We start from the raw sequence: 57,671 nt of genomic DNA, 5'->3' as shown, positions 1-57,671 counted from the left end.
AAGCATCGATGGCGACACGATGTTCCCAGCTATCGTAGGGTTCCAGCAGGTTGACGGCGACGGCGGGCCGCATGCGGTTGCGAGACATGGCCATGGTGACCGCCGCACGTGCGAATAAATTCAGGCCTCTTACGGCGAGTGTGCCCAGCAGCGGGATGCGGCAAGCGGCGATCCGAAGCGGTACATAGGGCGGCGGAAAGGCCGCGGTGTTCAGCAGCATGATGCCGCGAAAGCGCGGTCGGCAGCGAACGACGGCACCCAGTCCGATCGCCCCGCCCCAATCGTGAGCCAACAGCACGACATTGTCCAGTTCCAGGTGCTCGATCAAGGCGACCAGATTCGATTGGTGATCGGCCAACGTGTAGCCGAACGCGTGTCGCGGTGGTTTGTCGCTGGCGCCACAACCGATGTGGTCAACCGCGATGACACGATGCCGGTCGCCGAACCGCTGTGCAACGCTGCGATAGTAATAGCTCCAGGTCGGATTGCCGTGCACGCACAAGATCGTCGGCGCCGAAGGATCATTCGAATCAGGACGGACATCCCGATAGGCCAGCGAGAATCCTGCCGTGTCGAATCGTTCGATCGGAGCGTCAAAGGTGTCGGAGAGTTCGTTCATCGCGGTAGTGTCGCGATTTTTGACCTGCGGGGGAAGTCGGTCGGCTGCGTCGATTGCCGCGAGAGTGGAAATCAAACGTTTTCGAAGTCTTCGAAGTCTTCCAGGTCGACGTCTTCTTCTTCCTCGTCGCTCTTGCCGGTGCTCAATCCAAATTCATCGCTGATTTCGTCGTCGATCTCGATTTCATAGTCATCGTTGAGCTCTTCTTCGAAGTCATCGTCAAAGTCGTCGTCGAAATCGTCTTCGTCGATGTCATCGAAATCATCTAGATCGTCGTCTTCGTCGAGCCCATCGTTGAACCCGTCGTCGACTTCTTCGGTCCCAGTGTCATCGCTGAAACTGTCGTCCGAGTCGCTGTCGTCATCATCATCGTCGTCGTCATCGTCATCCGCGGCGCTACGGGCGTTTTGCGGACCGCTCAGCAATGAAACAGCTGCTACCCCAGCGGCGCTGGAAACGATGGGTTGGGGGCGAACGACCGACTCGGCGGCGAAGGCGACACTCATAGAAGAAAACCGGAATTGCGAAAGAAGGTGAGGATACTGTCGTCCGTCAGGCAAGCTTGCGATCGATGAAGCGGGAGCGACCGATGCGAGGGCCAAACGAGGGAGGCGGCGATGGGAAAAACGGACCGGGTGGCGAGGTTTGCGGTGTGGACGGGTCGTTGATGACGTGTCGTTATGCCGATAATCCCGGTTGTCCGCCAAATTAAGGTGATAAATGAGACTGCGAGGGCCGAACTAGGAACGTCAGGCAGCGGGGTTCAGCCACGCAGCATCCCGCGGATCTATCTAGTCCGATGGATGCACATTTTGATACCTCCGCACCAGCGGGCAAGACACCTCAACCGAATTTTTTTCGGCCGGAGGGCATTTCTGACCGCTAAACGTCGAATTCCCTCTTCGCCTGGCCCCTTACGCGTAGTGATACGCCGAAAGACGATGCAAAAACGTAACCTCGATGGCATGCCGGTGTACACCGCCTGCACGTTGCTCGTTGCCGCTATCTTAACCAGCTTGGTTGGATGTGCCGGACGCCAATACTCGCATTTGCTAGCGGGCGACGACAAAGACATGGTCGGTAGCCATGCTGCCGGCGCCGCGACCTGGAACCCATTGGTCGAGGAATCCGTCGCGAAATTGCTGTCGCGGTGCCCTCCCAACATCCAGCCGGTGGCATTTGAATCGCAAGGTGAAATGCCGCTGAACGAGGCATTCGTTGGCTCGGCCGGCGTCGAATCAACACTCGCCGGCGGGCCGGCCAACGTCTGTTTTGTTGGAATTGAAAACAAGAGTGCCGAGGAAATCGGAGACTTTAAAGACCAATTGTTCGAACAAATTGATACTCAAATCAATACGAACGCGCAATTTCGTTGCATCAGCCGGCGACTGGTGCAAGCCGCATTGCGTGAAACTCGAATGCGACCCGACGAACTGTTTCTGCCGGACAATCGCCAATCCTTTGCCGCCGTGTTAGGGAAAGCTGGGACCCCCGTGGACTATTTGTTGTTTGCCACGATCACCAGTGGCACGACCGACCGCAACAAATCCAGCCAGCGTGACTACGTGTTGACGATGGAAATGGTCAATGTCCACTCCGGCGACTTCCTGAAAGAGTCCGCCAAGATTCGCAAGGGCTATTCCAAATCCCGCGCCGGCAAATGGTGGAACTACGGACCTTTTGATCAGGCCGACGGGTGATAGCCTGGACACTTGGCCGCTTTCGCTGCAACCGGCCACTGTCCGCCGCGACGGTGATGCTGTTGTTGGTAGGGCTGGCAGCATTGACGGGGTGTCGATCGTCTGGCCGTACAATGAGTGCGGCGCGGCAAGCCTATGCCGTGGGGGATTTGGAATCCGCCGACGAAGTGCTGCAGCAATTGGCCGCGGGTCGCAAACGCCATCGTAGCGAAAGTAAGCTCGATTTGGCCATGGTGGATCTGGCACGCGGTGAACCCCAGGCCGCCGAAGCCAAGCTGCGTGAGATGCGTGACCATTTCGACGCGCTGCCTGACCTGGCGGCACTCGACGCTGCCGCGCTGGCGACCGATGACAATCAGCGCGCCTTCAAAATCGCCGGCTATCAACAAGTGATCCTGCGGTCTCTGTTAGCCGTGTGTTCGCTGGCCGGCGATGCGACGGATGCAGAAGCCTATTGCTTGCAGGCGCAGAGCAAACAGCAGGAGCTGGACAGCCACGGTGACAACCCTGCGGCAGCGCCGCAGATTGCACTGGCGCCGTACCTGCGCGGAACTCTCCGCGAAGCGACACACCAGGACTACGATGACGCCGAGCGGGCGTTTCGTTTGGTCAGCGCGATCCAACCGGGATTTGCACCCGCCGCCGACGACATCGCCCGAGTCAGCAATGCCGCACACAGCCAACCCGGACATGGTGCACTGTACGTGATCGCATTGGTGGGCCACGGGCCACAGCTGGTTGAAACGGTCGCTCCAACGACGACTGCGTCGCTGCAAATCGCATCGGTGCTGCTGCGTAGCGTTCAAAACCATCAACAGGGTGACGACGATGAACCGGTGTTGCCCAATGTCGTCAGTGTGAAAGTCCCTGCGGTCACGATTCCACCGAGCGAAATCGCCGCAATCGGCGTTCACAGCCAAGGTCAGTTGCTGGGCGCCTCGCAAACGTTGACCGACATCGGTCTGTTGGCGACACAACAGATGGAAGCGGAGATGCCGAGCACGATCGCCCGCGCGGTCGTCCGCAGAGTCCTCAAGGAGACTTCGGTTGCAGCGACATCCAATGCGTTGGGGCTGACCGGTAACGCGGCGGCCGCGTTTGAATTCGCCGCAATCGATGCCTGGAGTGCAACGGAAAAAGCAGACACACGCTGTTGGGGCCTGCTGCCGCGAGAGATCCAGGTGTTGCGAGCCGAATTGCCGGCTGGCCGCCAGCCTATCGCCTTGCAACCGCTTGCACCTAGCGGTCAACCGTTCGCACCCAAGCAATCGCACACGGTGGAAATCGAAGACGGCCGCAACCACTACCTGATTGTGATCGCACCGGAACAAATTGTGTCGGTGCTGCCGTGACGCCTGCCAGGGCTTCAAATCGATGGAACTCGCTCTGGCCCAAATGCGACAGTGCCAACTGCGACAGTTGCAACTGCGACACTGCCAACTGCAAGCAGCCAGGTTTGGACGGATCCTAAGCGACCACTTTGACTTCGCTGACGACCGACTCCACGCCGGGCACAAGCCGTGCGATCACGGAGCACATCAGTGCTTCATCTCGTGAACGTACCTGTCCACGAATGATTGTCTTGCCGTCCTCGACGGAGCAGGAAAAGTTTTGCACGTCCACGACGCGCTGAATGGAGGCTTGGGCGCGTCGGCAAACGTCTTCAACAGCAGGATGGGGGATCAACGTCTAACTCTTTGATTAGGCTATGCGCGTCAGGAAAAGTCGGCGCTGTCAGAAAGCGGCCGCATAGATAAGCGCTCGAATAACCTTACTGTAGACGATGTCGACGGTTGTATCGTTCCCCCGAAAAAGTGGCAGCGTTTACAATAATTTCCATCGCAATGTCGTAAACACGCCAGTGCATAGCGGGCGGATGTCCGCCAGTGATGCAGGAATTCAACACGATGTAGACGTTTCGCGCAGTGGTGTCGGTTGACCGGCCTGTGCCTTTTCAGATGCTAGAAATTCATCGCAGATGATTGCACTGGCAGGATCGATTCGATCGATCTTGATGTTGCAACTGATACTCCAGGGACGGAATCACATCATGATCAGACTCGCTCGCCCTTGCGACACTGCAAAATCATCTCTGTGCCGCCGACTGTACGGTGCGCTTGGCATCGCGCTAACGTTGCCGGCGTGGTATTCGCTGCCGTCTTCGGCGAGCGACCAAACAGTGTTGCCTGAGACCAGTTGGCATGCGGATCACTCGACCGTTGAAGAAGTGGAGCCGCTACCGATCTCACTGCTGGCGGACTTTGACGCCACCATCGGCGCTGACCAACAAACCGTTCAAGCAGTCTCTTGGAACACCGATGCCCCAGGATCCGCGCCGCACCACTGCGTGGCAGAGGCGTGCAACCAATTCACCACGGAGCGATCCGCACAGCAGTGGATTCGATTCCGCGGCGGACTGACCTATTTAAACCGACGCTCCGAATCACATCTGGGCGGCACCTACGGTCTGGACGGTATCGTGGGGCTAACCGACCGAGTCGGGGCGCACTGGGCCACTCGAGTGAACCAGTTTTCCGGGGCGACTCAATTGCAGGGAACGCTGGGTTTGTACCGAACATCCGACAGCAGCGGCGACATGCTGGATCGAATTGGGACGACCATTTTGTTGGACGGATTTCATGATTCCCGCGGTGATGATTTCTTTCTCTCGCAGGTGCGTGGTCAAATGGGCTATGCCATCAGCGAAGACTCCGCGCTGGGCATGACGTTCACGGCTCCCCTGTCCGACGAAGACAATACGCAAGTGATTCCCGGCGGTGGAACCGGTTCACACACCAGTGTCAAATCCGTCGGCGTCTTTGTTGCGCAGTACTTTGGCGACAACTTGCTTCAATTGAATGTCGGGCATCGCGAGTTGCCGGACAGCTTCTTTGTCGATGCGGCCGTGCGAAAACCAATCCTCAGCGACCGTGTGTTCTTGTACGGCAGTGGCAACTATGTCGAAAACACATCCGCGTTCGCGGTCTGGGCGGGCTTGGAAATCCGCTTCGGCAAACGTGCCTGCGGATGTGACAGCCGACCGGGAGTTCGTAGCGTGTGGGATGATCCGACGATCTCGAATGCATTCAACTATGGCGAGAACAGTTTTTGGCACAACACGAGTGATCCCGAGGGCGCGCCCGGTGCGCTAGCTCCTCCGCCGGAAGAAGAAGAGGAAGAGGAGTGGTTCGAGGAAGAGATTGGGGAGTAGTCCCTAAAGCTCTGACCACTTTTAAAAGTTGGGGTAAGCTTCCAGCTTGCCATGACCCCACCGGTTGAATCGCAAGCTGTAAGCTTACGCCACGAATTGTCCACCCGCAAACCAAGGTGCGGGGGAACACTATTGCCCAGCTAGCGTCGCCATCGCCGGGTCGGCCTGCCACATGTACAAGAAGGTTGGCATCGAACTTCGATCCAGTCCCGGGACATGCAGCGGGATCAGCGAAGTCAGTGCGGGGCGATTCGGAGAGATATCTAGCGTGGTGTAGGCCGGATCATTTTTGCGACGATACAGCACGACCGGATCGTCCGCTTTTAATCCAGATTGCTGCCGAGCCATTTCGATCGCAGCGTCCAGATATCCGACACTGTCGACCAGCCCCATCGCTGCGGCTTCGCTGCCGGTCATCACGCGCCCATCGGACCAAAGTGATTGGCTGGATTCCAAATCCGGTCGTTTGGCTTTGACCTGGTCAATGAATCGTTGGTGAAACGAATCCGCGATCCGCTGCAGCATTTCCAGTTCCTCTTGCTCGATTGGACGTTCGGGAGTTCCCGCATCGATCTTGTCGCCGCTTTTGATCGGTGACGCCAGGACATTGAACTGGCCCATCGTGTCTTGCAAGTTGTACGCGTTCAAGATCACACCGATCCCGCCAACAATGCTGGTCGGATGGGCGACGATCGAGTCGCAGTGGTTGGCCAGGTAGTAGGCTCCGCCGGTGCCGACGACCATCAAATTGGCGATGACGGGTAGGTCGCGTTGTTGTTTGAGTCGCGCCAATTCGTGGCACATGATGTCCGATGCGGTGACACCGCCGCCGGGGGAATTGATCCGCACGACCACGGCTTTGACCGTTGCGTCTTTGCGAATCGCTTCGATTTTCTCGCGGAACAGTGCGACCGGATTTTCTCCCATCGATCCGATCCCGCCGATATTGCGATCGACCAGAAAGTCATCCACGTCCAACACCGCAATCCTGTGCCGGCCTGCGGGATTGCCAGCAACCGTGGTGGCAACCAGCGGTGTCGAGCGGCTGTCGTTCTGCAGACTGACCGATGCTTTGACGTCGCCCATCTGCATCTTGCCGTCGACTTTCATATCGCCGGTCATTGCGACCGCCCCGCTGTGTCGGAACAATCGACTGCCACAACCCAGGCCGGCGAGCGGGATGATCAGCATCACGGCCAGCATTGGAAGGGATCGCCGGCGTCCAGGCCGGCTTTGCAGCGGTGAATAATCAAGCATGCTGGCAGGTCAAGCGACAGTTCGTGCGTTATCTTTGAACGAGAGGTGCGAAAGACCGGGCCTTTCGGTGGTTCATACAGAACTCGTTTTTGCGGATTTAGCGGCACCGGTCGCAAGCTCAATCTCTAGGATTTCAGTCAAACGATGCGATTTTCTTCGCTGGTGCTCAAAAATTTGACCCGTCGACCGCTGCGGACCGCGTTGACCCTGTTGGCGTTGACAATGGCCGTCGCGTCGGTGGTCTCGTTGCGCGGGATTGCCAAAGGGTTCACGCAGTCGTTTGCCGGAGTCTATCAGTCACACGGCGTTGACGTGGTGGTCTCGCGGCAAGGCACGGCGGATCGGTTGAGCAGTAGCGTGGACCAAACCGCGACCCAACAGATCGCATCCATCGACGGCGTGCTCAAAGCCGACGGCGTGTTGCTGGAAACGTTGTCGTTAGAGGACCAGCAGGTGTTCGGGATTCCGACGATGGGCATCGCCGCTGACAGCTGGCTGCGCGACGACTTTCAATGGCGCGAGCAACTCGGTGGCATTGAATTGCCGGCCAAACGGCTTTCACTTGGCATCCATCTGGCTGACCGAGTTGGGCTGGCGGTCGGTGACACGACCTCGATCTTCGAAGAACCCTTTACCGTTGTCGGCATTTTCGAAAGCAGCAGCGTTTGGGAAAACGGATCAATGATCATGCCACTGGATCAATTGCAACTGCTTTCCGGTCGCGACCACCAAGTCACCTACATCAACGTCCTGCTGGGCGATGGGATCGACGCCCGTCGCGCCGAATCGATCTTGTCACAGATCCACGCGATCGACTCCCGGTTGCATGCGCTGACAACCGACGAATTTGTTGGCACCGACACCCGCATGCAATTGGCATCCGCAATGGCTTGGATGACTTCGGTGATTGCATTGGCGATCGGCGCCATCGGGACGTTGAACACGATGATGACCAGTGTCCTTGAACGCACCCGCGAGATCGGTGTGTTGCGGGCGATCGGTTGGCCGCGACGGCGTGTGATCAAAATGATTCTCTCGGAATCCATCCTGCTGGCCGTCGGGGCCAGTGTATGCGGTTGCCTGTTGGCAATGCTCGCCACCGCGGCGATGAGCCGGCATCCGGCGGTACGCGGCGTGTTGACCCCAGTGATTGATTCTCGAACGCTGCTCGAAGGCACGCTACTTGCACTGCTGATTGGACTCATTGGTGCGATTGTTCCGGCCAGACGGGCTGCATCGGTGATGCCGACCGAGGCGTTGCGCAGTTAGCTGCAACCTATGCTTGAGCGAATCGATTGGGAGCGACTTTTTGCGGCGATGGGCAACCGCTGGTGATACGTTCCCTGACGGCCTCTGCACACCTTTCCTTTTTCATTCAAAGCATCGTGACGCAACCTTTTCATTCGATCGCAATCATTGGGCTAGGCTGTCGGTTTCCCGGTGGGTGCAACGACCCCGAAAGTTACTGGCGATTGTTGCGTGACGGACGCGATGCGATCACGATCACGCCGGACGATCGCTGGAGTCTGGAAAAGTTCTACAGCCCTGGTGAAGCGAAGCCCTCCAAAACGCAAAGCCAATGGGGCGGCTACATCGACGGGATCGATCAATTTGATCCCGACCTGTTCGGCATCTCGCCACGCGAGGCCGCTTGGATGGATCCACAGCAGCGGCTGTTGTTGGAGACCGCTTATCGCGCCGCCGAAGACGCGGGAATCGCGATCGAATCGATGGCTGGCCGCCAGGTTTCCGTGCACGTCGGGATCTCCAGTTTTGATTATGCCGTTGCCGGGCTCAGTTCACGGGATCGCGGTGTGATCGGACCCTACAGTAACACCGGTGGCAGCAGCAGTATCGCCGCGAATCGTATCTCCTATTGCTTTGACTTGCGCGGTGAAAGCGTGGCGGTCGACACGGCATGTTCGTCGTCACTGGTCGCTGCGCATCTGGCCTGCCAGTCGCTTCAAAATCCGGCAACGAAATTAGCTTTTGCCGGTGGCGTCAATGCGTTGTTACTACCCGATTTCTATGTCGCCTTCAGTCAACTCGGTGTGTTGTCATCTGATGGACGCTGCAAAACATTCGACGCGGCGGCCAACGGATACGTGCGCAGCGAAGGTGCCGGGATGGTGCTATTGAAACGACTCGACGACGCGTTGGCCGATGGGGATTCAATTTATGCAGTGATCCGCGGATCGGCTTTGAACCAGGACGGTCGCACCGAAGGGATGACCGTCCCTAATCCCACCGCCCAACAGCAGTTGATCGATACGGCATTGCAAACCGCGGGTGTCGCAGCCAAAGACGTCAGCTATGTCGAAGCCCACGGCACAGGAACGCCCGTCGGTGATCCGATCGAAGCAAGTGCGATTGCCAGTCGCTACGGCAATCAACCGGATCGCGAGTTGCGTGTCGCTAGTGTCAAAACGAACCTCGGACACCTGGAGGCCGGCGCCGGTATCGCCAGCATTATCAAAGTTGCATTGGCAATCAAGCACCGGCAGATTCCTGCTCACTTGCATTTGACGACGCCGCATCCCGACATCCCTTTCCATGCGTTCGGATTGCGAGTTCCGCAAACCACGGAACCCTGGGACGTGCCGGGTCAGCGTCTCGCGGGGATCAACGGTTTCGGTTACGGCGGTGCCAATGCGCACCTGATTCTGGGCGAGCCCGATCCCCAACCGACCCCTCGCAGTGACAGCATCCAGCTGACACAGCACCAGCAGAACAGCGATCCGAAAACACTGTTTTTGCCACTGTCGGCGCACAGTCAATCAGCACTGGCAGCGACTGCATTGCGCTGGGCCGACTGGTTGGAAAACAGCCGCGTGTCACTGGCCCAGGCTGCGTCGGCAGCCGGCTGTCATCGAAGTCATCACCCGTGGCGCTGTGCGATCAGTGGCCCCGACCGTCAAAGCTGGGTGGATCAATTGCGTTCGGTCGCTCACTCGGCACCGTCAACTTCCCGCGTGATTGCGCCAAGTCGACGAACGGGCGGTACGCCTTCGACTCCTCGGGTCGCGTTTGTTCTGAGTGGACAAGGTCCGCAGTGGTGGGCGATGGGGCGTGGGCTGATGCAGTCCGACGCCGTTTTTCGTGATGCGATTGGGGATTGTGACCGGCAATTCGCAAAGCACGTCGAATGGTCATTGATCGAAGAACTCGGGCGAGACTCAGCAACGTCTCGAATGAACAAGACGTCGATCGCACAACCGAGTCTGTTTGCGCTGCAGGTCGCATTAGCAGCGGTTTGGGAAACGAAAGGGATCACCCCGTCGGTGGTCGTCGGCCACAGCGTGGGCGAAATTGCGGCCGCCTATCTGTCCGGCTCGTTGTCATTTGCCGATGCCTGTCGCGTCGCAGTGCATCGCGGGCGCACCATGGATGCGGCCTCCAGTCAGGGGGCGATGATTGCTGCCGGGCTATCAAACAAACAAGCAATACAATGGATCCAAGGCTATCAGGACCAGGTCTCGATCGCAGCGATCAATGGCCCCAGCTCCGTCACGATTTCTGGCTGTGAAATTGCCATCGGCCAACTGCAAACGCGGCTCGACGACGCGGGGATCTTTTGTCGACGACTGCAAGTCGAGTACGCATTTCATAGCAGCCAAATGGACCCGGTGCGTAGGCCGCTGTTGAAATCACTGAACGACTTGTCTCCAACCAGCACCACGATTCCTTGGGTCTCGACGGTCACCGGCGATGTTTTCGCCGGCGAACAAGCCGGCGCTGACTACTGGTGGGAAAATGTGCGGCAGAGCGTGCGGTTTGCTGATGCGATGGACGTTTTGGCAGCCGACGAGATCGAACTGGTCATCGAAATCGGTCCCCATCCGGTGCTGGCCTATTCGATCGATGAATGCTTTCGACGCCACGGTCGGTCGGTGATGTCGGTCCCGTCGCTGCATCGTGAGAACGACGATCAATTGCAGATGACGCAGTCATTGGGCCAGCTCTATTGCTGGGGCTATCCGATCAACTGGGCCCTGAATTCCCCGGCGGCTCCGACTCGTGTCAAACCGCCGGCACTTGTGATGGAGAAACAATCACTGTGGACAGAGTCCTATGAAAATGCGTTTGCGCGCTGCGGCGAAAATCACGATCTACTGTTGGGCGAACGCATCGACGGACCAGGTCTGGAGTGGGAATCGAGGATCGATTTGCGATTGCAGAATGCACTCGCTGACCATCGAGTTCGCAATTTGTGCGTGATCCCAGCAGCCGCGATGCTGCAGATCGCCGCCGCGGCGCTGCGGCAATCAACGTCGAATACGACGGCTGCCCAACCGAATGTTTCACTGCGACAGTTCCGCTTGCATAACCCCTGTCTATTAAGTGATGGTTCGCCGGTCCGAATCGGTACTCGCTACGATGTTGATCGCATGCGAGTGACGCTGTCCAGCAGCGACACCGATAATTCAGAATGGCAGAAAATCGCGACCGTGGATCGCAGCAGCACGGCAGCGGTCGAGCCTTCTGCGGCAATCGATTTGACCGCGCTACGGCATGAACTGAGTGAACCGGTGTCCGCGCAACAACTTTATCGGCACTGTGAAAAATTGGGATTGAATTACGGACCTGGATTCCGTGGTGTCACCGCTGGCTGGCGAAAACCCCATCGCACCGTTGTCACAATCAAACTGGATCAACAACAGGACCATCCCCTTGCTCACAGCGCCGCTCTGTTGGACAGTTGTTTCCATGGAATGATCGTCGCCGACCCCGACTTTGATTCTGACGTTCGTGGGTTGTATCTGCCGCAACAGATCGATTCAATGGACCTGTATGGCGATCCATTTGACAGTGGTGATGGTGAATTGACCGCACAGATTCGACTATTGCGCAAAGACGACTATCGGATGATCGCTGACATCGACGTGTTTGATTCAAAGGGTCAACATCGAATCGCAATACGAGGCTTTCATAGCGTTTTTGTTTCGGGGACTCGGGCCAGCGATTCGATCGACGATCTGTTGTATCGCTCTGTTTGGCAACCGGCCGAGAGCAAGCGAAGCGAAACTGAGTCGCTAGGACCTCGAAAGTGGTTGGTCTTTTGTGACCAAAGTGGGTTCGGAACCAATGTTGTGGATCGTTTGCCAGTTTCAGACCAAGTGATCACGGTGCTGCATGGCCCCTGTTTTAAACGGTTGCGTAACGATGGGTTTGTGATCGACCCAGAAAACCGGGATGAATTTCAGCGGCTGCTACAGGATGTCGGCGATGGAGTGACGGACCTCGTCTATCTATGGGGACTCGATGCACCGGACAACGAAGAATTGTGCCAGGATGTATTGACCAAATCCAGCGTGTTGACAACGGTCGCCCCAATTCACTTGGCGCAAGCCTGGCAGATCGCAGTGGATGTGAAACAGCAATCCACTGCCGCGCGACTCTCGATCGTCACCAAAGCTGCTCAGCCGCCCGATCAGACGTCTTCGCCCATTTCCATGGCCACGGCACCCTTGATCGGACTGGGCCGTGTGTTGGTCAGTGAATGCAATCGTTTGAAGACCAAACTGGTCGACATCACCACCGCTGATGACCATGGTCGAGACGACTTGTTGGGTGAACTGATTGATCTGAGGGATGACGAAGACGAGATCATGTATCGCGACTCAATTCGATGGGTACGGCGATTCGTTCCGTCCAGTGGTCTGCCTCTGGATCACGACAGCCGACTGCGATCGCCGAACATTCTCAACCGAGGTGAATCGGCATCGATCGAACAACTGCAGTACCAATCGGCGCCCCGGTGTCCCCTTGCGACGGGCGAAATTGAAATTCAGACCGTCGCGACGGGGTTGAATTTTAGCGATGTAATGAAGTCATTGGATTTGTACCCTGGGTTACCCGATGGACCGGTCCTGATGGGTGCCGAATGCAGTGGACGCGTGACGCGGGTGGGACCGGGCGTGACAGAATTTCGAGTCGGTGAGGCGGTGGTTGCGATCGCACCCGGATCGTTTGCGTCGCATGTTGTCGTTGACACCGCCTTGGTTGCGCCCAAGCCGAAATCGCTGACATTTGCCCAGGCAGCAACGTTGCCGATCGCGTTCTTGACCGCCGACTACGCGTTGAACGATTGTGCCCGCATTCGTTCAGGGGAACGGGTGCTGATCCATGCGGCCAGCGGTGGTGTGGGAATTGCTGCAACGCAAATGGCGCTGCGTGCAGGAGCGATCGTGTTTGCCACGGCGGGAACCGAGTCGAAACGCAAATACGTGCGTCAGTCCGGCGCCTCGCTGGTGATGGATTCTCGGTCACTGGAGTTTGCTCAACAGACGCTGCAGGAAACGGATGGCGAAGGCGTCGATGTGATTTTGAATTCACTTCCCGGTGAAGCGATCACCAAAGGACTGGGGATCTTAAAAACCGGCGGTCGGTTCTTGGAGATCGGCAAACGCGACATCTACGCCGATGCGGCGTTGGGTTTAGAACCCTTCAAAAACAACTTGGCGCTGTTCGCCATCGATCTGGATCAATTGTTTCGAGAACAGCCCCAACGGATGGGCGAAAAGCTGCGCCAACTGGTCGCCGACGTCGAATGCGGCAAGCTGAATGCATTGCCGGTCGAGGAATTTGACGCCGACCAAACGCGGGAAGCATTTCGGTTCATGCAACAGAGCAAGCAGATTGGAAAGGTGGCGGTCGAGTATTCCACTGGACCGGCCGACGTTTATCTCGGCACCTTTGGGCCACTGGAATTGAAACCAGATCGCAGTTATTGGGTCGCCGGGGGCTTGGGCGGATTTGGAATGCGGGTGGTCGATTGGTTGATTCAATGTGGTGCCCGGCATCTGGTGGTCGGCGGTCGCAGCCATGATGTGCCGGCGGAAACGGCTGAAGAACTTCAGCGATGGCGCGACGATGAGATCGACATTCGCGTCATGCCCATGGACCTCACCTCCTACGACTCGGTCAGTCAGGTTGCCAAACAGATTGAAGCGGAATGTCCGCCGCTGGCTGGTGTGTTTCACACTGCGATGATTTTGCAAGACCGAATGTTAGCGGATCTGGATCGCGAAACATTGGAACGAGTGCTGCAGCCCAAAGTCCAAGGTGGTTGGAATTTGCACGCCGCAACCTGTGATTGTGACCTTGACCAATTCGTCCTGTTTTCCTCGCTGTCCAGTGTGTTTGGACATGCCGGCCAAGCGAACTATGCAGCCGCGAACGCCTTCTTAGATTCATTGGCACACTACCGTCGCTCATTGGGGATGCGCGGGACAGTGATCAATTGGGGACATGTCGGCGAAGTCGGCTATCTGGCCGCGCGCAGCGAATTGAGCGAGCGATTGGAACGCCAAGGCGTGTTGGCGTTTACCTCCGATCAAGCCATGCGATGTTTGGAGCATGCTATTCAGACCGACACGGTTCAGCAGAGCGTGTTGCGAATGGATTGGACCGTGTGGCGTGGATTGGGGATTTCCGGCGACGTCTCGCCACGATTCGCACATCTGTTGCGTGGCACCAGTGACGAATCCAAGACGCGGCAGCGGTTGGCGACAGCTGCAGAAGTCCGTTCGGCGCGGCACGATCAGCGCCCGGAGTTGATCGATGAGATCGTGGTGTCCAAGGCCGCGTTGTTGCTAGGGATTGATCCAGACACTATCGATCGTGACCGGGCGTTGTTGTCGATGGGATTGGATTCGCTCATGGCGGTTGAACTACGCAACTGGATCGAAAGTCATCTAGAGATCGAACTTCCGATAGCGGATTTGATGCGCAGCGAAGGCCTGGATCAAGTTTGTAAGAATATCGCAGCGACGGTCGACGCCTCATCTACCGCGGTTGACACGGGATCCCCTGAAGAATTGTTAGATCAACTCTCAGAGCTGTCTGATTCTCAAGTCGATGCGCTCCTCGCAGAAATGTTACCTTCCTCCGACAGCGAGCGATCCAGTGGCTGATTCTTTGGATCAGCTTTCGGCTGCGGAGAAACGCGAACTGCTCGGTCGATTGCTGAAATCAAGATCGGCTGGTCAGTCGCATCTCCCGTCGGATGAATTTCCGATGTCGGCTGGCCAGCAAGCGATCTGGTACGCCTTTCGGCGCGATCCAAATCAAACTGCCTACAACGTCTTTCTGCCGTCGCGTTTCCGTACACCCGTCGATTTGGCAGCGCTGCGGAAGTCGGTCGAATTGCTGGCTGAACGTCACCGCGCCCTGCGCACTGTGTTTTTTGAAACCGACGACGACCATCGGCCGATGCAGCGTGTCTTGACCACGTTACCGCCGGAATTTTCCATTGTCGATGCTTCGGGGTTTGATGAGCAAACGATCCAGCGGCGTGTCCTGGCGGAAACCCAGCGCCCCTTCGATTTGTCCGTTGGGCCGTTGCTGCGTGTGACTGCGTTTCGCGTGTCGCACGACGACGTCGTGATTGTCGCTACGACGCAACACATTATCGTCGACTTTTGGTCGTTGATCCTGATGATGGATGAAATTCGTGCGGCTTACCCGACTTTTGCTGCCGGCCAGATTCCGCAGCTAGCACCAGCGGTTTCGAACTACGACGCTTTCGTGCGCGCACAGATCGAATTGACCGAAAGTGAATCGGGCAGGCAGATCGGTCAAACTTGGATCTCTCGGCTTGCCGACGTGCGGCCGGTGTTGCAATGGACAACCGATTATCCGCGCCCGCCTAAATTCAGTCATCGTGCGGCTGTCGCACCCATTGTTTTTTCCGATTCGGTGGCCGGAAAAGTCACTGCGTTGGCGAAACGCTTGAATGTCACTGCCAACGTCGTCGTGTTGGCCATGGTACAGGTTTTGATTGCACGGTTTAGCGGTCAAGATTCGTTTTCAATTGGAACGCCGTTTTCTGGTCGCAGCCAACGTGAGTACGAGCAGACGGTCGGTTTTTTTGTCAATCTGTTGCCGATTCCCGCCGACCTGTCCGGCAGTCCGACACTCGAAGGCCTGGTTCCCGCAGTCGGTCGACAATTGATTGACGCGTTGTCCAATGAGGCTCTGCCGCTTTCGCAAATCGTTCGCTTGACTGCACCTGGACGAGACCCCAGTCGTCATCCGTTGTTTCAAGTTTCGTGCACGTTTGAAAAGTCACAGTTGGCAGTCGAGCAAGGTCGAGCGGGATTTTTGCTGGGGCACTCTGATTCATCCATTGATTTCGCGGGGATGCGGCAACAAAGTTTTCCGATTCCGCACCCCACCTGTCACTACGATGTCGAATTCGTTTTTGAATTGGGGGCTGATCAGATTCATGGCATGGTCTGTTACTGTCGCGATCTGTTCGCCGCCGACACCATCAATTCGATGGTTCATCAATTTTCGGTTTTGGTTGACCAGATGTTGCAGCAGCCCGGCCGCTGCGTCCGTGATATTCCCTGGGATATCAAACCCACTGCTCGACTGGCGTTGGAAACAGCCGGCTCGGCATCGGTGATGCAATTGCTGGCCGATTGTCCGCATCAGATCGTAGCCCGTGCGGAAACATTCGCCAAAGAGTTGATTCGAGCTGGCGTGTTGCCGGGGCAATTGGTGCCGGTTTGCTACCCACGTGGCCAGCAAGCCTGGATTGGAATTCTTGCGGCGATTCGAGCCGGTGCGGTTCCGGTACCGATTGATTCTGATCAGCCGGCCGTTTCCCTTGCGACGCTGCTAGCTGATGGCGACGTCGGTTTGGTTGTTGCCAGGCCCGGGGAACCGTGGTTGGACGATTCGAGCGTTCGCAATCCGAACCTACCTCGCTTGTCGATCGAGTCGAGTGAACCGGTCGCTGAAAGTGACGCATTGCAACCTGATCCCGATGAATTGGCCTATGTGGTTTATACGTCTGGATCCACTGGAACGCCCAAGGGTGTGATGATCCCCCAGCGTGGCATTGTCAACACGCTGGAATGGCGTCGCCGCGCGGTACCACTTCATCCCGACGATCGTGTCTTGATCCTGTTGTCGCACCAATTCGATGCTGCGATGGCGGTGGTGTTGTCGACTCTGCATCAACACGCCACTCCGGTTTGGCCGACTGATTCGACGCTCGATTTGGATTGCTTGATTGACCAGATCATCGACGACCAGATCACGGTGCTGCCGGCCGTGCCCACTCTGATGCGGGCACTCGTCGATCATCCTCGGTTTGGCGACTGTGTGTCACTGCGCCAGATTTGGTGTGGTGGGGAATCCATGCCGTCGGATTTGCCGGGCCGGATTCGATCGAAACAGAATTGTGAGATCTGGAATTTCTATGGTCCTACCGAAGCCTCCGTCGAAGCCGCAGCGATGCAGATCGACGAATGCGATCCTCGCCGCCGGATCCCGATTGGAAAAGCAATCGATGGCGCCCAGATCCTAATCGTCGATCAACAGCTGGCGGCGGTTCCTGTCGGTGTCGTCGGTCAAATCGCAATCGCAGGGCGTGGTTTGGCGACCGGCTATCTCAATCGGCCTTCGGCAACCGCAACAGCCTTTGTCGATCTGCAGGATTCATCGAGCACGAGTGCTGATTCGATCCGTGTCTACCTGACCGGAGACTTGGGGCGGCAGCGCGGCGATGGCATGATCGAGTTTATCGGACGCATGGACCACCAAGTCAAAGTGCGTGGCTATCGCGTCGAACTGGAAGAAATTGAATCCACTATTGAACGCCATCCCGATGTGATTCGTGCTGCCGTCAAAGTCGTCGCCGTGGGAACGGATGCCGAACAACTCGCCGCGTTTGTCACTGTCGGTTCGGCGTTTCAAACCGAATCGCTGCGGCGAACATTGGCGGATTGGTTGCCCCCGTTTAAACGCCCCGGCACGATCACAGTCGTCGACGCGTTGCCGCTTGGGAGCAGTGGCAAAATCAGACGCGACCAACTACCTGAACCGGCCGCGACCGCTGCGGATTCCAGGGCGATGATCAAGCCTAGCAATGCACTGCAATCCTATTTGCAGAAGCGATTCGCGGAGAGCTTGGGTCAAGACACGATCAGCATCGATCTGAACTATTTCGAAGCCGGCGGCACGTCGCTGCAAGCTGCCATGCTGACCGCTCAGCTTTCGAGCGACTTGGGCGTCGCCGTCCCGACGGCGTTGTTATTCGATTTGGGAGACGTGGTGTCGGTAGCGGATCGGTTGGCACAGCTCTATCGTCCTCTGATTTCCGATCGCTTCGGTGATGATTCTATTGTCAGTGAGGATGCTGGCGAATCCGGTTTAGACAACAGCACACTCCTGACAGAATTTTATCCCCGTCAGGATGCCACTCCCCTGTTCATGATTCACCCGCCCGGTGGAATTGTGCTTTGTTACCGCGAAATCGCTCAGCAACTCGATTCGGCACTGTCGCTAGTGGCCGTTCGCTCGCGTGGGCTGCATGGTGACGAACCACTGCCTGGTACGATCGCTGAAATGGCCTCGGATTACATTGCCGCGATTCGCACCCGTGCTGCTTCGGGACCTTATTGGATCGGCGGCTGGTCACTTGGTGGGGTGGTGGCCTACGAAGTGGCTCGGCAATTGATTGCCGACGGCGACAGCGTGTCGGGGATCATCCTGTTGGATTCCGCACTGCCCCAGCAGAGCGATACCGATGCAACATCCGCGGGGCAAGAATATGGGATCGATCTGACCCTTGCGCAGTTGAGTGAGCTGTCAGACGATCAACAACTACCGTTTCTATACGAACATGCAACGCGGTTAGGTGTTTTGGTTGATGACACGCCAGAAGAAGTGGTCACCAAGGTCATCAGGGATTTGCAAACACTGTTTTCGCACCATGTTTCACTGTGCCAGGCGTACCGGTTGGCAGCACTCGACGTACCGACATTGTTGATCCGTCCCAGTGATGTCCCCGGAACAAGTGATCCGCGGCCCGATCGCGGCTGGGGGAACTGGGTAGGCGACGTCACAGTTGGCACGGCCAGCGGACATCATCACAGCATGGTGCAACAACCCGGCGCCAAGCAAATCGCAAATCAAATCCAACAGTTTGTCATCAGCCGCTGATTCGGTTTCTGGATTCACTCTCCCGTAGGAGTGTGAAGAGTCAGGTGCTGTGCTGTCACGCAAGGCATTGTTTTTTGGTAACCCGACGCGTGAGCGAGGGATCCCGTTAACACCCAAAATCCCTCGCTGACGCATCGGGTTACTATAAAAGCGCAACCTCAAACCTGACGCGTCGGGTTGCGATCAAAACGCTACTTCAGAACTCACGCGTCAGGTTGCGGTGAAAGCACAATTTCAACATTTAAAAGGCGTCTTTACGCCAATCAAGCCTCCTCTCGAAACTCAGCGTTAGCAGAATATTGCTTTGACGATGGGAAATTTGCTTGGGGGTAGTTGAGTCTCGCATTCGGGGGCCCTAGGTTACCACCCATCATTGCAGTTGACTTTAGTTCAGCGCAGCGAACGAAATCGATTTTCGTTTGTTCGTGATCTAGACACGCCTGATGATCAGACGCGGTCAATTGCCAATGACTTTTCACTGGGCAAACTGCTTCTCAATCACTGGACGCGCGGCAAATGATGGCACGCTTATCCACTCGGGCTGGTGTCTTGTCGAAATCAACGCGGGCCATACAAAAGCAGCGGAACTCGCAACGCAAACGCCGCCTCTCTTTGATGCAGCAATTGGAAGACCGTCGCCTGCTGGCTGTGCTTTCGAATCCATCGCAAGTTCTGCCGACCGTCGATCAGCCGGTGGCGGTGGGAGTGGGAACCTTCGGCGGTGATGCGTCACCCGGCGCAGTGGTGCTCGGTGCCGCCGGAGATTTGACCGTGGCGCAGCGCGCCACCGGTGACAGTTGGGAAACGATCGAGTCCATTCACACCGGACTCGGTCCACAACAAAGTTTGGTTGCGGAGCGGATCAATGGAGATCCGCAAACCGATCTCGTGCTGCAATCTGCGGACTCGATCAGCGTTTTGCACAACGACATCGAGGGTGGGTTCACCGTCGTGCAAACAATCGAGGCGACTTTCTCCGGTGGCTTTGCGTCAACAAATGCCAACGGTCTAGTGGTCGACTTTGTCGATGGAGATCTTTCACGTGACCTCGTCGCTGTCGCAACGGCTGACGATGCCGTGTTGGTCTACCCGGGCTTGGCCGGCGGAACGTTTGCTGGACCAACGATTTACTCCACCGGGATCGCAGCACCGACAACCGTGATCGTCGCCGATGTGATCGGCAATGACTTGCACGATCTGGTAGTTGGTCATGCCGACGGATCAATTGTTTTTTTCGAAGGCATCGCGGGCGATTCGGCGCTTGTTCGACGTGACGATCTGACGACCCACGAGAGTTCGTCGATTGCGAGTTTCGGGAAAGGCGATTTCGATGGCGACGGAAACATCGATCTTGCGGTGACCACCACCACGGAATCGTTCTTGCTGTTCAGCTCTGCGGATCCTCGGGAGCTCTCGCCGATCGTTAACGGAGACTTTTCGGCGGGGCTGACCGGATGGCAAACTGAAATCATCGGACAGGCTGACGGCGCGATCACCGGACGTGTCAACGGGCTTGGCGGGGCAGCACAGATGGCTGAGCATGAATCTTTTCTCACGTCACTTCAGCAAACCTTTGTCATTCCCGGCGGTGCGACCGCCGTCTCCTTTGATCGCGTCGCAATCGGACTTGATCCGGTCGCCGGTGGCGTCCCCGATGCCTTTGAAGTGTCATTGTTGGACCAAAACCAACGGTCACTCGTTGCAACGCATCATACCGGTTCGACCGCGTTCTATAACGTGTCTTCAGGAAGTGATGCTTCGCTAGCTGCCGGTGTGACGGTCAGTGGAAATCGAATCACACTCGATGTAACGTCGGTTCCCGCCGATACCTTGGCGACGCTCACATTTGATTTGATCGGCAATCCTCCGGGCGCTGGCAGTGTCGTGACGATTGACAACGTGCAGATCACGCCGGAAGTCGAATTGTCTGATTTTTTGCAGCGAGTCAGCTTGCCCGGCGACTTCACAAATGCAGTGGATTCATCAGTCGGCGATGTCAATGGCGACGGTGATTTGGATCTCGTCGTTGTTGATCATTTTGGCGACACGTTAACCGTCATCAATGGAAACGGAAGTCGCCAATGGAGTGCGGAGAGCATTGCGATTTCGGGCTATGGATCAGGCGTTTCGGCGGTTGCCGTCGCGCCGTTGACTGCCAGTGATTCTGTCGATGACATCATTGTCACCTTGTTCGAATCGGATCTCGCACTGTCACCGATTGGTGCCGATGTGACCGCGCCGTCCGTCACGATGCTTGATCCGATCGCAGGTGCAACTCTCGACACGTTCGTTGGTACGGCGAGCCTGCGGTTCAGCGAACCGGTGCGTGAATCGGGGACCGGATCGGTGCTCAATCTAGCTGCCTACAAACTGGCGGGACGCGGCGCCGACGGAGTCTTTGGCAGTTCTGACGATGTCAACATTCCAATTGATTCAATCGTCTACGATTCCAACACGTCGACTGCGGTTCTGACGTTCTCTGTGGCGGCGCTCCCGCTTGCCGACGATGATTATCGATTGACGCTCGCCGGCGCCGATCCGAACAGGGCCATCCGCGATTTGGTCGGCAACCCGATCGGCGCGGGATCTGATGTCGGATTTGAGTTCACCGTCGACGCAGAGTTGACAATCGCCACACCAAATGATCTTTTCGCCAGCGAGGGTGAAACCGTTTCGGTTGTGACCACGTTTCACGATCCCGGTCGAGTCGGTGACTACACCGCTACGATCGAATGGGGCGATGGCGAAATCGAGACGATGCTGGTCACGCCCGCCGAGAATTCCTTTCAGGGATCCCTGTCGGCGGAACACGTCTATGCCGATGACGGTCTGTATCACATCACCATGACAGTCACTGATGGCGCAAACGGAACAGCGATGCAATCGGCCCTCGCGACCGTTGACGGTGTGGCTCCCACAGTTGTGACTGGGGCAAACACCGCAGCCATCGCAGGCGAAACAAACTCGTTCACGTTGGCCACTTTCTCTGATCCGGGATTCACCAACCTCGCTGCCGGCAGCGAAGAAACGTTCGCGGTCACTATCAATTGGGGCGACGGCACACCGCTCACTTCATTGACTGAGTTTTCGCTCACCAATGGATCGCCGGGGATTTTGACGACAGGCGTTGTTTCCGCCCAGCACACCTATCTTTCGACGGGCATTTTCACGGCAACCACCACGATCACGGACGACGATGGGCTGGCAACGTCGTCATCCATCGAAGTCGTTGTTGGCAACTCAGCGCCGGCGGGCAGCGCGTGCTTGCCGCGGATCAACTTTGATCAGGATCTCGCTGGGAGCAAGATCGCGAGTGGTGAATTTGTCACCGATCAGTGGGCGCCGTGGGGCGTTCAAGTCAAGACCCACGATCCGATCAACCACCCCGCGATGATCTTCGATTCCGCCAGGCCTAGTGGAGGCGATAGCGACTTGGGAAGCCCGCACAGCGACTTCGGCGGTCCCGGAGTTGGCAGCGGCGGCGCTTCAGGATCGGTGGGTGAAAACTCAATCGCCCAAGGCAATCTCCTGATCATTAGCGAAGACGCTGATGCCCGCGACCCGGACGATGTTGCGGCGGGTGGCACACTGATTTTCACGTTCGACACTCCCGTCGGGCTGGACGAAGTCTCGATCTTGGATCTCGATACCAATGAGGCCTCCACGATCACATTTTTCGACTCGGCGAATCATGTCATCAACACCCTTCCTATCATCGGCAGGGGCGATAACTCTTTGGTTACCATCGCGCTCGACACCGACGACGTCGCGCGGATGGAAATCGAACTGGGCGGTAGTGGTGGTGTCAGCGAACTCGTTTTCTGCCGTGATCTCCCCACGGTCGAAATCAATGGCGCCCCCACCGTCGTCGAAGGTTCCACCTACACGGCCACACTTGCCTCTGCAGGCATCGACATCACCAACTGGCAGATCACCACTGATTCCAACACGTCCACTCCCACCTCTCATTCGATCGTTGGCGATGCGGCGATCTTCACGACCGTTTTTCCCGACGGCAACGCCGACTACCGACTCGTTGGTTGGGCCACTGATGGCAAAAACGTTTACCCAGCTAACGAGTTGCTCGTCCGCGCAACGAATGTCGACCCGTTGCTGATCATTTCCGGTGAATCCACGGCGCAGACACGTGAACCATACACGCTTAATCTCGAAAGCATCGATCCTGGTGACGACACGCTGACGCGATGGCAGATCGATTGGGGGGACGGACAAACTGAAATCGTTAGCGGCAACCTTGACTCGATCACGCACCGCTATTCGCTTGCCGGTAATTACTCGGTCAGCGCCACTGGATTTGACGAAGACAACTCATCAGGCTCTGGGGGATTCGTGGGCGTCGAAGCCGAGGACTATGCCCAGTTGACATCGGGATCCGGCGAGGCAGTTCACAGTACCTGGACGATCGCTGCCGACGCGGACGCCAGTGGAGAAGCCTTTGTTCAAGCCACGCCCAACACCGGGACGAATGTCGGCGATTCAACGCGTGGACCGCGACTGGACTATCCGGTTTCTTTTGACGCTCCCGGCACCTACTACATTTGGCTGCGAATGCTCGGTGACGACGATGCTGATGATTCGGTCCACATTGGACTTGATGGGATTGTGGCTAGTTATGGCAAGCATGGGATGACCGATACCAGCGGTGACTGGCATTGGGAACAGAATGTCGGTGATCGTGGCGGGGAGGATCGCGTTTCGATCAACGTGCCCACGGCAGGTAGTCATACGTTGAACCTATGGATGCGTGAAGACGGGGTGGCGGTCGACAAGATCGTGTTGACACGCGACCCCGATTTGGCCGCTGATGAATGGGGACGAAATGCCCCGGAATTGTTGGGCGGATACCTGTCCAACACGATCGACGTCACTGTCACTGCCAATCATGGCAGATGGATTCCCAGCATTGACTTCGCGGTCAACGCGACAGGTGTTCCGCTGGTCGCCGGCGACCGAATCGGTGACCAATTTGCCGCCTACGGCATGACGGTTTCAACAAATGATCCCAACAAACCTGCGATGATCTTTGACTCGTCCGCACCCACTGGCGGCGATTCCGATTTGGGAACACCCAATCGTCGCTTTGACGGACCAGGTTTGGGAAATGCCGGTGCGACTAACACGACGGCGCAGGGAAATATTCTGATTATCAGTGAGGACAACGACGCGGCTGATCCCGATGACAATGCCGCTGGCGGGGTACTGGTCTTTGACTTCGAAGCTCCGGTGATGTTGGATGAAATTGGCTTGCTGGATGTCCAGAGTGGTGACAATCGAATCGATCTGTTGGATGCCGATGGGAGGCTGATTTCTTCGACGGCAATCCGATCGACCGGTGACAATGGTTACCGACGTGTCGCACTCGATGCATTGGGCGTGTCACGAATGGAGATCCACTTGGCGGCGAGTGGTGCGGTCACTGATATCGAGTTTTGTCGCGGCGGTGGCGTCATTCCTGTTGCGCCGACCCGTTTCTATGTCAGTGACTCGGCGACCAACGCTGTCCATCGTTACAACACCGTTGGGACTTCACTCGGCGACTTTCAGACAGTCGCAGCGCTTAATCCGCGTGGAACCACCACGACCGGAACAGGCAATCCGATCTGGATCGTCAGCGAAGAAGGCGCGAACGAACGGGTCTACATCTACGACACCGATGGCACAACGCGGTTGGGTGATTGGACCGCGCGTGGACTGGAGTCACCCGAAGGCATTGCGACTGATGGCACCGACATTTGGATCGTTGACGACGGGATGGACAAAGTCAAACGCTATGCCGACGCGGCTTCACGCACCGCGGGCCAACAGGTTGCGGTGTCTGAATTCCAGCTCGCGTTTGGCAATCGCGATCCCCGCGGCATCACTACCGATGGCCAAACCCTGTGGATCGTTGATGGTGCTGCCGATAGAGTTTTTGCCTATGAAATGGATGGCCGTTTCGTCAATTGGTGGGATTTGGATCCAGCCAACGCCTCACCGGCCGGAATCACCATCAACCCCGCCGGGGGTGACGGAGTTTGGGTTGTTGATGATGTCGCCAATGCTGTCTATCACTATTCCCAGGCGACACTCGATCACCAGGGCAGCCAGACCGCGATCGGCACCTTCGCATTGTCCGCCACCAACACCACGCCCACTGGCATCGCCGATCCGGTCGAAATGATCACGCCACGACAAAACGTGGTTGACCAAATTGCGGTTGCTGGCGAAGTCAACGAGTATCTAATCGACCTGGTCGCCGGTCAAGAAATTTACGTTGATTTCAACTCGCTCTCCGGCGCTCCGTTGACGACGACTTTGATCGCCCCCGATAGCAGCGTCGTCCTTTCGGCGTCAGGTTTCTCCGCTGGCAACTTGCGTCGCGGTCCGTTGGTTGCCACTCAAACCGGGACCTACACGTACCGCTTGAACGGAAACGCCACCAATACACCCAGCTACAATTTCACCATCTGGGACGTCGACCCACCGGAGACGATCGCGATCGAATTTGACACGGTCTACGCGGGTGATATCTCCACACCCGCCGCCGTCGACAACTACACGTTCACGGGCAATCTGGGGGACAGTATCTACTTTGACGTGCTGTCGTTTAGCAACGGATACATTCATACCGAACTGACTGCTCCCGATGGTTCGACGGTGTTCTCTAGTCTGGATTCGTCGTTAGTCACGGCCGACGAAGGGCCTCTCAGTCTGACACAATCCGGCACCTATCGTCTCGCGTGGCGTGGCAGCCAGGATGCGACGCCGAACTACAGCTTCCAAATCAACTTGGTCCCGCCGCCGGAGGTGACCGCGATCGCAATCGATCAAGTCTATGCCGGATCAATCGAAACCACGGGAGCCGAAGACCACTGGGAATTCACAGCTGACATCGGCCAACAGATTTACGTCGACACGCAAACTAAAATCGGCGGATCACTAACCGCCAAACTGTTAGCCCCCGACGGTAGCACCGTTTTCAGTGCCAGCAATTTGTCGACGTCTCTACTGGACGCCGGCCCGTTCGTCATCGATCAGGCCGGGACCTATTCGTTGCAATACAGCGAACCCGGCGGCGGCCGACCGCAGTACAGTTTTCAAGTCTGGGATGTCGCACCATCGTTGACCGCCGGATTGCCGCTCGGCGAGATCGTCAGCGGCGAAATCGAGACGCCTGGAACCAGCGATACACTGACTTTCGATGCGTCCGCTGGAGCTCAGATTTTCCTGGACATGCAACAGATCTGGCAATCCGATCGAGCGGTCAATGAAACGCTGCGCTCGCAATTGTTCGCGCCCAGCGGAACGCTTGTCGCCGGAACGCTCGATTTCCTGCATCAAGCCCACGACACCGGGCCGATCACACTCTCCGAATCGGGAACCTATTCGCTGGTGCTGTCCGGTAGCGGTGACAACATCCCCGGCTACCAACTGCGGGTCGACGACGTCACCCCCGCGCCAGCATCGGCTATCAATGTGGGACAAGTCATCTCGGATGCCATTGAAATCGGCGGACGAACGCACAGTTACAACTTTGCAACAACGACCGGAACTGAACTGACGCTTGACGTTCTCTTGAATGAAGTCGTCGACAACCTCGGTCGTCCGACCGCCGGCTTCACACTGCTCTCGCCCGCCGGTGTGTCGGTCTTCCAAGCCGCGTTCACCGACACGACCTTCATGGCCGATGAAACCGGTGTCTACACGCTGATCGTCGATGATCGAGATTTCATCCGTTCCACCGACATCTTGGGGAAATTCAGTTTTCGCATTCTCGACGACTCGCTGGCAGCTACGCCGGCTGCCGCTGAATTAACCGTCTCCAACGTCGTCGCCGATGTCATCACCATCGGTAGCCCCGCAACCGTCAGTGTTTCGTGGACCGTGACCAACAACGGCACTGCAGTCGCATCGGCTTGGGACGCAGATTCCTGGATCGACCGAGTCTTCTTGTCGGCCGATGAAGCATCTGTGGCTCTCTACCAGCGCGCCTTTGCAGACGTCACCAGTCCCGGCGATCTTGCGCCCGGCGAATCGTACAATCAAACCGCTACGATCACGCTGCCGGAACAGTTTGAAGGCTCTTTTTGGGTCGACGTCGAAACGGACCCGTTGAATCACGTTTTCGAAGCAGACGCCGCGACCAACAATCAAACTCGAAGTGAGACGTTTTCGGCCGTCTACGCTGCTGAGCGAGCCGCAAGTGATGGGCCGCCGATTCAGTTGGCGCCACAGAACGGGAGTCGCTTTCCAACCGGGACCAACCTTGCACTGTCCGGCAACGTCGGGTCCGCCAATCAATCGATCAACGCGATCTTTATGATCGATGTGTCGACCAGCACGCTCACGCCCAGCGGACTGGACGTCAACGGCGACGGAGTGGTTGATGCAAACGATGACTACAACCAGTTTGCCGGCGTCGGTGATGTACTGGATGCAGAACTCGCCGCCGCGCTACGGCTGACTGAACAGCTGCAGACGCTTTCCGACAACGTTCGCGTCGCCAGCGTCCTGTTCGCCGGTGGTAGCGAACCGCTCGATGCGGGTCCGGAGCTATTCAACCAGAATTTCGTCGATCCATCGATCGACACCACTTACCGTGGCGATGATCCCAATTTTGAAATTGCCGTTCGGTCACTCTGGAGCCAGACGCTGGGATTCCTGTCTGTCCAAGGGGCGTTCAAATTCCGCGACACCGAAGTCCGTCAGGGGACCGAGTTCGAACCGGCAATTCGCGATGTTCAGAATTTAATTGCTACGGCCCAACCCGCCGACCGCACGCTGGTGTATCTATTGACCGACGGTGTCGCACTGGATGAAAACACGGTCGGAGTGCAAGGCGTCGCTGATCAAGGGATCGAGTTTTATGCATTTCAAATCGGCGACGGCACGTTGACGCCTGAGTTGGTCGAGCTGACGGCTCACATCGATGCCGACCCCAGCAGCACAGGCGTCGCAATCGCCGTCGACGATCCCACCGAATTGTCGGCACAACTGCTGACCACAGTGGATGTCGAATCCGTTTTGGTCAATGGCGTCCCGGTTGATGCGCTCGACCCGGCCGGCAACTTTTTTACCGCAGTCACGCTTTCCGAGGGAGCCAACAGGTTCGACGTGATTGCAACACGTGCCGCGGGATCGACCAGCCAAACATCCATCACGTTGTTCGGCGACAGTGCCGGTCCCGTGATCGATCTGGCTGCGCTCACACCGGCCGCCGGTGGGATCGAATCCGTATTCACAGGAACCACATTCAACCGAGCGACGAATCAGTTGCACACTCAACTGGCCGCCGGCAACCATTCCCCAGACACGGTCACGCCGCCGATGGTCGCGCGTCTGACTGAATTTTCCACTGCATCGATTGCGGTCAGCAATCCAGAAATTCAGATGCCGTCTGCCGACTCCCAGCTTGCGCCGGCCTTCGTGTTTGACACCGAAATCGCACCCAACCTGCCTCCGGGATCGACCAGCACAGCGCTCGATGTGAGCTTTGCCAATCCGCTTCGCGAACGTTTCGAGTTCGACGTCAGCTTCGACACATTCGGCAACAGCGCCCCGGCGTTCACAACCGTTCCCGTCCTGATCGCACCGGTCGACACGCCGTATACCTATGTCGCTGACGGAGTGGATCCCGAAGGCGACGTGTTGACGCGATCGCTTCTGCAGGCACCTGGCGGCATGGCACTCGACGGCAACACGCTCACTTGGACTCCGACGGCCGCCGACGTCGGCCATCACAATGTGTTGATCGAAATCGACGATGGCCGGGGCGGCAGCGCGACACAGAGTTTTACGTTGCTCGTACCGTCAGGGCTGGACAATAATCCGCCGCTGATCCTTTCCACACCGGCGCGGTTCGCCACCGTCGACCAGCGTTTTGAATACAACATCGTGGCGACCGACCCGGAGGGCTCTGCCGTCACGCTGTCACTTGACGCATCGGCACCCGCCGGGGCGAAACTGATCGGCAACCGTCTGACTTGGACACCGGATTCGACTCAGCTCGGGACAACATCCATCACGATTCTCGCCAGCGATTCTCAGACCGCCAGCGGACGACAGACCTTCGACCTGAATGTGCTCGGTACCAATACCGCGCCGACATTCATCTCTGATCCGGTCCTCGAACTTTCTGCCGGCCAGCGTTATTTCTACGCCGCGGTGGCCACCGACCCCGATGACGCGGTCACCTATCGCATCGATGGACCGGTCGGCATGAGTATCGGAGGCACCAGTGGAGTCGTGTCATTGCCCGCCGCTTCGTCGCTGTCCGGGACCTACCCGATCACGATCACCGCCACCGATGCCCGCGGCCTTTCGACCGACCAGTCCTACACACTCACCGTCTCCCCCGACACCGAAGCACCCCGCGTTTCGATCATATTGTCCAACGATGCAATCACGCTGGGCGATTCCATCGATGTCCGCGTCGCTGCCAAAGACAATGTGGCAGTGTCCGCGGTCGAACTAATCGTCGATGGAATCCCTGTGGCACTTAGCGCCGAGGGCACTGTCACGCTCACACCGGGGCTTTCGGGCATCCCACGTCTAATCGCTAATGCCACCGATACCAGCGGCAACCTCGGCACCGCGAGTGAAGCATTCTTTGTGATCGACCCCTCCGATGTCACCCCGCCTACTGTGAGTATCGAATCACTATCGAATCACGCCACGATTGAATACTTTACAGACGTCATCGGCACAGTGACCGACAACGATTCACTTGCCTTCTATCGGCTTGAAGTTGCATTGGTCAATACGAACCAGTGGAAATCAATCACATCGGTGTCCGCACGAGAAGAATCAGGTCCAATCGATGTCGTTTCGTCGTTGATCGGAATCTTTGATCCGACATTGCTCAAGAACAACCAGTACGACATGCGGTTGACCGCGTCCGACCTTGCCGGCAACCAAGCCGAACAAACCATCCGCGTCGCCCTGGACGGAATGGCAAAGGTAGGCGTGAACAATCATCCGATCGTCGATCTGACAATTCCCGTCGCTGGTGGCCCGGCGATCACGATCCAACGCCAACACAGCCAATTGAACGCAGACGAAAGCAGCGACTTTGGTAACGGCTGGCAATTCTGTGCAGCAGATCCAGACCTGCGCGAAGCGGTCGCGCGGACACCCTACGAAAACTTGCTCGGACAGTTTGCCGCTTTGCCTTTTGCCGACGGTGACAAGGTCTACATCACCACACCCGATTGCCAACGAGTGGGATTCACGTTCAGCCCCATTCGGCACACAGGGATCTGGACCACGCTCAGCGACAGTTTCTACGATCCTCGATGGATCCCCGACCCGGGCGTCACCTGGCAACTCTATGGTGAAAACGACTACACCACCATCACCAGCCTCTCGACCGGTCAATTCGACCTGAACGGACTTTCGCTACCCTTAAACCGGCTCGCCGACGGCCAATACATCATCGCCGCCAATTTCGCTTCTTACAATCCGCTGGGCTACGAACTGGTCAGCAAGACCGGTGTCCGTTACAGCTATGACCAGCAAGCCGGACTGGAAAATGTCGTCGACCGCAACGGCAACACACTGCAGTACAGCGACGACGCGATTACGAGTTCTTCTAGCCAACAAGTCCAATTTCAACGTGATGATCAAGGCCGCGTGACGAAGATCATCGATCCGGATGGCTACGAATATGACTACCGCTACGACGCGGCCGGTAATCTGGTCGACGTTCAATATCCCAATGGACTGTCGAACACGTATGCCTATACGGCGGACAATTACCTGGCCGCCGTCAACCCTGACGACCTTCCCGAACAAGAGGTCATCTCAACCGGTTTTGAATACGATATCGCTGGCCGTCTGACAGTGGTCACCGACGCCTTGGGGGCATCCAATCTCTACGAATATCAACTGGACGACCATACCCGAGTCACCTATGACGCGCTCGGTGCGGCAACCGAGATGGAATACGATGATCGTGGCAATATGATCCGCGAAACGTCTGCCAACGGAAACACCGCGTTGTACCAATACGATGGTGATGACAATCTGACGGTGATCACCGATGAACGTGGATTCGAGACAGTGATGACGTACGACGAAAATCGAAACATCACCAGTGTGACAGATGCCCTGCTCAATTTGACGCAGTTTTCCTACGACGCATTCAGTGAAATCACACAGATGATCCAGGCCGACGGAGGCCAGCATGCCTACACGCGAGATGACGCCGGGAATATCGTTCGAATGCAAATGCCGGGTGGCACGGATGCGACGATTGAATACGACGAGATTGGCCGGGTGATCAAGGTCACCGATATCGATGGCGGCGAAAAGAGATTGGAGTACAGCAATCTCGCGTATCCGATCAAATCGATCGAACGCGATGGCACTTTTGCAGCGATGACCTATGACTCGCGTGGCAAACTGACGTCGATGACTGATCACAACCAAAACACACGTACGTTTGTGATGGACCAGAGAAATCGTCCGCAAGTGTTCACCGATGCACTCGGCGGCGAAGTGAACTACTCGTTCAACGGGATGCAACTCGATTCGATCACGGACCAGGTTGGAAACACGACCACCTATCTTTTTGACGCCAACAACCGACCGGTCCGAATCACGGATCCGGAACAAGGTGTGATTGAAATCGAATACGACGCAAACGGTCGCATCTTGGAAATCACCGATCCGAATGGAAATCCGGTCCGCTACGATTATCGCGAAGACGGACGATTGGTATCGATGGCCAACGCCCTCGAAGGGACTTCCTATTATGAATATGACGCCACCGGCAACCAAACTGCGTTTACCGACCCAAACGGGAATCGATGGCAGTGGGAATACGATGCCATTGGTTACGCCGTTGCGGAGATCGATCCCAATTTAGATCGGACGGAGTTTGAATTTGATTCGATGGGGAATTTGGTCAAGGAACGGGATTCGATGCAACGCGAAACTCGGTTCGTTTATGGTGACATTCAAATGCCCGTCAAGATCATCAACGCCGCCGGCGACGAGATGATCTTTAGCTACGATTGGCAAGGCAATCTGCTAAGCGAACAGGACTTCAACCAGCACACTCACTCGTACGAATATGATCTGCGAAACCGGTTGACGAAAACGACCGACCCGCTCGGAAACTCCTTCCAGTACAACTATGACGACAATGGGAATCGCACCCATGTGACCGACAAGCGGTCGATCACACGTGCCATTGAATATGACGAACTGAATCGTCCGGTGAAATGGACCGACCCCACGGGGGCGGTGGAACGTCTCGAATACGATGCGAAGGGACGTGTGATTCGATCGATCGACGCTAGCAACCAAGTGAGTCTTTTTGAATACGACGGACTTGATCGGGTCGTCGAACAAACCGATCCGCTGACCGGAACTTGGACGTGGGACTATGATGCCGTCGGCAATGTCGTCAGCGTCACCGATCCAATCGACCGGACAACGACAGCAACCTATGACAACTTGAATCGTCGCCTGACGATGACCGATCCACGATCGGCCACCACTCGCTTTCAATACGACCACAACGGAAACGTCGTCAGCGTCCAGGATCCAGTCAACAACGAAACGGCATTTGCCTATGACAACCTTGGCCGTATCATTCGTGTGACCGATTCCTTGGGACAGTCGTCTTTCAGCGACTACGACCAAGTCGGCAACCTGGTCGAAGTGGTCGACCGAAATGGGCGACGGATTGAATTCAGCTACGATCTCTTGGATCGTCTGGATACAGAAACTTGGTGGCAGGGTACGTCTGCGGTCAATCACGTTCAATACAGATACGACGCTGTCGGCAATCTGCTCGGCGCCTCTGATGTGTCCAGTCAATACTCGAACCGTTATGACGCACTCAATCGTGTCCTCACGGTCGACAATGCGGGAACTGCAAACGTGCCCCATGTCGTACTCAGTTATGTTTTTGACGCAGCGGGAAACCGCACGGCGGTCTACGACAACACGGGCGTCACGGTCACCAGCGAGTATGACAGCCGAAACCAACTTGCCGGGCGAACCTGGTCGGGCGGTTCGGTCGACGATGCCAGCCTTCGCTACGACTATGACCCGCGCGGCCTGATTTCGACTCTCCGGCGTTTTCAATCTGTCGACGATTCCGAATTGGTTTCCTCGACGAATTTTCAGTTTGATGTCAACGCAAGGTTGACCGATCTGACGCATCGTGATGCTGCCGACACGGTCTTGGTCGACTATGACTACACGCGCGACTTGGCGAACCAACTGATACAGGAAATTCATCACGGCCGAACGTTTTACTTCGCACGTGATGCTTCTGGGCAACTGCTCACGGCATCGATCGACGGGATCCTCAGCGAGAGTTACCAGTACGACCAAAACGGAAATCGGCTCTCAGACCAGTCAGTGACGGAGGCTGGCAACCGCTTGCAAGCAGACAGTCAGTTCACCTACCGGTATGACCCGGAAGGGAATCTAACCCGCAAGACAGACAAACTGACTCTGGGCTACACCGACTATTCCTATGATCATCGAAATCGCCTGGTTCTAGCGCAGCAATTCGACTCAGCCGGCGAGCTGCTTGGGTCCGTCGCCAACACCTTCGATGTCTTTGATCGTCTGATCACTCGCAGCCATGATCCGGACGGTTCCGGACCGTTGGTCGCGCAGGTACGTCACACTCTCTACGACGGAGCACATACCTGGGCCGACTTCGATGATTCGAACGCTGTCTCGGCTCGCTACCTCTACAACGACGGCGTCGATCAAATCGCAGCCCGCTGGCGGCCGGGTGAGGGCACGACATGGTATCTCACCGACCGGCTGGGAACCGTACGAGAACTGATTGATGACAACGGCGCGGTGGTCAACCAAAACACTTACGATAGTTTCGGTCAAATCCAAGCGCAAAGTAACCCAGTGGCCGCAGATCGATTCACGTACACCGGTCGCGAATGGGACGACGCGCTTGGATTGTTCTACTATCGAGCTCGTTTTTACGATCCGGCCAATGGGCGGTTTATCAGCCAGGATCCGATCGGGTTTGCATCCGGCGACACAAACCTGTACCGCTACGTCGGCAATAACCCACTGGACTATGTAGATCCGTCAGGAAATTTGGCGATCAGCGAATGCGCCGTCGCGCGTGGTGCGATGGCAGCTGTCGACACACTTTGTCCGGCAATCCAGCTCTATCTCAAGGGCGAGTTTGATGGCAAGACCGGCGCCGAAGCTGGCGCGATGACCGCGCTGCAAGTGCTTATTGGAGGCGAGTTCAGGACGACGAAACTGAATGCGGATGGAATCGAAGTCCCGATCGATGATGCCGAAATGTTGTCGCTTTCGGTAGAAAAAGCAATGCATGTCATGAATGTGGTGACGTCACTGATGCCGGGTGGGGCGGGCATGGCGTTTCAATTGACGATGCAGGCGGTGATGATCAAAGAAACGGCAGTGTCGTTGGCAGGGCTGCTAAGCAATGCCAATCTGTTCAGCGTTATGGGGCAAGCTGAAACCTGGATCAGAAGCGCCTACGAACTGGCGAAAGACCCCAATGCCACGTTTGGCATGGCGATCAATGCCGCGACAGCTCGCGCCAATGAGATGACAGCCGTGCAATGGTCCGAAGCCGTCTGCGGCGCGGCCAATCTCGCGTTGATGGTGTTCAGTGCACGAGCTCGATGCTTCGTTGCAGGAACCCCAGTGGTCGTGGGTGTCCATGACGCATTTCCCCCTTCGGTGGCAAATCTGCACCGCAATCAGGTCGCGGGCGACGGTTTCACTCTCTGCGACGCAATCGGCGGAGCTGCTCTGGTTGCCGCCTTTGCCGTTCGCGATCGTCGCAGACGTATGGAGAAACCAAACGAGGAACCAGAGCCAAATGACTCGTTAGGTGTCGATTGGATGTTCGCAACCACAGCGGCTGAACACGAGCGTGACGCGGCAACGCAGATCGACGATGAATTGCTCACCCTGCTCGCCACCGGCAAGATCTAATTCTTGCGACAAACGCATCAAGAATCTCTTACAACAAACACAACCGCCTCTTACGAAACCGACCGATGTCCAACTTAATCCACCCTAGCCCGGTCACACGATCCAAGCCACGCGCCGTTGCCACGGCAGCCCTGCTGCTGATAGCTACGTGGTGCCTTGCCCCACGCCTCACGCCCTGGCTGGCCTCAGCCCCCGTGGCTGCCTCAGCGCTCGAGACCATCACGGTCTCCTCTGCGCTGCCCACGCAAGCCGACCTGATCACCAAACCCATCGAACAGGTTCGTTGTGGGGACCGGATCCCATCGCAGCTACCCGAGGGACTCTCCCCGACAGACGATCCCGAACCAGATCCACAGACCTGGCGACTGATCGAGTTGCAGGTGCAGAAACACAACGGCGACTTGGTCGAAGTGAAATTGCTACGTCCACTGTCATGGCTTGAGCAGACCGGTGCGACAGGCGACGGTCGTTTCCGGATCCAGATTGAAGAACTGGACATCGACGGCCTAGCAGCTGGGCTGCACATCAAACCCTGCCCAGCGATTCAAAGCGGTGAAGGCCAAGTCGTCACAGGAACCTTCCGACACACCTGCGACGACCTCGTCGAATTGCAGATCGAAGACGAGCCAGCCCCTATCATCTGCACCAGCGGACACCCCATTTGGGATGCAACGACGCGTCAGTTTGTCGCTGCCGCAGCGCTGGAATCAACCTCACGAACACTTGGGTTGGGCTCGACCGCCGAAACGCATCAGGTTCGCATAAGTCGAGATTCGCTTACTGCTGCCGTGGTCTTCAACATCGAAGTCAACGGAACCCACGTCTACCATGTGGGAAAGCTCGGGCATTTAGTACACAATGCAGCGGGAAAATGCGATGGCGATGGCTCAAATAAAAATGGAGATAGGCCGAGTCCGCGGCAATCCGAGATTGACGTGAACGGACAGAATCCAAATCATCAACCGCAAGTCTCATTTAGTAACGGAAAAGAAGTCCCGTATGGCAGTCGTGGTAGTGTGCGTCCAGATAATTTCATTTTTGGTGAATCGCTCGAAGTCAAAAACTACAATCTTCTTCAACCCAGCAATCGTGCAAGCTTGTACAATACGATTCGCCACCAATATTTCCAGCGGCTTAGCAACCTCCCGAAAGGCACGCACCAAAGAATCGTAATTGACATTAGGGGGCAGGATGTGCCAGACTCGCTTTTGATGCGGGTGAGAAGCAACATTCTTACGATTACTCGGACTTCGAGCGTATCAGTTGAGTTTTTGCAGTAACAGGCGATGGAAGAAGCAGATTTCAATTGGGGAATTGTAACGCCCGAAGCATATGATGATGTAAACAATGAGGCGCTTCATGTCCTCAATGTATACTTCATCGGTGAAGCAAACAGAAATCGAGTGGTGAAGTTTGTATGCGCTAGAATCTTGCAGTTTCACAAGCACTTGCCACATGGGAGTTCACAGAGAGTTCGATTCGACCTACGAGGGCAGCGGGTCAGCAAGAAACACCTCGAACTGACGCGGGAAACGATTGTCAATAAGTCCGCGAATCGCGGAGTGCAGGTTTTGATCGAATTCTTAACGAACTAGCCATGTCATATAATTTTTCAGCTGAAAAGCACGGTGAACAGAATTTGCAGCTTTTGCATGAGCTACTGTCTGCAATCGAGTTGCTTGAGTTCTTCCCTGTCGTAATCTCTGGCAGCGAGGTTGTGCTTGGGATCTCCATCCCATTCAAAACAATGGACGACCCGCGTTTTGAAACCGAACTTGAAAAGGCTATGGTTCACCTAGTGTCTGATGGGTTCGAAGTTACAGATCTTTTTACTGGAAAGGCGATTGTTCTCGACGAAATACCTAAGTTAGCTCGGCAGATTTCAGCTTAGAACCTATCCGGAAACTGCTGTTTGCTGAAATACCAATAAACGCCACACTATGGGCTCCGGGTGCATGTCAGGGATTGCGGCAGCCCAGGATTGGGGCAAAATCGCAATAGGAGTTTTTCGGGTTCCTGGGTTAAGCTACGCATGCTGTCATGGTCCGGGTAACTTTTTGGAGACCGTCGCATGGATGCGAATCAGAATCAACTGGATAAAAAACTCGCCGATTTGTTGAAGCAGGCCGCTGAGGTGGCCGCCCAGATGCAGGCTCAACAGCAGGGTCCGGGGACGCCCCATTTCGATCAAATCGAGATCCCTGCGCACGAAGTGGGCCAGCGTCTGAGTCAGATGATCCAGTCCACCCGGGCGACCGATGTGGCGTTGGAACAGGGCCAACGAATCAAGTGTCCCGATTGCAGCAAGGAGTGCCGGGTAGAACCTACGCGGCGGCAAGTCCACTCGATGGACGGCCCCATCGAGTTGACCGAATCGGTTGCCCACTGCCGTCGCTGTCGTCGGTCTTTTTTTCCCTCAGCGTGAAGCACTCGGACTTGATCCACGAGAATCGACTCCCGGATTCAAGCGGCAGATGGTGATTCTTGATGCCGAAACGCGGTCGCTCAAACGAGCATCCATTGTGATGAAGCGAGTCCTTGGCTTGGATGTTTCAACCAATACGATTGAACGCGTCGCTTTGGAAGTCGGCAACGATCTCGAAGCTGCCGAGCAAGAGCATTGGCAGAAAATCCTTACCGGTGAGGTGTCGGTCCCTTCGTTGGCGATTGTTGCATTTGATGGAGGGCGGATACGGACTCGTAAGATAGGTTGCGGTCCCGGCGTCCACCTGGATGCCAAAGGATGGAACGAAACCAAGAACGCCACCTTTGTGAGCGCCACCAGCGAGACATCCGAGGTCGATCCGCAGCCCGAACCGCCAACCTGTTTTCTAGATGCCGACCATGTTGCGAAACTGACCGAGAAAGCAAAAACCAAAGAAAATGCTGGCTCAGATGACTCCTTGCCCCAAGAACAGGAAGATCCAGAGCAAGACCAAGCGTGTAAAACAAAAGCTTCTCACAAGCCTCAACGATTACTTCGCACGGTGATCGCGAGCATGAAGAACTCCAAACAGTTCGGCGATCAGATGGCGCGTGAAGCAAAGCGACGCCGTTTTGATGAGGCTCCTCGCAAGGCGTATGTTGCCGATGGTTTGACCTGTAACTGGACAATCCACGCCGAGCACTTTCACGACTACACCGCAATTCTCGATTTCACTCACGCCGTAACTTATCTGTTCACCGCATCGTTGCTGTGTTTTGGAAAAACCGATGAAGCCTGGAACGCTTACCTGGCGTGGATGACGAAAGTTTGGCAGGGCGATGTTGGTCTGGTCATCGCCGCACTGAAATCTCAGCAAACTCGCGTCGGTACGCCGCCCGCGGACGCCGAGGAGGATGATCCGCGCGAGCAGTTGCGGCGTGTGATTGGATACTTGGAAAACAATCAGGATCGGATGCGCTACGACGAGTACCGGATGCGAGGTCTGCCGACGACGAGTGCTTGGATGGAGTCGGCGGTCAAGGAGATGAATTATCGGACTAAGGGGACGGAAATGTTCTGGAACAACCCGGCCGGTGCCGAGGCGATTCTCCAAATTCGTGCCGCAGCCTTGAGTGACGACGATCGACTGGTCCGCCTACTGAGCCATCGCCCCGGGCAATCCACCCTCAGACGCAGCCAACCCTCCGCGCAGGCCGCCTAGAAACTACAATCCCTGACATGCACCCATGGGCTCCTCGAAGCAACGGAGTGTGCGATGACCGACGGCGACCGAAAGCGTTACCCAAGCGATCTGACCGACCAGCAGTGGGAAATCATCAACGAGCTGATTCCGCGACCTCGCAGGAGTCGGAAAGGCGGGCGACCACGTAGCGTTGATATGCGCGAAGTTGTCAATACGTTCCTCTACCAATGCCGCAGCGGCTGCCAGTGGGGCATGCTTCCTCATGGCCTTCTTGCCAAAAGCACGGTGTACGACTACTTCGCCAAGTGGCGTGACGATGGAACGCTGTGAACGATCAACTCGTCGGAGCGATCCGAATGCTGGAAGTCCTCAGCGAAGAAATGGAGCCCAGCGCGGGTAGTATCGATAGTCAAAGCGTCAAAACAAGCGAACGAGGTGGAAGCCATGGATACGATGGAGGCAAGAAAATCACGGGACGAAAGCGCAACATCGCGGTCGATACGCTTGGATTGCTGCTTGCCGTCACGGTGACGATCGCATCGGTCGACGATGCGTATGCAGCTGGACCGGTCATGAAGCAGCTTTCGCAATCTAGACAACCGCGATTGCAAGTTATTTGGGCCGATTCGAAGTACGCTAATCACGCTTTGAATTCGTGGCTTGCTCGTCAAAAAAATCTGACTTGGGAGCTGGAAGTCATTCGGCGTCCCAAGGGAGCAAAAGAATTCGTGCTGCTTCCCAAGCGTTGGATCGTGGAACGAACATTCAGCTGGCTTGGACGCTGGCGGCGACTAAGCCGCGACTATGAACACCGAACAGAATCAAGCGAGGCAATGATCCACGTCGCATCGATCGGAAGGATGCTCAGACGACTTGCGCCGACTGGTGACCAACCTCCGTTCAAATATGGACTTACGACTTAAATGGGTTTCCGGATAGGTTCTAAAGCTGATTCCTATAGAAAAGCTGCGGCAAAGCGAAAAGAAGAGCTAAAGCAAAAGATCCGGTCGTACCTTAAATCATGTAAGTAGGATATTGGAATGGGCGTTTTTGAGCTGGAACAAACGAAAGTTGATTTAGACGGTAACCGTTCGAGTCGGATCATTGTTAACGTTGAACCTCCTGTTCAAGCTAAAAGCCTTGCAGGCGTTGGCGCCAACGCCTACTTAGTTCAATTTTGTCAGCCTCTATCGAATACTGCACTGGGCCACGTGAACAAGCTTCTGATGAAATTCCAAGATCTGACGTTGCGAATTTATTCGTCTTATCCTGAGCCTTCCCAGTTCCGAACATTGCAATTCTTGCATCAATTACCTGACGTAAAAAACCTTTCTTTGTCTTTGCCCCAGCTTACGGACCTGAAGGGAATTGAGCCTGTCATTGAAAAGCTGGAATTTCTCGACCTGCCTTTTCCCAGGACGACACCGTCGAACCTCGAACTCATTTCCCACGCCCAATCGCTCTCCAGATTGTGCACGGACGATCGGCGGGTTTTGAAACTTGCACCGCGCCCCGACCGACTTACCGAGATCCGCTGCTCAGGTACCAGAAGTGATTTCGAGAGTTTTGTGCCAGATCTTCTGAATCTAGACTCACTAAAACTCAGCCAAGTAAAAGGCGAGGCCGTTTCAAAGCTGTCGGTGTCGCCGACACTTCGTCACTTTAAACTGTCGCTTTGCCGTGGCGATACAGACTTGAGGTTTATTGAAAAACTAAAAAACCTCGAGACTCTTGATCTTCATAGAGTGGATGTAAATAGTTGGCCGGATTTCCGAAAGCTTACAGGGCTTCGAGCAATCCATCTGCATAGTGCCTTTTCAGGATTCGAATTGGAGTTCCTGAATCACCTTCCCCAGCTTGAAGAGGTGGTTCTTCATGAGTGGCCAACCATCCGCATAGATGCATTAAAAACCTCAAACATTTTTGATCGGGTCAGGAGTTTTCGATATGCGTTTGGCAAAGGACTGCGTGCATGCAGTCAGGATCGCGAATTTGCCGAGCTTTTTAGTCGCGCCGAACATTCGCACTCATGCTTGCTTCGCTATTTTAACGACCTTGGTTACTAGCTGGAGCAACCGTTCACGGGTCGGACTGAGATTTTAGGTAACCGACGGCGCCGGTCGCAGCGATGGAACTGGGGAGCTGCTGAACTTTGTAACCGTTCACGGCTTGGACTGAGATTTGCGGAAGAAGCACACCATTTCTGGCCCAAGCGGCTTGGTGGACCCGAGACTGGACCATTCTTGAACATCAGAATGGGACCTCACCGTGGTGCAGGAGTTGGACTACATCAACGCTTGAATGACCATATTGTTACATCGGGAATTGTCCCAAAAAACAAACTAAACAACTCAGAGTGGGTCCGTCAGAATGTTCCGATGAGCTCTGTGAAAAGAGCGTTGTACCAGTTTTATAGATCAACTTACCCATCCTTACCCGGCGTACCAAAACTTCTCAACGATGCTGCAAAGTCTGTACAGTTTTAAGCATGATCAAAACATTCCGTTTAGAATTCATCTCCAAAAAACCAGCATCGCTTAAATCAACCTGGAAAGATGTGATAGATGATGGATTGCTTAGCAACAATATGGGTGTCCTGACCGGAACATTCCGGTCCAATTCCAGTGAGCTCTCAAGAGTCATAGAGCTCTACAATCGCGACAAACAGGTTTTGAAAGTGCGTATGGAAGCTTCGTGCCAGGTAGTTTATGAAGACGCCGACATTGAATCTCATGCTCTATTCAAGCTCTATCCGCCAAAATGCGTTCTCGAATGCATAGAAAATCGAAAGCCAATCCATTGCGATGAATGTGGGAAAATTGCAGGATTCGAGCGTCTCGAAACTTCGACTTTTACAACGGGCAATGTTGACAGCGATACGCCAGTTGCCATCACGGAACATGGCGACCTCGTTCTACGGAATGACCTAGTCGATCAAATTGAATCGATCGATGGCTTGAGAGACATGCATCTTGCCCCGATCGATCACATTCAAAACTTCACGCGATGGTCGATCCTTTTGAGTGCCCCGACCGCCGGAAGTTCGGGAACACGAGTCGGTTACTGCCACAAATGCGGTGGAGCAATCAAAACCGAAATGTTGCCAGAGGTAGACGAAACCTACACGACCAATTTTCGACGGGATTTCATGATTTCGCCAGATCGTCCTGGTCTACCATGTTTCTCTAAAAGTCTGGCCAAATGGCTTATCGACTCCAGCCCTCGACTGTCATGGGATGACTTCAAACCGATTGGCTGGCAACGCGCAGATGACGAGGTAATTTGACGTTTTTTTGGTCTCCAACTTTCTTGCCACCGGCAGCATCTGACCACGATCGACCTGATGAGGTTCAAAATATGACTGTGGAAGTCAAAACCACGGAAGGCTCGACACCCCAACAATGCGTGCTAGTGGAAAAAGACAATGCACCTCTTTCTGTTGAGGAAGTAAGGCAAATTGAAGGATATTGCAATTCAACCTATATACGAATGTTTCATGTCCGGAGGCTCAACTTGACCTGCCTCAAAGATTGGATCAACTTGAAGCGAATAACGTTGAGAGGATGCCATGTCGTTGATGACGAGCAGTCTCTGTCAATGGATACTCTTGAATCGGTCGAGTTCGGAGATGACTTACGAAAGCTTCCAAACCTAAATCTGCTTGTGAACACAAAACAGCTTCGAAGGATCGATCTAGTCCATATACCGCACATGAACTGCATTCCGCAGTTAAAAAACCCAAGCCAGGTAAAATCAATTGATGTCCAAGCTTGCGGAAAACTATCTGACCCCATCTCGATTACCCAATTTGTGAACCTGGAAACTTTAAAACTTCTTAACTGTGGTTTTGAGGCAGATTCGGTTACTGAGATCTTAGGGAAGCTCGATTTGTCCGAGGCAGTTATTGCGGTACGAGATCGTCGCAAAAACAAGGAAATTCAAACTGCACTGGTCGCTTGTGGTTTTGAGCCATTCCCATCGGGCAAGCGAATTGAGTAAAGTCCGATCGTAAATCTAAGGTCCATCCGGGAAGTTCGTGGGTTCGGTAGACTTCTCTGCCAAGGAGACAAGTCGTGCAAGACAATGAGCTTTACCACTAGATTTTGGGACTCGACACACCGTGGGCGAGGGCCGAAGAGTCGCTCCGATAGCCGAACGAGCTGGTATGAGAGCAGGGTATTGTCCGCGCTGCGGCGGAGCAGTGAAGTGCGAGGTGTTGCCTGAAATCGATGAAACCTATTTTTATGGTTATCAGCGTGACTTTATCATTTCGCCAGACCAGCCGGGCTGCCGTGTTTTTCAAAAGGTCTGGCGCAATGGCTCGTTGACGCCAGTCCGTGTGTGTCATGGGAAGACTTTAAGCCAACTGACTGGCAGTGACTTCAGGGCGATTTCGCGGCACAGGTTAAAACTTGGCCATTTTTTCCCTCGGCGCGTACCGGTAACCAAGTGTGCTAGCCATGCCGACTTCTCCAGTCCCAACCGCTTCAACTACGGTGGTGTGTCTGCTGGAGTCGTTCCGGATTTGTCGGGGCGGAACTGATGTGCCGCTCATTCGAGCGGGTCTTCGATTCAGACCTTGCGGTGGTCAAAGTTCTGGCCTCCGCGAGCCAGCCGGCAGAAAAGACGCTTACCCTGCAACCCCAACCAACTGGCCCTATTAAAACCCCGCCACGTACGGTTTCAAACCACACGCGTTTGAGCTCTGTCCCCGGTCATTTCCTACTGGACGTCTTGCGAAGGTTATTCGAACACTTCTTTCGCGGCGTGAGTCCGCCCCCTTGCTCTCCGCTGGCTCAGCGTACGCGCCGAACCGTGAACAGCTACTACCAGGCGGCATTCGGGGCTGGCTTTCAATGCTGCGAACTCCCGGCACTGAAATTTTTCTGCCCCCAATTTTTCTGTCAAACCACTAGCCCATCAAACCAGGTTGGCACCTCGCATGAATCAAAGCGGGCGAACCTCGATGCGTGCGTCAACTGTCGTCCCTGCTTTAACAGGTAGGAGTTTTATTGGCAGGAAAACTGCGACGCTTGTTTCTTACAATGCGTAGAGCCAACGACATAGATGCCAGCAACCAATTCTCGAGCAGGCATTGCGGACTTGTCGGATAAATCCTCCACACCAGCGCAGACCTTGCGGTGGTCAAAGTTCTTGCGTCCGCTGTCCCCGATCATTGTCGTAAACGCAATTTTTGCGAGATCGCATCCACCGGCAACGAGCGTTTGCTTATTCTAGGGCAATGACGTTGACTTACCATGGAACGGAAACCGCATGTTGAACCACAATCGCATGACAGACAAACAATTTCCCCGCCGTACGCTGCTTCGTGGATTGGGCGTGACGCTGACGTTGCCGCTGTTGCAACGTGATGCCGAAGCTGGTGCCAACACCCTCACTGCTCCCAAACGGATGGTGTGCGTCGCGAATCCACTTGGGTTTGTGCCGAATGCTTTTTTTCCAACCCAGTCAGGGCGGCTTGATCGACTACCGCCACTACTTCAGCCACTTGACCGACTGAAGTCCGAATTTTCGATTTTTAGCAATCTCGACCACGGGGTCAGCGGTGGTCACCAAAGTGCCCACACGTTTCTCAGCGGAATTCGTGACAGCGAATCTGCCGAATGGGACAGCCGCAATCAGTCCGTCGATCAACTTGCCGCTGAATTGGCCGGTGATCAAACGCGTTTTCCGTCCATCGTCGCCAGCGTGGGAAGGAACTCGGACGAACTTGAGTGCCGGATGTCTTGGACTCGAACCGGCGTCAACATCCCACCGATCAGCGAAGCACCGATTCTATTTGATACCCTGTTTCGAGCGGACAACCCCCAGGAGCGAAAAGCCAAGCGCAAAGCGTTCGCCCAGCACGCCAGTATCCTCGACGTCGTTCGGCAGCAAGCTCGATCATTGAACAGCAAGTTGGGTAGCGTCGACCGACGCAAGTTGGAAGAATACTTGACCAGCGTTCGCAGCGTTGAAAAGCGATTGCGAATGTCCGATGAATGGATTGATCGAGCAAAGCCCGAAGTGCCGCTGAAGCGACCGACCCTCGGCCAGTCCTTCACACAGCGGTTGCCGTTGTTTTACGAATTGATCCGACTCGCCTTGATGACGGATTCCACTCGCGTCGCAACGCTGAGTGTTCCGGGAAATTTGCCGGTTGCCGATTTGGGCCTGCAGGGCAACTACCACGCGTTTTCGCACCACGGTAAATCCGAAACCGCCCTAAAACAATTGATGGTCATCGAACAATTCCAGATGGTCGAGCTTGGCAAGTTTTTGCAAGCGATGAAGGATACCGAGCAACCCGGCGGTGGGTCATTGTTGGATCATACGATGGTGCTGGCCGGCAGCGGTATGGGCAACGCTAGTTCGCATAGTAACAAGAATCTGCCGATCTTATTGGCAGGTGGTGGTCTTGGAAACGGTCAACATCATGTCATGCCTGAAACGGCGGGCCGCCGCATTCCCTTGTGCAACTTATACACGACCATGCTGGAACGGTTCAGCGGGACGCAACAGAAACCTTTCAGCCGAGCCACGGGAACGATTGATTTAACCCGTCACGCGGCGAAGTCGCAGCCCATAGCGGACGAGGCGACGAATCCATCATGACCGGATTCTTGCCTCGTCCACTACCAAAATCCGCGTATGAAAACATCAAACGCCGCGATAGCTGATGTCGCGTAGGGCGGCAGTCTGATCCACGAAAACAAAAACCATGCTGAGACCAATTCTATCATTCACTTGCGTCTTCATTGCAAGCACTGTCGCGGCCGATCCCATTTCGTCAGCGGACTTCGCCAAGGCACAATCGTTCGTTCAGTCCTATTGCGTTTCCTGTCACGGTCCCGATGCCGAAGAAGGCGACCGCCAGTTTGATTCGCTGATCGGAACGGAGCTTGATGGTGATTCCATCGAAGCCTGGCACGAAATCCTGGATCGCGTGAACTTAGCCGACATGCCTCCCGAAGACGCCCCCAAGCGACCGTCGGACGCCGAACGCTTGGAAGTCAGCGAAATGTTGACCCAACTGTTGTCACAAGTTCGCCAGGCCGACGCCAAGCCCCAGACCGTCCTTCGCCGACTCAATCGTCTCGAGTATGACTCGGCGATGCGAAAGGTGCTCGCACTGGACAACATGCTGTTCGATCCGTCCAGCGAGTTCGTACCCGATGAAAAATATCACGAGTATCGCAATCTTGGCCAAACATTGGTGCTCAGCGATGTGTTGATGAGTCAGTACCTCACCGCGTCGGGGCAGTATCTCGACCGTGCGATCAGCAAACGTCAAAAAAGTCCGCCCCGCCAGAAACTTACTTTCAAGGCTCCGTTCTACAAAACGAACAATGGCCAGGCCGATGGACTTGATCGTCCTGGCGAGTACCAACACCTGCGAGAGAACCCGACCTACCAAAACGGTTATCTGTGGATCAAGAAGCTACACCAAGGGGTGCAAACCAGCGGTTACTATACGATCCGCGTGAAAGCCAATGCCATCAACCGAGATCATCCGTACTTGGATTGGATCTTGGATGTTCCCAAACAAGATCCACTTCAACTGGGGGTGGTCGCAACCAGCGCATCGGCCAAAGACTTCGATACGAATGACGCTTCGGACCAATCGCTCGATGTCTTCACGCTGCCCGATGACGAACCGCAATGGTTTGAGACCGTCGCGTGGATCGACAAGGGTTACAGCATTCGTTTCACGTTCCCCAACGGTCCATTGAAGATCAAGAACATGCGACATTCGCTGATGCACAAGCATCGCGACCTGTTCCCGGGATTCATTCGAGACCGCGTTCATGTTTTTCACACCATGCACCCAGACTATGACAAAGTGGAAGGGGCCAAGCTTGCAAAAGAATTTTTGGCCGAACAGGAACGCTTGAAGCTCGCCGGGAAACCCTACGATGTTTTCGGGGTCGACCACAGCATTCATACCAGAGCGGCCTGGTCACAGTTTTACAGTGAGTACCAAGGTCCGCGGATTCGCGTCCACGAAATCGAACTCATCGGTCCGGTTTCCAGAATGTCGCCCGAGGAGAAGGCCGTTGCCCAGTTCTTTCCCGATAAAAAGCCATTCGCCGAGGACGCGAAGAATCTGATTGGACGCTTCGCCCGGCGTGCCTTTCGACATCCAGTCGACCCGGACGAGGTTCAACCGTTCATCGACTTTTACAACACGCAAGCACTCGAAGGCGTTGATCACATCGAAGCACTGAAACTCGTCTACCAAGCGGTTTTGTGCAGCCCCAGCTTCCTGTATCACCGGACACGTGAAGGCCTGCTGGACGATCATGACTTGGCCACTCGTTTGTCGTTCTTCTTATGGTCCGAGCCACCCGACGCTGAACTGCGAACGCTTGCAGTGCAAGGTCGTTTGCGAGACCCGGAAATTTTGAGACAACAGACGGACCGTTTGCTGGCCGATCCACGCCACATGGAAATGGTGCGACCGTTTGTGGACGCTTGGCTCAGGCTCGCCAAACTGGGCACAATGCTGCCGGATCGCGTTGAACATCCCGAGTATTTTAATGAGCGTCTCGAAGAGGCGATGCGTACCGAGACGCAGATGTTCATCGCCGATATGATTCGTCGCGATGTGGGCGTTTCGGCACTGATCGATAGCGATTACTCCTTCCTGAACGCGTCGCTGGCGCGGTTGTACGGAATTGATGGCGTCGAGGGGCATGAATTCCGACGCGTGAAATTCAACAATCGTGTTCGTGGTGGATTGCTCGGTCAAGCCGCCGTGCTGACCGCGAGCGCCAATGGCATCGACACGTCACCGGTGCTGCGTGGTGTGTGGGTCTTGGAATGTTTGCTCGGCACGCCTCCATCGCCACCGCCGCCGGACATCGAGCCCATCGAACCGGACACCCGTGGCGCAACAACGATTCGCCAACAGCTTGCCAAGCATCGTGACGTGGCGACATGTGCGAATTGCCACAAGCGAATTGACCCACCTGGATTCGCATTGGAATCGTTCGATGAAATCGGGCGTTACCGTGAACGGTACTTGCTGGACGGTCCCTGGAAACGTCCAGGCCCTGTCGTTGATCCGTCGGGCGAACTGCCATCCGGTCAGGCTTTCGAGAACATCATTTCGTTGAAGCAATTGTTATTGCCCAAACTTGATTTGGTTACCCGCAACGTGGCTACCAACTTGCTGACGCACGCCAGCGGGCGTTTGGACGACCCGTCCGATCGAGCCGATGTGTTGAAGTTGATGCAGGCCCTTCCACCGAATCCGTCCGTCACCGCCGAAGATGCGTACCGGCGGCCCTACGGCGTGGGGCTGCGATCGTTGATTCACGCGGTTGTTCAAAGCGATGCGTTTCGCCGCTGACTAACAATGAACTCCAAACCGATTTTTTGCCGTTCTTGGTTGCCTCGTCTTCGTGAACAGTTCCATTGGCGGCACAGATGAGACGTTTGTTTCGTAGCGTTACCTGTGTGCGTTGTTGGAACGCCAAGATCTCCGCGCACGAGTTGAATTCGATCCCGTTCTGTGCCAACTGAGGCACATCGCTGGGGGGGCAACGCTGCGTCGAATCGATTGCCAGGCTTTTCAACTTGGAGTTAACAATGCGGCTTAGAGGTCGTCCATGGGGCGAACCATTGCTCAGCGAAAAAACAAACAGTTTAGACGCCTTTGATTAGCGTTTTGGGGGAGCGACGTTTTTGGTGGGGCGTCGTTTGACGGGGGCCAGGGCGTGTTGGGCTTGGAAGGCGACGTCGGCGATCAGCGTGTCGACTCGGTTGCGACTGACGGCATAGGCGGCGAGCGAGGGGATGGCCACGATCAGGCCGCCGACCGTTGTCACCAACGCTTGATAGATGCCTTCGGCCAAATCACCCGCGCCGGCTGAACCACGGGTTGCGGCAACCTGTTGAAAGGCGAAGATCATCCCGGTGACGGTCCCCAACAGGCCGACCATTGGGGCAATGTTGCCGATCACCGACAGGTATTCGATCCGCCGCATCATACGCGCCGACTGTTCCGCTAGCGCGTCTTCGACCGCTTTCTCGACTTCGCGCCACCCGTAGTCCAGCTCTGCCATTCCGGACAGCAACACCACACTCAGCACACTGGGTTCACGACGGCAGGCCGCATCGGCCTCGGGCAACCTTGCGGTCAGCAGCGCCTGGCGGACTGTTTCCCCCAAGCCATCGGGCAGCACTTCGCTGCGTCGCAGCGTCATCACTTGATCAAACACCAAGTAGGCCGCCAAGAAGCTAAGCGACAGCAGGACGACCAAGATGATCGCGCCGACAATGCCGCCGCTAAGCACGATGTCCAGCAAGCCGGTCGTTTCGGTCGCGGTTTCCCCGTCGGCTTGTGCCAGCAATACGGGGAGGATTGTTTGAATACCCTGGTGCGTCATAGATCGAGATGGTTAGGCGGGCGGAAGCGAACAGGGTCCAGTCTATCATCCGCGACGCCAAAAAATCACCCGCACGAAATCGACGCAGCTAGCGTCTGCCGGCTGACACCAGAAATTCTGCATCGTTCAACAGCGGATCGTCCCAACGCAGACGCAGCACGCGGTCTTGTTGCAAACGCTCGATCGCGTCGCGATGTCCATCGCGGATTAGTTTCGACGCTTGTTCGCTGCGACCATTGGACTGTGCGATCGAGAGTGCGATCATGGCGAAGATTGCGGTCGGCAAAAGTGACAGGACCAGACTGGTCAGGACCATCGCAAATTCTGGTTTGGGAAAGTGTTCCATCGAGGGATGCCCTCCGGCAAGCGAATCAAAACTTGCTTGCAGGTATTCGGTGTACAGGGCGACAAACGGGCCGGCCATCAGCACCCAGAAGATTGCGGTGCCGACCAAGGCCAGCAGCGTTGCGGCGCCGCGTGAGATCGAGGTTTGTTCGATCGAGTCGTCGAAAATACGTTGTGATTGTTCCTGCAGTGCGTCGATGCCGGCAAGTGATGCCACGTGTTGTGATTGGATGGCGGATTCGGCGACCGGGCGATGCCGGGTGTGGGTGGATGTCGAATCCGCATCTTGGCCGGCACGCAAAATCGCTAGCTCGTCACGAAACTGAGAGGCCAGTGGACCCAGACGATCGGTGACCGCCGCGGCACTACGACGTTGCAATCCATCTCGCATTTCATCGTTGGCGCGACGATCGGATGTCAACGATTGGGTCGACGTCCAAATCGTACTGACCAGCGACGGCAGCGATCCGGACAGCGACAACAGCACGCGGTCCCAGGCACCGTGGGTCAGATTCAACACGCCTAGCATGGAACGGTAGGGAAACCAAATCGCGCCGGTGGAGGTCAATAGTTTCAGCCGCAGACGGCTGCGGACGGCCGCTTGCATCGGCCCGGCGGATCCGATCAGTGTCTGTGCGACTTCGCCGGGCAGTTTCGTGGCTTCCTCGTTCAACCGATTGACCGCGCGCGTCAACCCAGGCAATTCGTCTGACAACAAACCACTAAGCGCAGCGCGGAAGCGGCCATCGAGCGCGGCCAGCCGAGTGCTTTTGCGACGGTCGCTATCCGGGTTGTTTTCCAGTTCGACCTGCAGTCGCCGAATCAATTCTTCGGCCGCAGCGGCACCGACTTCGTCCGCATCGTCATCGGTGACTTCGAAATCCATCACCTCGATCGGCCGAGCGATAAAGCTTCCGGGCGCCGCGGCGCGAAGGTTGGCCAGGAAAGCGTCGGTGTCGGATTCCAAGGAATCGTCGTTTCGGCCGATCGCATTGATCATCGGAATGACGATCGTGCCTTCGCTGGCCACCGCCAACACGGCGGGCGTTTGACCACGGATTTGATCACGTCTGACCACCAGTACCAGTGCGGATGCCAACGACAGGGCTCGGCGAGCCACATCGGCGATGCCACGTCGATCGTCGGTCGCTCCAGGGGCGTCGACCAACATGTAGGGGGTGCCCAGTGGTTGCATGTCCGCGGCCGAGACGCGGACATAGCGTTCGAATCGCGAATCTAATTCCGCCGGTGGTTGCGGCCCAACCCAAACCAATTCCTCGGTGGTTTGATCGGCATTGTTGCCACTGCGAATCGTTTTGGCTGCGGGCGAGCGACGGACTAATTGGCGGACCAGCCATGATTTTCCCTGACCGGTCGCTCCAACGACCGCCAGCACCAACGCGCCGGCGGCACGATCTTGAGCGATCAACCGTCGTGATCGGGCGTGCTCTTCGCATAGCGTCGCCACCAAGCGTCCGGTTTCGCTATCGCCCAGCACCGTTGTCGCGGCGCGACGGACGCGGTGCAAAAAATCGTCACCCGGCGTGCTGATCACAGCCGAGGCGTCGGACGAATTTGAAACGGAGTCATACATGATCAACTCATTCGATCTACAAAGTCGTGCAGATCATTTCCCTTGGCGAGGAATGATCCCGGAGAGTTCTTGGCGAAAGCTGTCACGCATTCGATAAACTGGTAAATGACGCATCGTATCGTTCACCGACGAGACACTTAAATTCGGCGTCGGAAAGGGGATCTTGGTTTGTTTCAGCTGAATCGACGGCAGCGGATTGCCCGGATCAATCCCGATCCGCTGACACAACAACACGTAGAACATTGACATCTGTTCGACGGCGGCTTGGTTGCTGAGTGTCTGGGCGTTCTTGCCGCCCGCCCAGTAGGCTGAGAACGCGGTCAGTCCGGCGGCGGCCAACAGTTCGACGATGGATGCATTGGCCAAGATGGAAGTCCCAAAGTCGAACGGCAACATCAGGATACTGCCAAACGCCGCCAACATCGCTGCCAATGGCGTTAGCCCGAAAGCCAGCTTTTTGTGGCGGGGGATTTGTTGCCACATTTCTTCGGCAACGATCCGCAGTTGATCGCTGTCGAATTGAACCCGATCGTTTTCGTCAAAGGTTTGCAGAACGTCATTCATCACCTGGCGCCATGCGGCCGGGTCGACAGGGTCATTTTCGCCGGCGAACCACTGCGGCAAGGTCAACGGCGCGCCGAATCGCCGCAGCGAGCCGTCCAGGTCTTCCGGGTCGACCAGATGCCCGACCTTTTTGGCTTTGAATTTTTCTTTGATCGATTCGGCATATTTTTCCGCCAGTGCGGTCGGCGCATACTGTTTGATCAAGTCCGTGGCGGCTTTGGCGCGACCTTGGATAAAGGTATTGATCCGCACACCCCAGCGCGCGTACCAGGGAGCCGCATCACAAAAGGCATCGGCCAACTGGCGCACGATGCGACCCGACTGGTGCATACGGACTTCGGTGATTGCGCCACCAGGCGTTTGCTTTGTAAACAGACTGATGGTGGTGTCTAGCAACGTGCGTCGGGCGCGCTGGGTCAACTTGATCGATGTCTGTGCATCAGACTCGACGGTATCCATCCCGACGTCCCAGATCGCGCGTCGCAAGGCGGCTTGGCGACCCATCAAAAATCGATCGGATGATTCCGGGCGTTCCAGTTCTGTTGTCAGCTGTGTCAACAAACGATCCGCGGAAATCTCAGCCGGCGGATTGTTGTCGGCTTCCTTGGACAACGAGAAAAAGATGGGCAACGGGTCTTCCGTTGAATTTTCGATCGTGATTTCGTGATCACCCTGTTTGGCCGTCTTGGGGATAAACGGATCGCTTTTCGGGATCTCAAAATCATAGGCGCCGTAGACGCGTTCGACACCAAACTTACTGGCCTGGGGATCAAAGGAATCCAAGACTTCCTCTGGCGTTTGAGCGGGACGAATCTTGTTGACCGCCAACAGCCGCGGAATCCCGGGCATCAGGTCTGAAATGGTTTGTAAAATGTCGCCGAGCGATCGGTCACGGGCCATGCTAGGTGTGGAAACGACCAAGAATGCACTGCAAAACGTCGATGCTTTGCCCAACAGTTCCCGCCGCCGCTCGGGCGAGCCGACACCAAAGACTTCGTCGGAAACGATGTCGGGACAATCCAGCAATCCGATTCCCAATTCATCCAGCGCGGGGTCGGTGGCGACCAAGGGAATCCCCAGCGCGCCCGCACCACCGCTGCGATTGTTGTATTGCTCGTGCGCCGCGTCGGGCTGATCGGCCAGCAATTCTGGTGGTTCGCCGACGGCGTTGCCAAAGTCTTCCAGCAACAATTGCCACAACGATTCTTCCTGACGCCATTTTTCAGGCAGCCACAATACAAATCGATGTGTGCCTTGGTGGTTGGCCACGCCGCGGAGAGTGCGCTCGCGACCACGGGAGCTGAGCAGCGACGCGACCAGGCTGGTTTTACCGCTATTGAGCATGCCGGCAACGGCCAATGTGGGATACTCGGCCAGTCGAGCACCGTGAAAGACCTGGCGTCCGAGTGCCATCACATCCGCGGCGAGTTGCGGATCGACACGGCGTAACGCTGTCAGAAAACTTTCATTGCGAACTGTCGGATACAAACACTCGACGGCGGCGCGGCGGGCGTCGTCTTCCAACAGCGCTTGCAAACGTGGCCAGTCGATCTGGCTGTATTTCTTTCGTCGTTTTTGACCAAACATAGCCGCGGTTCAGTTCGCCGTTGATTGAGCTGAGGGACTGACGACCTGGCGTTTGTCATTCACCGCGGTGTCGCCGCGTGTGCCACCGGGTGGTGGCGTAGCGGGGTCAAATTCAAAGTCATCTAAATAGGGTCCGTCAAAAACCTCTTGCCACCATAGAGCCGCGTCTTGCTGCGTCCAATAGGGGCAATCCGAACAAGTCGACAGCAGAGCGGCGAGTTCGCCGACCGACTGTGGCCGCATTTCGGGATCCAGTCGCAAACAACGCATCAACACATCTTGCAAGTCGCCCGCCAACGGCACTTGGATTTTGTTCTCGGGGCGTTGCGGTTCGCCATGCAGTTTTTGAGCGCACACGTCGGCTGGTGTATCGCCGTCGAAGGGCGGTTTGCCGGTCAAAAGGGTGTAGCCGACCGCACCGATCGAATAGATGTCGCTGAGTGTGTCCGCGGCCGAGGCATCGCGAATGGATTCGGGCGACATGAACAAGGGCGTTCCGGTCAGCGAATCACTGCGCGTCAGTTGCAATGAATCGTGGTCGGTTTGTTTAGCCAATCCGAAATCCAACACCTTGATCAAGTCATGAATCCCACTTCGCGAGGTCAACAGAACGTTGGCGGGTTTGATATCGCGATGCACCATTCCAGACTGATGTGCTTCGGCGATCGAGCCACAGATTTGCAACAGCAGGTAGATCACGCGTTCGGCAGGCTGGCGGCCGTAGTAGTCAACCAGTTGTTCCAGTGAGATCCCGTCGACAAATTCCATCACGTAAAAAAAAGTGCCATCGTCGGTCCGACCAAAGTCATAGATTTCAATGGTGTTGGGGTGTTTCAGACTGGCCGTCAGTTGGACTTCGCGTTGAAACCGGGCCAACGATCGTTCGCTGGCTTGGGTGTTCTCCAACACTTTGATGGCGACCTTTCGATCCAACAATCCGTGCGCCCCCAGATAGACCGTTCCCATTCCTCCGCGGCCGATTCGTTGTTGCAGATCGTATTGCCCCAACCGACGATTTAACGCTTCGACACGGTGCTGTGGTGGGTCACGCGGATGTGTGATCCATGCCAGCGCGAACAAACTGGCACCGGCGATCACGACCGATGCGAGCAGGGCAATGAATGAATTGCGAAGGATTTGCAGTGGCACAAATGCTTCGTCGACTTCCTGCTCGGTGGCCAACCCGAATCCGTATTCGGACAGCCACCGCCAGGCGCCGACCACCGGCACGCCGCGGTAGTTTCGATAGCCAACCACATCCACACCGTCGCCACCGCGGGTGGCGCTATCGGCCATGGTGGTCATCGGCCAATCTTCAGGGTTGCCGGGGACGCGATCCAGATCGCGCAGGTCTTCGCCAGGGTCGCGGACGTTGATCACCAGCGGGCTGGATTGATCGGGTTTTAGCAGCCCCACGTTTCGTAGTTGTGCTTCGAAACGGCTGCGCGAAATCAGCAACGCGGTGTCGTCAAACGCATAGGTTTCCCCGCTGTTGCCGATTCGAGCCACGGTCAGGATATCGGTGAATTGTTTTGCCGGGTCGATCATCAACGCGATCGCGCCGATCGTACGCACGTCATGTTGAAGCGGAACGATGGAACACATCACAGCCGTCATCGGTTCGCCGGGAGAGGTCTTGATTGCCAGCGGGCGGGTGACGATTGGGTGTCCGGCGGCCAGTCGCGCGAACATGGATTTGGTCAACGGCAACTGTTGGCCGTCGAATCGGTTATCGCTGGAATCCACGATCTGTCCGAGTGACGTGATCAGGGTCCAGCCCAGATAACCGGCGGATTGCAAACGCTGCGTTTCAGCGGCCAGGATTTCGCCGGCGGGGTGCGCGTCATTGGGGGCGATCGAATCGGGTAAACCTGGCGTTTCGGAAGCCTGTTCCAAAATCTCTAACAGCGCCGACCGGATCTTAGGATCCGACACGATTCGTTGGGCCGCGACACGTTGTTCGGAAAGCCACAGGTCGAGCGCCGTGACGTTGGCCGCCAACACGGTCTGCAGCGAATTTCGAATGCCATCGCGGATGCTTTGGCGGACTTTCCAGCCGACGTACAGGGTGACGCCAACCAGCATCAGCACGACCAAGGCAGCGATCAACGGTGAAAACGGTCCGACCGGCGCATGACGCACCATGCTGAAGATCGTGGATTGTCCCAGTCCACGGCGTGAGCGAGCCGACTGGTCAAGCGTCGGCCACTGCGAGCGCGCGGTCGGGTCGATAGGCTTTCGGTCGCTGGACATTGTCATAGTATACGACTTGGACCATCGCTGGGGATTGGCCTACCCGACCGCGGATCAACGTCCGGGTGTGTTCCGGCGCTGTCTTCAGCGAGTATGATGAACATGTCGATTATTCCCCCGCCGTTTCGCCGCGTTCCCGGATCCACAACACCGATGCCGTTTTCTTTTGACCACTACAGCCCCAGGAATGTTGGGGTGTTGATGTTAACGATTCTTTTTGCGGCGATCGGCCAGTCCGCCGCTGATGTGAAGGCCGCGGAGAAACCCAACGTGGTTTTGATTTTGATGGACGACATGGGCGCGGTCGATTTGTCGGGCGAAGGAAGCACTTACTATCGATCGCCGCATATCGATCGAATTGCCGAGGAAGGAATGCGGTTTAAAAACGGCTACGCAACCTGCTGTGTTTGCAGTCCTTCGCGGGCCAGCATTCAGTTGGGAACGTTTCCTGCGCGAAACGGAATCACCGATTGGATTGGTGCCAAGAGTGGATTGGAATGGACGCGTCCCAACCGAGTGTTGCCGGCGCAATACAAGCACCAATTGCCGGCCGAAGAAATCACAGTGGCCGAAGCGCTGCGTGAAGGCGGGTACGCGACATTTTTCGCCGGGAAATGGCACTTGGGCGGCAAGGGTTCCTGGCCGACCGATCATGGATACGAAGTGAACAAGGGGGGGCATGATCGTGGCAGCCCCCCCGGCGGCTATTTTGCTCCCTACAACAATCCTGTGTTAGAGAGCGGTCCCAATGGCGAATCGTTGCCGATGCGATTGGCACAGGAAACAGCGGACTACATTGTCGCGCACAAGGACCAGCCTTTTTTTGCGATGCTGTCCTTCTACAGTGTCCACGGTCCGGTACAGACCACCAAGGCGTTGTGGGAAAAGTACCGTCAACTGGCGCCACAGCGACCAGCCGGCGAAGATCGTTTTTTTGTCGATCGCACGCTGCCGGTACGTCAGGTTCAAGACCACCCGGTGTATGCCGGAATGGTCGAAACCGTTGACGACGCCGTTGGTTTGGTGATGGATGCCCTCGACCAAAACGGTTTGACTGAAAACACGATCGTGATCTTCACCAGTGACAACGGCGGTGTTTCGTCTGGCGATGCCTTTTGCACATCCAACCTGCCTTTCCGCGGCGGCAAGGGGCGGCAGTGGGAAGGCGGCGTTCGGGAGCCGTTTTACATTCGCTTCCCGGCCAAAGTTCCTGCCGGTTCATCGTCCGACGTTCCGGTCACCGGTGCCGATCTCTATCCCACGCTGCTGGATCTGTGCGGATTGCCGCTGCGCCCCCAGCAGCATCTCGACGGTGTCAGTTTGAAACCGATTTTGGAGGGCGATTCGATTGCCGATCGGCCTTTGTATTGGCATTACCCGCACTATGGAAACCAAGGCGGTGAACCGCACGCCAGCATCCTGGACCAGGGTTGGAAACTGATCCACTACTACGAAGACGGCCGCAACGAGTTGTATCACTTGGCCAGCGATCCAGGGGAACAGAGTGATCTGGCGAGAACACATCCGGCACGCGCCGCGCAGCTCTGGCAACAGCTCGACCAGTGGTTGACCCAGGTGGATGCCAAACGGCCCGAACCAGACCCTCGCTATGACGTAAAAAAAACAGAAGCATTCTATCAGCAACTGCAAACCAAATCGAAAGAACGGCTGGAGTCCTTCCACTCTGAAATCCTGGAGGCCGATTGGCAACCGAATCCGGATTGGTGGGGCAGTTTGCAAACCGAGGACTGAATTGCAACTATAATGAAATGGTCTTGACGGGAAGCGAGCGATACCGCTAGCTGTCGAATCACAACAAAGCGAAAACCGACGTGTGCTCGCTGGCCGCAGCGGTTTCGCCCCCTGTTCTTATTCGGGAGGGTTTGCCATGGCGTCTGTATCCGAGCACGATTCAGAAGGACGTGATTCGACAACCATCGAACGGTTCTTCCGCGGCATCAGCGAATTCATCTTCCACACCAAACTGGGTGTCGTTGACGTGCAGTTGGTCGACTATGTCGGCGATCTGATGCTTCGATTCGTTCGTGTCGAATCTCTGTATTCGTTGCGGCAAAGCGATGGGATGCGAACCAAGCATGTCGTACAAATGATTTCCGAGGCCGAGCGTCGAATCGGACTGGCCAAGCGCGAGGTGTACCGCCATGTGGGCGATTTCACTTTGTTTTGGTCCGGCATGTATCCGGAAAGTTTGACGCATCACAAAACCGCTGCGGGATCGCCCGACCAGTTCGTCGACTATTGTCGTCAAGGCAAGTTGGCGTACGCGATGGCCGCAGAAATCGAAGGCGGCGAAGACCGACCGCCCAGCGATTTGATCCACCGCATGAGTGAACACTTTGAGATGTGTGCCTACGGGTTGCGCGAAGTCCGCCGGTATTGGGAAGAAGGCGAGGACGGATCGAGCGATCTGCTCATTTAGTAGGCCAGGTGCAACCTGGCGCTAGCATCAACAACCCGGCACACGAAATACCTGCGGGCGTTTTGTTGTTGCACCGGAAAATGGTAACCCGACGCATCAGCGAGGGATCCCATTAATACCCTAAATCCCTCGCTCACGCGTTTTGAAGTTGCGC

Annotated in this window: 26 protein-coding genes and 1 pseudogene (1 of these 27 running past the window's edge); 18 read left to right on the top strand and 9 right to left on the bottom strand. The window is 56.1% G+C overall.

What is annotated here, in order from left to right:
• Positions 1–619 carry the 5' portion of an alpha/beta fold hydrolase gene (locus tag NHH03_RS10440; RefSeq protein WP_253155901.1) on the bottom strand. 275 nt of this gene lie to the left of the window's left edge, so 619 of the gene's 894 nt are visible here — the first part of the coding sequence; it begins with the start codon at positions 617–619; the stop codon falls past the left edge of the window.
• 71 nt (positions 620–690) lie between these two features.
• A complete protein-coding gene (locus NHH03_RS10435; protein WP_253155900.1) occupies positions 691–1,125 on the bottom strand; it encodes a hypothetical protein in 435 nt (144 codons plus the stop codon).
• Between the two features lie 435 nt (positions 1,126–1,560).
• Here NHH03_RS10435 and NHH03_RS10430 point away from each other — a divergent pair, with 435 nt between their 5' ends.
• Positions 1,561–2,319: a penicillin-binding protein activator LpoB gene (locus NHH03_RS10430; RefSeq protein WP_253155899.1), complete on the top strand. Its 759-nt coding sequence runs from the start codon at positions 1,561–1,563 to the stop codon at positions 2,317–2,319.
• A gap of 56 nt (positions 2,320–2,375) precedes the next feature.
• A complete protein-coding gene (locus NHH03_RS10425; RefSeq protein ID WP_253155898.1) occupies positions 2,376–3,671 on the top strand; it encodes a hypothetical protein in 1,296 nt (431 codons plus the stop codon).
• 115 nt (positions 3,672–3,786) lie between these two features.
• On the opposite strand, the gene NHH03_RS28375 is transcribed toward NHH03_RS10425, so the two are convergent.
• On the bottom strand, positions 3,787–3,936 hold the full coding sequence (locus NHH03_RS28375; RefSeq protein WP_390895555.1) for a BON domain-containing protein: 150 nt from the start codon (positions 3,934–3,936) through the stop codon (positions 3,787–3,789).
• Positions 3,937–4,369: 433 nt separating this feature from the next.
• Here NHH03_RS28375 and NHH03_RS10420 point away from each other — a divergent pair, with 433 nt between their 5' ends.
• Positions 4,370–5,530 (top strand): hypothetical protein, encoded by a 1,161-nt coding sequence (locus NHH03_RS10420; protein WP_253155897.1) that lies wholly within the window; start codon positions 4,370–4,372, stop codon positions 5,528–5,530.
• 129 nt (positions 5,531–5,659) lie between these two features.
• Here the strand turns inward: NHH03_RS10420 and NHH03_RS10415 are convergent, their stop codons facing one another.
• Positions 5,660–6,787: a S49 family peptidase gene (locus NHH03_RS10415; protein WP_253155896.1), complete on the bottom strand. Its 1,128-nt coding sequence runs from the start codon at positions 6,785–6,787 to the stop codon at positions 5,660–5,662.
• 144 nt (positions 6,788–6,931) lie between these two features.
• Between NHH03_RS10415 and NHH03_RS10410 the strand changes: the two genes are divergently transcribed.
• From NHH03_RS10410 to NHH03_RS10385, 6 genes are all read left to right on the top strand, one after another.
• Positions 6,932–8,056 carry an ABC transporter permease gene (locus tag NHH03_RS10410; RefSeq protein ID WP_253155895.1) on the top strand — a complete coding sequence of 375 codons (1,125 nt, stop codon included), beginning with the start codon at positions 6,932–6,934 and terminating at the stop codon, positions 8,054–8,056.
• Between the two features lie 116 nt (positions 8,057–8,172).
• On the top strand, positions 8,173–14,703 hold the full coding sequence (locus tag NHH03_RS10405; RefSeq protein ID WP_253155894.1) for a type I polyketide synthase: 6,531 nt from the start codon (positions 8,173–8,175) through the stop codon (positions 14,701–14,703).
• Positions 14,696–18,745 (top strand): non-ribosomal peptide synthetase, encoded by a 4,050-nt coding sequence (locus NHH03_RS10400; RefSeq protein WP_253155893.1) that lies wholly within the window; start codon positions 14,696–14,698, stop codon positions 18,743–18,745. Before NHH03_RS10405 ends, NHH03_RS10400 begins: the two co-directional genes overlap by 8 nt.
• 624 nt (positions 18,746–19,369) lie before the next feature.
• A complete protein-coding gene (locus NHH03_RS10395) occupies positions 19,370–34,711 on the top strand; it encodes an RHS repeat-associated core domain-containing protein (RefSeq protein WP_253155892.1) in 15,342 nt (5,113 codons plus the stop codon).
• Between the two features lie 380 nt (positions 34,712–35,091).
• Positions 35,092–35,991 (top strand): hypothetical protein, encoded by a 900-nt coding sequence (locus NHH03_RS10390; protein ID WP_253155891.1) that lies wholly within the window; start codon positions 35,092–35,094, stop codon positions 35,989–35,991.
• Positions 35,992–36,308: 317 nt separating this feature from the next.
• Positions 36,309–36,602, top strand: coding sequence for a hypothetical protein (locus tag NHH03_RS10385; protein WP_253155890.1), 294 nt, complete (start codon positions 36,309–36,311; stop codon positions 36,600–36,602).
• A gap of 147 nt (positions 36,603–36,749) precedes the next feature.
• Here NHH03_RS10385 and NHH03_RS10380 read toward each other — a convergent pair whose 3' ends face one another.
• Positions 36,750–37,097 (bottom strand): hypothetical protein, encoded by a 348-nt coding sequence (locus tag NHH03_RS10380; protein WP_253155889.1) that lies wholly within the window; start codon positions 37,095–37,097, stop codon positions 36,750–36,752.
• Between NHH03_RS10380 and NHH03_RS10375 the strand changes: the two genes are divergently transcribed.
• The 7 genes and pseudogenes from NHH03_RS10375 (at position 37,090) to NHH03_RS10345 (ending at position 47,695) form a co-directional block, all read left to right on the top strand.
• On the top strand, positions 37,090–38,358 hold the full coding sequence (locus tag NHH03_RS10375; RefSeq protein WP_253155888.1) for a hypothetical protein: 1,269 nt from the start codon (positions 37,090–37,092) through the stop codon (positions 38,356–38,358). The two genes, NHH03_RS10380 and NHH03_RS10375, sit on opposite strands and share 8 nt — an antisense overlap.
• A gap of 54 nt (positions 38,359–38,412) precedes the next feature.
• Positions 38,413–39,263 (top strand): annotated as a pseudogene (locus NHH03_RS10370) (IS5 family transposase).
• A 117-nt stretch (positions 39,264–39,380) separates the two neighbouring features.
• Positions 39,381–40,406 carry a hypothetical protein gene (locus tag NHH03_RS10365; RefSeq protein ID WP_253155887.1) on the top strand — a complete coding sequence of 342 codons (1,026 nt, stop codon included), beginning with the start codon at positions 39,381–39,383 and terminating at the stop codon, positions 40,404–40,406.
• 422 nt (positions 40,407–40,828) lie between these two features.
• Complete coding sequence (locus tag NHH03_RS10360) at positions 40,829–41,626, top strand: hypothetical protein (RefSeq protein ID WP_253155886.1); 798 nt, start codon at positions 40,829–40,831, stop codon at positions 41,624–41,626.
• A 77-nt stretch (positions 41,627–41,703) separates the two neighbouring features.
• A complete protein-coding gene (locus tag NHH03_RS10355; protein ID WP_253155885.1) occupies positions 41,704–42,339 on the top strand; it encodes a hypothetical protein in 636 nt (211 codons plus the stop codon).
• A gap of 1,293 nt (positions 42,340–43,632) precedes the next feature.
• Positions 43,633–44,955, top strand: coding sequence for a DUF1552 domain-containing protein (locus tag NHH03_RS10350; RefSeq protein WP_253155884.1), 1,323 nt, complete (start codon positions 43,633–43,635; stop codon positions 44,953–44,955).
• Between the two features lie 106 nt (positions 44,956–45,061).
• Positions 45,062–47,695 carry a DUF1592 domain-containing protein gene (locus NHH03_RS10345; RefSeq protein ID WP_253155883.1) on the top strand — a complete coding sequence of 878 codons (2,634 nt, stop codon included), beginning with the start codon at positions 45,062–45,064 and terminating at the stop codon, positions 47,693–47,695.
• A gap of 310 nt (positions 47,696–48,005) precedes the next feature.
• On the opposite strand, the gene NHH03_RS10340 is transcribed toward NHH03_RS10345, so the two are convergent.
• The 4 genes from NHH03_RS10340 to NHH03_RS10325 all read right to left on the bottom strand — a co-directional run bounded on the left by NHH03_RS10340 (position 48,006) and on the right by NHH03_RS10325 (position 55,083).
• On the bottom strand, positions 48,006–48,734 hold the full coding sequence (locus NHH03_RS10340) for a MotA/TolQ/ExbB proton channel family protein (protein WP_315861444.1): 729 nt from the start codon (positions 48,732–48,734) through the stop codon (positions 48,006–48,008).
• An 88-nt stretch (positions 48,735–48,822) separates the two neighbouring features.
• Positions 48,823–50,673 carry a hypothetical protein gene (locus NHH03_RS10335; protein ID WP_253155882.1) on the bottom strand — a complete coding sequence of 617 codons (1,851 nt, stop codon included), beginning with the start codon at positions 50,671–50,673 and terminating at the stop codon, positions 48,823–48,825.
• Between the two features lie 33 nt (positions 50,674–50,706).
• A complete protein-coding gene (locus tag NHH03_RS10330) occupies positions 50,707–52,824 on the bottom strand; it encodes a hypothetical protein (RefSeq protein WP_253155881.1) in 2,118 nt (705 codons plus the stop codon).
• Positions 52,825–52,833: 9 nt separating this feature from the next.
• The gene (locus tag NHH03_RS10325; RefSeq protein WP_253155880.1) at positions 52,834–55,083 is read right to left on the bottom strand and encodes a serine/threonine-protein kinase; all 2,250 of its coding nucleotides are present in this window, start codon (positions 55,081–55,083) and stop codon (positions 52,834–52,836) included.
• A 96-nt stretch (positions 55,084–55,179) separates the two neighbouring features.
• On the opposite strand from NHH03_RS10325, the gene NHH03_RS10320 reads away from it, so the two are divergent.
• Complete coding sequence (locus NHH03_RS10320; protein ID WP_315861443.1) at positions 55,180–56,829, top strand: sulfatase; 1,650 nt, start codon at positions 55,180–55,182, stop codon at positions 56,827–56,829.
• A 136-nt stretch (positions 56,830–56,965) separates the two neighbouring features.
• Positions 56,966–57,517 carry a hypothetical protein gene (locus NHH03_RS10315; RefSeq protein WP_253155879.1) on the top strand — a complete coding sequence of 184 codons (552 nt, stop codon included), beginning with the start codon at positions 56,966–56,968 and terminating at the stop codon, positions 57,515–57,517.
• Positions 57,518–57,671 lie beyond the last annotated feature (154 nt).

The organism is Stieleria tagensis (assembly GCF_024129865.1).
GTDB classification, from domain to species: domain Bacteria; phylum Planctomycetota; class Planctomycetia; order Pirellulales; family Pirellulaceae; genus Stieleria; species Stieleria tagensis.
This window is presented reverse-complemented; position numbering and strand designations above follow the sequence as displayed.

Coding starts and splice junctions, on each gene's coding strand:
- NHH03_RS10435 (WP_253155900.1), bottom strand. CDS start 1,125: ATGAGTGTCGCCTTCGCCGCCGAGTCGGTCGTTCGCCCCCAACCCATC.
- NHH03_RS10430 (WP_253155899.1), top strand. CDS start 1,561: ATGCAAAAACGTAACCTCGATGGCATGCCGGTGTACACCGCCTGCACG.
- NHH03_RS10425 (WP_253155898.1), top strand. CDS start 2,376: ATGCTGTTGTTGGTAGGGCTGGCAGCATTGACGGGGTGTCGATCGTCT.
- NHH03_RS10420 (WP_253155897.1), top strand. CDS start 4,370: ATGATCAGACTCGCTCGCCCTTGCGACACTGCAAAATCATCTCTGTGC.
- NHH03_RS10415 (WP_253155896.1), bottom strand. CDS start 6,787: ATGCTTGATTATTCACCGCTGCAAAGCCGGCCTGGACGCCGGCGATCC.
- NHH03_RS10410 (WP_253155895.1), top strand. CDS start 6,932: ATGCGATTTTCTTCGCTGGTGCTCAAAAATTTGACCCGTCGACCGCTG.
- NHH03_RS10385 (WP_253155890.1), top strand. CDS start 36,309: ATGTCATATAATTTTTCAGCTGAAAAGCACGGTGAACAGAATTTGCAG.
- NHH03_RS10365 (WP_253155887.1), top strand. CDS start 39,381: ATGGGCGTTTTTGAGCTGGAACAAACGAAAGTTGATTTAGACGGTAAC.
- NHH03_RS10360 (WP_253155886.1), top strand. CDS start 40,829: ATGATCAAAACATTCCGTTTAGAATTCATCTCCAAAAAACCAGCATCG.
- NHH03_RS10350 (WP_253155884.1), top strand. CDS start 43,633: ATGACAGACAAACAATTTCCCCGCCGTACGCTGCTTCGTGGATTGGGC.
- NHH03_RS10345 (WP_253155883.1), top strand. CDS start 45,062: ATGCTGAGACCAATTCTATCATTCACTTGCGTCTTCATTGCAAGCACT.
- NHH03_RS10340 (WP_315861444.1), bottom strand. CDS start 48,734: ATGACGCACCAGGGTATTCAAACAATCCTCCCCGTATTGCTGGCACAA.
- NHH03_RS10335 (WP_253155882.1), bottom strand. CDS start 50,673: ATGTATGACTCCGTTTCAAATTCGTCCGACGCCTCGGCTGTGATCAGC.
- NHH03_RS10330 (WP_253155881.1), bottom strand. CDS start 52,824: ATGTTTGGTCAAAAACGACGAAAGAAATACAGCCAGATCGACTGGCCA.
- NHH03_RS10325 (WP_253155880.1), bottom strand. CDS start 55,083: ATGACAATGTCCAGCGACCGAAAGCCTATCGACCCGACCGCGCGCTCG.
- NHH03_RS10320 (WP_315861443.1), top strand. CDS start 55,180: ATGTCGATTATTCCCCCGCCGTTTCGCCGCGTTCCCGGATCCACAACA.
- NHH03_RS10315 (WP_253155879.1), top strand. CDS start 56,966: ATGGCGTCTGTATCCGAGCACGATTCAGAAGGACGTGATTCGACAACC.